Consider the following 49,721-nt stretch of genomic DNA (forward strand, 5'->3'; position numbering starts at 1 on the left):
TCTCTCAAATAAACTTCGAGTAATTTAAACCAATCAATTAATGATAATATTTCGATCAATCAATTAGTAAAAATCCACACAAGTTGTTCTTCTATTCTCTTAATGATCTATTCCTTACCTCGTCAGTAAGAAATTCAACTCAATACAAACCACTCAACCTTAACCCTAAAAGCCAAGATCTTCATCGTGTATCGCGTCGGGATGCTGCGTATTTTATACAGTTTTTAAAGCAACGCAAGCCCTGAAAGCATTTATTTTCAATAGATGCACTTTTTTTCAGCAATTTAGCCTTGAGCGTTCAACAAATAAACATAAATTGATTATTCTTCAAACTTGGCATTAAAAAAAGTACATGCAAGCATGTACTTTTAGCATAAATGGAATCTTAGACGTCTTCAGTGAATATGGTAATTACCGCGTACATCAATCACTTCTCGAATCATTTGCTGTCTTCCTATATAACTTTCCCCAAAGAAAAATAGTTTTGCTCGATAAGGTAATCTGGACATGACCATGCTTGATAATTGGTAATTTTCAACAACATCTAATTTATCTAGATAATAATGCGCTAATAAATACTGTTCTTCTTCAATAGCGCTAGGATCTGTGTCAAATAAAAAAGTGATAAGCCAGTTGAGGTGTTGTTGATCAAATCCCATGGATAGCTCTCCTCTCGTTGTTTTTATCTACTAAGATGTAGTTTCTATTAGGTAAATATCATTTTTACTGATGAGTGCAGTTTATCTATAATGGTTCGCGAGGACGCTCTCCTTAAACTTCAACATGTCATGAATTTTTTGTTTAATCTATTTATACCGTAGTTTTTTCTGTTGTACAGGATTTATTTGCCTTTTCCTAAAAGAATTCGATTGTGATCATTTTACTGTTTGTTTGACTTATTTTTATGTATTTATGCGGATAAACAAAGTGATACTCACCATAGTTGTACAGCTCATATTCATAATTTAACAAAGCATGAATTGGAATATAAAGAAAAAGCAGACACGAGGTCTGCTTTAGAAATATCACAAAATTTTGTATGTATTAGTCAATGAAAGTGACTCGAGCAATGGCTTTTTTGCCTGCTTGTATAATGTAGGTCTGGTTCTCTTTGACAGAGAAATTGGCATCGACCACGTTCCAGTCTACTTTCACGGCGCCACGAGCAACCGCATCTTTGGCTTGAGCTGCATTTTTGGTGAGTCCTGCCAAGCGAAGAATAGAGGCAATAAAAATTTCTCCTCCAAATTCTCCACGAGATATCGTCACTTCTGGCGTATCTTCTGGAATTTCACCTTCAGTAATGATATTACCCGCACCTTTATGCGCATTGGCGGCGGCTTCCGCGCCATGAAAACGCTCCACCAACTCAATCGCCAGAATCTTTTTCAGCTCTTGCGGATTACGACCGTCAGCCATTTCTTTGAGCAGAGCTTGAACCTCATCCATGGATTTAAAGCTGAGTAATTCGAAATATCGCTCAATCAGGATGTCAGGCATCGATAGGACTTTTTGATACATCGCACCAGGTGCATCAAATACGCCAATATAATTGCCTAATGACTTAGACATTTTGTTGACGCCATCCAAACCTTCAAGAATTGGCACCGTAATACATACTTGTGATTCTTGTCCGTAACGGCTTTGTAAGGTACGACCCATCAGCAAGTTGAAGGTTTGGTCTGTTCCGCCAAGTTCCACATCTGCTTCAAGTGCAATTGAATCGTAGCCTTGAACCAGTGGATATAAAAATTCGTGAATCGCAATCGGCTGATGGCTGTTATAGCGCTTAGTGAAATCATCACGCTCTAACATCCGTGAAACCGTTTGCTGACTGGCCAATTGAATCAAATCTGCCGCAGATCGTTGATTAAACCACTCTGAATTAAAACGCACTTTGGTTTTATTGGGATCAAGAATTTTAAAAACCTGTTCCTGATAAGTTTTGGCATTGGCTTCGACCTGTTCACGGGTTAACGGCGGACGTGTCGCACTTTTACCCGTTGGATCGCCAATCATAGCCGTATAGTCACCAATCAAGAACGTCACTTCATGCCCAAGATCCTGAAAGGTTTTAAGCTTATTGATCAAAACAGTATGACCAAAATGTAAATCTGGCGCAGTTGGATCAAAACCTGCCTTAATTTTTAAAGGACGATTTTCCTTGAGTTTCTTCAGCAGATCCTCTACAGAGATAATTTCATGAGTGCCTCGTTGAATGAGGGCAAGCTGTTCTTCAGCAGGCAAGAAATTTGACATCACAAAACCTAAACACATCAGTTATTCAATTTGTGCGATATACTAACACTTTTTCAGCAGATTGCAGGCGAAGTTAATCATGACATCGATCTATATTGGGGTAATGACCGGTACCAGCATGGATGGGGTCGATTTGGTTGCTGCTTCATTTGATCCTTTACATCTTCATGCCACTTTAACCATTCCCTTTGAACCTGAGTTGCGTGATGAGCTGATGGCGCTGACCTTGCCGGACGATAATGAAATTGATCGCATGGGTAAAGCTGATGTCACACTAGCGAAGTTGATTGGTCATGGGATTAATGAGCTGATTGAAAAAAACCATTTAGATCGCAGTCAAATCAAAGCTATCGGTTCACATGGCCAAACCATTCGCCATCGCCCTGAACATGGCTTTACCTTGCAAATTGGTGATCCGAATATCATTACAGAAATTACAAAAATTCCTGTAATTTCAGATTTCAGACGTCGTGATATGGCCGCTGGCGGGCAAGGTGCGCCCTTGGTTCCCGCATTTCATCAGGCTATTTTTCAACATTCCAGTATTCATCGGGTGATTTTAAACTTAGGCGGCATTGCCAATGTCAGTCTGCTTCCCGCAGGTCGTCCAGAGGATGTTTATGGTTTTGATACAGGACCTGCCAATATTTTAATGGATGCGTGGTGCGAACGTTATACAGGTCATCCTTATGACGAAAATGGCAATTGGGCAGCCTATGGCCATCCCATTCGAGGGTTATTAGAACGCTTGCAAGCGCATGAATTTTTTTCCAAAGAACCGCCAAAAAGTACGGGCCGTGAAGACTTTAATATCGACTGGCTGGATGATCAACTTGCTGACTGGCGTAATGATGAACTGGAATATGACGAGTTAGAAGATACTCCTGAAAATGTACAGGCAACCTTGCTTAAACTTACCACGCGCGCGATTAAAAAAGCTATTTATCGCTCTGATCTGGATACAGGTGAAGTCTATGTTTGCGGTGGCGGTGCTTATAATTCACATTTATTAGAACAACTACGCTGGCGTTTGCGCAAACATAATTGGTCGGTGCAAAGTACCAGTGTACTTGGATTATCGCCAACATGGGTTGAAGCTACGGCGTTTGCATGGCTGGCCATGCGTTTTATGACGCAGCAAAGCGGTAACTTGCCATCAGTCACTGGTGCAGAAGGATTTCGGGTATTAGGAACCATGACCTGTGTTTAGAAAGGCATGATCCTTTGAGCCCTTTCTAACTAAAAAATCCCCTATTGGGGATTTTTTTATGCATCAAATTTTAGATCGAAAATGAAGAACCACAACCACAAGTCGTAGTTGCATTTGGATTTTGCACCACAAAACGTGAACCTTCCAAACCTTCAAGATAGTCTACTACTGAACCAACCAGATATTGATAGCTTAAAGAATCGACCAACATGGTGACATCACCATTTTCAAACTTGGCATCATCTTCATTGGCACTTTCAGCAAAATTAAAACCGTAAGAAAAACCAGAACAACCACCACCCGTCACGTAAACACGTAACATTAAATCCTGATTCCCTTCGCTGTCACGGAGTTGGCGCACTTTTTTGGCAGCATTATCTGAGATAACAAGAGCTTGGGCATTCATGATGGGGTCCTCAACCTAAATCTGATGTCTTATAAAGAACAAGACCATATACAGTATAACATACACAATATATGGTCAGTTCTGGAAGTTTAAACTTTATTCAGACTATTTGTATCAGGATTATTTATAATTTTCATCCTGTAATGCGCATTCAAAGTTTTTCGGATTTTCCTTACAACGGAATTGCCACAATAGTTTCATCATGCGTTTATCGTAAATACCTTTTTTGGTCAGGTTTATACGCGATTCACGCATCAACTTTTGATAGCCAGGTTTGTCTGCCTCAGGAACATCCATCCAGTACTTTTGAGGAATATCCGCCTTCATTTTACCTAAAATAGTAAAAGAACGCGGCAACTGGGTTTTAACCCAATCACGTGATTTTTGACCAAATCCCGCAGGGAATTTATCAGGACGAATAATCAGGTTACCTGTGACCTGTAAAATAGGATAATTCACAATTGCACCCTTTGTACCTAAACCTTTATGTAGCTCAAGTGCTTTAAAGGCGGCGGCAGGTGCACCAATGATATCGACCTGATGGTTATTAAATTTTGCACCAAAATTAGTGACATCCGCACTCACCGCTTGCGCACCAATTTGTTGAACCATAATTTTTTGTGCTTCATCGTAATCTAAAACGGCAATTTTTTTACCTGCGGCTTTGGCAACCGTATTGATATTGCGGTCATTGACCAGCAAATACGCATCACCAATTGGAATGACACCCACCACTTCATATTGACCTTGAGTCATATATTTGGCAAATGTAGGACTTGAAAGACCTTGCATGATCTTCACTGCAAGTTTTAAATCAGGAATGGCGCCAATGGCGTCTAAAGAACCCGTAAATGCATTGAACTGTCGACCGCGTAAGCCTGTGATACTGACGCCATCACATTTACCTGCTTTAAAATCATCCGCAATCACACTTTCATTTTGACTGACTTTAAGCTCGATATCCGCGCCCCAGTTTTTGGCGGCCAATTGATAGTCTTTCATTACACTATAGACATCGCCATTTTTTCCAACCAAGTCAAAAACACAAATGGTTTGTTTTGCTTGTACTCCCATAGATGCCGCCAATAATCCAGCTGTCACTGCGAGAGTTTTTGACCATTTCATATATTTACCTTCCATTATGAGCGTTGTTGTTTTTGTTTGCTGATCATACAGATGCACTCCAACACCTGATCATGTTTCAATCCCGTTCAACCGATAAGTTCACATGTCGAGCAAATCACGTATCTAAAACCCTTTAGGTTTCAGTTTAAGTTTTCGTAATCACTGATCCATGTGAAGTTATTGTTTAATTTTAGATTATCAACTTTATACACCGTATCAATGGCTGAACTGACAGTATTTTAGAAATAAAAAACTCGGAAATTATTCCGAGTTTTTTAGCAAAATCAATATTATTCGCCAGCCATCGAACATTCAAAATTGGCTTTATCTACTGAACAGCGCGCTTTTTTCAATACAGACATCATACCAGCATCGTACACACCACGTTTAGTCAAATCGATACGACCATCTCGCAGCAGTTTTTGATATTTTAATTTGTCTTCTGGTGTCAAGTTCATCTTGTATTTCGCAGGAATTTGCGCTTCAAGACGGTTGATCATTGCAAAGCTCTTTGGTAATTGCTTCACAAACCAATCACGTGATTTTTGACCAAAATCAGCAGGGAATTTTTCTGGACGAATTACCAAATCAGCAGTGACGTGCAAAACTGGGAAATTCATCATTGCACCATTGGTACCCAAACCTTTATTTAACTCAAGTGGCTTGTAGGCGTAGGCTGGCGCACCCACCATATCAACCTGACCATTGTTAAATTTGGCAGCAAAGTTAGAAATATCAGATAAAACGGCTTGTGCACCTACACGTTGAACCATGATTTTTTGCGCATCGTCATACCCCAATACCGCAAACTTTTTACCCGCTGCTTTTTCTACCGAGTTAATGCTCTTGTCACGTACAAAAATAAAGGCTGAACCTAATGGTGCAATCCCTGCAACTTCATATTTTTTACCACCGAGATTCGAAGTTAATTTTGCAGCGTTACGTGCATCTAACACATAAGTAATCGCGCGTTGCGCAATCTGGTTATTAGGTACACCACCCAAAGAGTCGATTGAACCAGCAAATTTATTGTATTGACGAGCACGCATTGCAGTCATGGTTACTGCATCACATTTACCTGCTTTAAAATCATTGTCTGCAACAGCTTCGTCCTGACGCGGAACCAACGTAATGTCAGCACCCCAGCCTTTGGCTGCCAATGCCCATTCTTCCATCATTTTATACGACTCGCCTGATTTCCCTAGCAAATCGAATACACATACTGTTGCAGCTTGAGCTGTTACCGAAACACCAGCTAAAGTGGTAGCGGCCAGAGCGAATGCAATTTTTTTCATATTGTTGTTCCTTTGTACATAATTTCCAGTTAGGAGTATCCTTACACGGCAAATATTAATCGGGTTATTTAAAAAAAAATAGAGTATTTACTCCACTTTTTGTGGAAAAATGAATATTTATTGTACAAAATCGTGAATGATTTCTTATTTTTAGTAAAATTCAATTAAAGATACATAAATAAAATATTAAAAGATAAAGAGTTTTCTTAAAATTTATTTTTTTAATCGAAAAAGAAAACTCTTTAGGTCATTTTAAGATTTTTTGTTTATTCTCCGCCTAATGAACATTCAAAATTAGTACGCTCTACTGTACAGCGCGCCCGCTTTAATACTGTCATCATATTGGGATCATAAATTCCCTGTTTTGCCAAATCGATACGCCCATCTCGCAATAGTTTTTGATATTTGACTTTTTCCTCATTACTTAAATTAATTTTGTATTTATCTGGGATACCTGCCTCTAAACGGCGTACCATCGCAAAATTTTTCGGTAATTGATTTAGAAACCAATGACGTGATTGTTGACCAAAATTAGTCGGAAATTTATTTTGTCGAATAATCAGATCAGCCGTAATATTTGCGACAGGAAAGTTAATCATCGCCCCATTATTGCCTAAGCCTTTTTGAATTTCGAGAGGTTTATAGGCATAGGCAGGTGCGGGGACAATATCGACTTGTCCGCTGTTAAATCGAGCGACGAAATTGGAAATATCTGAAGCGACAGGAACAGCGCCCACACGCTGACTCATAATTTTTTGGGCTTCATCATAATGCAAGATTGCAATTTTTTTGCCTTTGACACGTTCAAGATTATTAATATTGCGATCACGTACAAATAAATACGCCTGACCAATCTGAACAATTCCCGCTACCTCATATTTATCTCCATCAATCGTAGTGGTTAAACGATGATTATTGCGTTTGTCCAAGACGAAACTAATGGCTTTTTGTGCGATTGAGTTATTTGGAACTGCACCTAATGCATCAACTGAGCCAGCAAATTTATTGTAAGGACGTGCACGCATGGAAGTTATATAAACAGCATCGCACTTGCCTTCGCGAAAATCTTTTTCTGCTTGGGCTTCATCCTGACGCGGTATGAGATTAATATCTGCATTCCATGCTTTGGCCGCCAGCGCCCATTCCTCTAACATTTTGTAGGAGTCACCTGCTTTTCCCAATAAATCAAAAGCACAGACATTAATTTGAGCATGAGCAGTTGTCATCCATCCAGACAACACGGTCGCCCCCAGTATCGAAAGTCCTTTATTCATCATCGCATTCCTTATCCGACTTTTTTTGCTTAGTTTTTGTTCTCTATTGATTACTATACTCATTATCTTAAGCCTGACTCAATCAAAAATAGAGCTTTAGCTCTAAAAAAGCGTAAATCCTGCCAGTTTTCTGACGAAATGCATCATTTTTTCGACACAATTCAAGTTTCTGTAAAATAGATAACACTGACTAAAACTTTGTCTTATTTTGCATATCCCTTTAAAATGGTCGCCTTTCTTTATGATGTAGCGTGTTCATTTCCATGATTCAGCTTGACCAGTTTTCAATTCGCCGCGGCGGACGTGTTTTATTTCAAAAAGCATCGATGCAACTGCATCCAGGCTGGAAAATTGGGTTGACTGGCGTCAATGGTGCAGGAAAATCCACTTTATTTTCTGCATTATTGGGGGGAATGGAAGCAGATAGTGGCAGCTTAAGCCGTCCAAATGTATGGACTGTGGCTCACATGGCACAAGAAATTAAAGCCTTAGACATGAAGGCGATTGATTTTGTGCTATCAGGAGATGAAGAGTACTGGACAATTCAGCATCAGCTTGAACATCCAGAACAACTCAGCAATGATGAATTGGCGCATCTGTATAGTCGATTTGATGAAATTAATGGCTATTCTGCCTCAGCCAAAGCTTCACAATTAATGGCAGGTCTGGGTTTTTTTGAACACCAATCTCAACTGGACGTATCCAGTTTCTCAGGGGGTTGGCGGATGCGCCTGAATCTGGCAAGAACCTTGATGAGTCGTTCAGATTTACTGTTGTTGGATGAACCGACTAACCATTTGGATTTAGATGCGATTTTATGGCTGGAAGACTGGCTCAATAGCTATGAAGGCACATTAGTCCTGATTTCACATGACCGTGATTTTTTAGATGCAATTACCGATCATATTTTACATATTGAAAATCAGGAACTCACCCTATATACAGGCAACTATTCGACCTTTGAAACCACCCGTGCCGAACGTTTAGCGCAACAACAACAAGCTTTTGAAAAACAGCAAGAAACTCGCGCGCATTTACAAAAATATATTGATCGATTTAAAGCACAAGCCACCAAAGCACGTCAGGCGCAAAGTCGAATTAAACAACTGGAAAGAATGCAAGAGCTAGCACCTGCGCATGTGGATACGCCGTTTACCTTTAGTTTTCGTGAACCAAGTAAAATGAGTTCACCACTTTTGGCTTTAGAACACGCTGATATTGGCTATGCAAGCAAACTGATTGTGACCAATGTTAATTTACAAATCACCCCGACCAGTCGAATCGGTTTATTGGGGATGAATGGTGCTGGAAAATCAACGCTGATTAAATCTTTAGTGGGGGATCTTCCATTGATTCAGGGGCAACGCTACGCCTCAGAATTACTCAATATTGGTTACTTTGCCCAGCATCAGATGGATGCACTAGATGGCAATGCCAGCCCGATGCTACAACTATCCCGCATTGCCGATAAAAAAATCAGTGATGCGACTCTACGTGCCTTTTTAGGCAGCTTTGGCTTTAGTGGCGAACGCATGGACACGCCAAGTGAAAGCTTTTCTGGGGGCGAACGGGCGCGTTTGGCATTGGCATTAATTGTCTGGCAGCGTCCGAATGTGCTGATTTTGGATGAACCGACCAACCATTTAGATCTAGATATGCGCCATGCCTTGACCATGGCCTTGCAAGATTTTGAAGGCGCGGTGGTGCTGGTTTCACATGAACGTCAGTTAATTGCCAGCGTCTGTGATGAGTTGATTCTAGTTCACAATGGTCATAGTCAAAGTTTTGATGGTGATCTCAATGATTATGCCAACTGGCTACGTCAAGCACGCAACGACATGATCAAAAAAGGCCAGCAACCTGCTGCCCCTGTGATTTCAGAAGTGACTGCCTCACCTACAACCTCGAAACTGGATAAAGAAGCCTTACGTAAAGAAGCTGCTCAACGTCGTGAACAAACCCGACCGATTCGTAAAAATATTGAAAAATGCGAAACTCAGATCGAAAAATTTCAATCACGTTTAGTTGCCATTGAAACATTACTTGCAGATAGCTCACTCTATGAGGCAAATCGTAAGGATGATCTGCTTAAACTCATGAATGAACAAACTGATCTGAAACAAAAACTAGAACAAGCGGAAGAGCAACTTTTGGAACTCATGATGCAATTGGAAGAGCTGGAAAGTTCTTTTGATTAAGATATGCTCTGAGCATTTAAATATTGGGCTGTAGCTTTACAGCCCGACACATTCATTTGCCTAATCTTACAAGTCGACTATTTTTTTCAGTCTTTTAAAAAATATAGCGTTCTCTTTTTATTAAATTTTTACTTTATAAAAAAATTAATTCCTTGATTTTAAATAAAAATATAAATTAACAGACCTCACCAGCAAAGCTTGATCTTTTGATGAAATCGCTATAAAGGCTTACATAAGCACTGCACACCTGTTTTAAAAAACCCTTAGGCTGGATGTTAAGGCACAGCACTGATGCTGTTTTAAGTTTGATTTAATGACTTGCCTGCTTGATACAAAGATCAAGTCAATAACATGAAACATCATGAAATATATGAGGGACAATACTCATGGCAACTATCAATGTACAAGATATTCAACAACATGCCGAAGTCGTCGGTTCAGATCATCAACATGTTGGTACAGTCGATCATTTAGATGGTCAGGACAAGATCAAATTGGCTAAAAATGATCAATCTGCAAATGGTCAGCATCATTATATTCCAACTCAATGGGTACAACAGATTCAGGGTAATCAGGTAGTACTCAATAAAACAGCAGATCAAGTTTTCCAACAGTGGCAATAACAGGTTCAGGGAAGTCAGGTTGAATAAGGACATTCAAAAAAAACAGGCGCTTTTTGCGCCTGTTTTTCTATATGAATTTTTACAGATTAAGCATCAATATCTGCATTCAATGCATTTTCTTCAATAAAGGCACGACGTGGTTCGACATCATCGCCCATCAAGCAACTAAACATACGATCTGCTTCAATCGCATCATCGATGGTGACTTGCAGCATATTGCGGTTTTCAGGATCCATGGTCGTTTCCCAAAGCTGCTCTGCATTCATCTCACCCAAACCTTTATAACGCTGGATCATCATCCCACGGCGTGAATCCTGCAAAATTTGCTGCCAGACCTGATGGAAATTATTCACATTAATCTTGCGCTCGCCTTTTTGCAAATACGCGCCTTCTTCAAGCAACTTAAACCAGCTCTTGGAGTTTTTCAGTAAACGGGCATATTCAGCCGAATTCAGCAAGCCTGCATCTAACAAGTAATGGTGCGGCAAGTTATGCACATAAACTGTCACACGAGGCCAGCAGTGAATCGATTTTTCACCTGTCGGTATTTCACGCTCAAAGCTTTCCAGACTAATCTCTGGACGTAAACTTGGCTGCAACTTTTCAATGGTTGCGCGTAATTGTTCAGCCCATTGTTCCACATAAGGACGATCCTGACTTTGATCTGCCTTAAACGGTTCAACTTCAAGCAAAGCATCGAGCAAACTTGCAGGATAACGCTGAGTCAGACGCTGTAAGCTTTTTTGCGAGACTTGATAATCTTCAATGACTTTGGCCAAAGCTTCGCCATTGATTGCAGGGGCATCGGCACTAATATGCAATTCCAGATCATCAATGGCATTGGAGATCAGGAAGCTTTCTAAGGCCTCATTATCCTTGATATAGAGCTCTTGCTTGCCTTTTTTCAGCTTATACAACGGCGGTTGTGCAATATAAATATGACCGCGCTCGACCAGTTCTGGCATTTGACGGAAGAAGAAGGTCAATAATAAAGTTCGGATATGTGAACCATCGACATCCGCATCGGTCATAATGATGATTTTATGATAACGCAATTTATCAGGATTATATTCTTCACGCCCAATTCCACAACCCAATGCGGTAATCAGTGTGCCGACTTCCTGACTAGAAATCATCTTGTCAAAACGCGCACGTTCCACGTTCAGAATTTTACCTTTCAGCGGTAAAATCGCCTGCATTTTACGGTTACGACCTTGCTTGGCACTACCACCCGCGGAGTCACCCTCGACCAGATACAATTCTGACAAAGCAGGATCTTTTTCCTGACAATCGGCCAATTTACCCGGTAAACCTGCAATATCCAGCGCACTCTTGCGACGCGTCATTTCGCGGGCTTTACGCGCGGCATCACGGGCACGTGCGGCATCAATAATCTTGCCTGCAATGGATTTGGCTGCCTGAGGATTTTCCAGCAAATAGGCTGAAAATTCTTTATTCATCGCCTGTTCTACCGCAGGTTTGACTTCACTCGACACCAATTTTTCTTTGGTTTGTGAAGAAAACTTCGGATCTGGGACTTTGACTGAAATAATCGCGGTTAAACCTTCACGCGCATCATCACCCGTAACGGCAACTTTTTCTTTTTTCAGTAAGCTTTCATTTTCCATGTAGCTGTTTAAGCCACGAGTCAGTGCTGCACGGAAACCAGCCAAATGCGTTCCACCATCTTTTTGCGGAATATTATTGGTAAAGCAGCGTACATTTTCCTGATAGCTATCATTCCACTGCAATGCCACTTCAACACCAATGCCGTTATCAGCATCCACGGTAAAGTGAAAGATGTCATTCAGATGAGTTTTGCCTTCGTTAATGTATTTTACAAACTCAGACAAACCACCTTCATAGTTGTAAATGTGTTCCAGATTAATCCGTTCATCACGTAAAATAATCTTCACACCCGCATTTAAGAATGAAAGTTCACGCAAACGACGCGCCAAAATCTCCACATGAAAAATAGTTTGACTAAAAGTCAATTCACTTGGCCAGAAACGTACTGTCGTCCCTGTGCTATCCGTTTCACCGACCACACGTAATTTGTATTGTGGATCACCATGATGATATTCCTGCTCATGGATTTGACCCGCACGATGAATCGTCAGTTGCAATTTGCTGGAGAGTGCGTTGACCACGGACACCCCCACACCATGCAGACCACCTGAAACCTTATAACTATTGTCATCAAACTTACCACCCGCATGTAGGATAGTTAGAATCACTTCTGCAGCAGAAACACCCTCTTCTGGATGAATATCAGTTGGGATACCACGACCATTATCTGAAACACTGACCGACTCATCTTCATGAATCGTGACAATAATCTCATCACAATGACCTGCCAAGGCTTCATCGATTGCATTATCAACCACCTCAAAAACCATGTGGTGCAAGCCTGTCCCATCATCTGTATCACCAATATACATGCCTGGACGCTTACGCACTGCATCCAAACCACGTAATACCTTGATACTAGAGGAATCATATGCCTTTTCGTTTGATTGTTCTGTTGGAGAGGCAGATTGAGACTCTGAACTCATGGTTTCTCCCTAGCAAATTTATGGATCAATCCCCAGTGGGGAAAAAATCAAATGGGGACAGCCCGAACCTGACCATGTTCCACGTTGAACAATTGATAAGATACAGCCAGATCCTGTAGGTGATGTTGTACCGCTTGTTGATCTAAAGTGGTCATAAAAACCTGACTACCTAACTGGCTTAATCGTTCAATTAATCGCCGCTGTGCGGCATGGTCTAATTCTGCTGTCAAATCATCTAATAATACCACAGTTTCCTTATTACTCGCATGTAACATTGCAATCTGTGATAGTTTTAAAGCCATCATCAGGAGCTTTTTTTGCCCACGTGACAGCACATCATCCGCATCGCCCAATGGCGTTTTTAAACGCAAATCGGCACGATGAGGACCATATTCGGTATATCGCCGTTCAACATCTTTGGCATGATATTGAATCAGATCATTGAACAATCCATGCTCTTGGTGAAAACCCGCCTGATAATCTAATTCAATACGCAGCTCAGGTAACAATTGCTGTAAATCCTGCTGCAAAAAAACCTGCCATTGCTCGATCATCAATGAGCGCTGGTTATGCAACATCTCTCCATAAGCTGCCAGAAGTTTGTTCCAGGGTTCCAACTCTGCCAGTGAAATCTGGCGAGAATGCTTCAGCAAGCTGTTGCGTTGTTTCAGCGCTCTGGAATATTGCTGCCAAGTGGTATAAAACTCAGGTTCCACGTGAAACATGAGCCAATCCAGCATTTGTCGTCGTGGTTTGGCACCATGATCTAAAATATCGGTACTTTGTGGGTCGATATGTTGTAAAGGCAACAGTTTGGCCAATTGTCCCTGCGTCGCCACAGGATCACCATTCACTTTAATCAACTGCTCGCCTGTGGCTAGTTTACGCATTCCCACTTTTTCAACGGCAGATTGAGCAAATACAATCGCGTCTTGTGCGCCATGCTGAATATAATGCTTGGGCGTATAAGTTCGAAAAGAACGTCCAGTCGAAAGCAGATGGATGGCTTCAAGCACTGAGGTTTTACCCGAACCATTGGCGCCGTAAAAAACGTTAAACGGCTGCAACCCAGACAGTGCAACCGTTTTTAAATTGCGCACACGCTCGATATTTAAACGTGTTATATGCATAATCGGATCAGTTCTTTAGACACGCATTGGCATCACAACATAAGTTTGATCGGTATGTGTCGGATCCTGTAACAACACGGATTGATTGGCTTCAGTCATGGTCATACTGACGTCATCACCATCCAACACATTCAATACATCCAGTAAATACTGTGCATTGAATGACATTTCCATTGAGGTATTTTGATATTGAATGGCTAAATCTTCAATCGCCTCATCCTGTTCAGGATTATTGGCACGTAGTTGTAATACATCAGGATTAAAGTTTAAGAACACACCACGTAATTTTTCATTGCTCAGAATCGCGACACGTTGCAAAGACTGCTTAAACACATCATGCGCAATTTGAGCCAGTTTATCGCCACCACGTGGAATCACACGGCGATAATCTGGGAATTTACCATCAATCAACTTGGTGGTAAAACGAACGGTAATATCACCTTGTTCTTTATCACGACTTGGTGTTGTAATCGTCACATTGAGCAATTCTCGTCCAATCAATAACCGTAATTGCTCATCTTCGATACTCAGTAAACGCTGTAATTCGCCCACGGCTTTACGCGGTACAATAGCTTGCACCAGTTGAGTCGCATTGGATGAAGCCAAAACTTCACACAAAGCTAAACGATGACCATCAGTCGTCACTGCACGAAGTTGATTTTCATCAATTTCCAGTAAAGTTCCAGTCAGATAAAAACGCACATCCTGAACTGCCATCGCAAAGGCTGTTTTTTCAAACAAACGTTTAAGTTCACGTTGCGTGACCTGAACCTGTGTGCCCTGACTATTTTCAGTATTCAGCAAAGGATAATCTTCTGCGGGTAAGGTCCCTAGCACAAAACGACTATTGCCTGATTTTAAAATACAACGCTGGTCTTCTGTAATTTGCAGATCAATCAATGCCGCTGTAGGCAATGATTTGCAGATATCCATCAATTTACGTGCAGGCGCGGTCGTTTCACCAGATTGCAAACAAGCACCCTCAGCCAACGTCGTACTGGCTACCAGCTCCACTTCCAGATCAGAACCAGTAATGGTCAAAGCCTGATCAGTGGCCTGAATTTTAACGTTTGAAAGAATATTTAAGGTATGACGACGCTCCACCGCACCTACAACATGAGACAGAACATTGACTAAACTTTCTTTAGCGATTTTCAAACGCACAATTCATTCCTCTAACAACTGAAAGCCATTATTTCATTTTTTAGCAGTGTACTATGCGGGAGTTGATACGACTTTGCAACTGCCCTGATGCTTAACTTTGCAGTAAGCGCAACAAGTTTTTATAGTCTTCATTAAAGATCGGATCTTCATCTTTTAAACTTTGTACTTTTTCACAGGCATGCATGACCGTACTATGGTCACGCCCACCAAAAGCCATGCCAATTTCAGGAAAACTATCACCTGTAAGCTCACGTGCCAAGCCCATCGCCAATTGTCTTGGTCGCGCATAAATACGAGTACGTTTTGGCCCGATCAACTCTTTTAGTGGAATACGGAAATATTCACTGACCACGCGCTGAATATTTTCGACACTAATGGTTCGCGCGCGAATGGCTAGCACATCTTTTAATGATTCTCGAACCACATCTAAATCAATTTGCGATCCCTTAAAACGGGCAATCGCCACCACTTTATTTAAAGCGCCTTCAAGTTCACGGACATTGGCCACCACTTGCTGGGCAATGAATAGAGCGCAATTACGCGGCAAATCAACGCCACTGTTTTCAGCTTTTTTTAGTAAAATTTCGATACGGGTTTCGATATCAGGTGGTTCTACACCCACAGAAAGTCCCCACGAAAAACGCGAGACCAAACGTGGATCAAGTTCCGTTAATTCTTTAGGATAGCGATCTGAAGTGAGAATAATTTGTTTGGATTCATCCAACAAGGCATTAAACGTATAAAAGAACTCAACCAGACTGGCTTCTTTACCTGCCAACAAATGAATATCATCAACTAACAATAAATCTAATGAACGACAATTTTTCTTAAATTCTTCGACTTTGCCTTTTTGTAAAGAAGAGACAAAATCCTGAACAAAACTTTCGGCAGTCATATACATGACCCGCGCATTGGGCTTGGCTTGTAATAATGCATTGCCAACTGCTTGCATTAAGTGCGTTTTACCTAAACCTGTCGGTCCATATAAAAATAAGGGATTATGCTGCGAGGCTCCCAGTTGGGTTAAAACCTTACGACAAGTTTCAGCCGCCATTTGGTTAGAACGACCTTCAACAAAAAGTGAAAAAGTAAATAAAGGATTGAGTAAACGTTTTTTTGAATTTAAATTTTTAGCTGTGGCTGTCGATGCTACCTCAGCAACTTCTTTTTTTACTCGAGTCGGTGCTGCCACCGTATTTAAGGCAGCTGTAGTGGTTGCTGGCTGTTCCGTTGGGGATAAAATCGCGCCAGGACGTGAATCCACTAAAATATCCACCTGACGAACACGACCTTCTGATAACTGCTCCGCCAGAATTGAGATCAATTCCAGATGATGTTCCTGAATATAACGTGTCCAATATGGATTTGGCGCATATAAACGTAAGGTATCCTCCGCTTCCTCAGCAACCAGAGGGCGGATCCACATCGCAAAGACATTATCAGAGAGCTCTTGTCGCAAGCGATTTAAGCAGTCTGTCCACAGCATGTGATTCCCCTATCTCTTTTTAAATTCAAAAAATAAACTGCCCTTCCAAAAGAAAGGGTCGCCATTCTAACCAAGTTATCCACATCTGTCATGAACGAAACCATCATGTTTGTTCAAAAAGAATCCTTTCGCGCTTTAAATTTAAATTCAAAGCGCTTGTGGATAAGTTTCACCATAAGCTGGGGATAGTTTTATAAGATGAGTTATCCACAATTTATAAGTTTTATAAAAACACAGTTATTCACAACTCAACAAACTGATTTTTAAATTTAAATCATCACTTTCCACAGAAAAAACGCGCCCTAATAAGAATAAATTTAAATTTTAAAATTTGAATTTATTTAATAGCGTCTCACTCGCTGTGGATAATTTAGCGATTTATGAATTTAAATTCAAATGCGCAACGCAATCACCAAATTCATCCTAAGCTTGTTGATAAACATGAGAATAAGCTGTGGGTATATAAAAAACAAGAATAAATTTAATAGATTAGATTGTGTATAAATTTTGTAGGCTTATTTCTAGAGAAAGACAGAATAAATCTAAGGGTTTTCAAAAAATACTGAATAAAATGTAAACTTTTTGATTTTTCATTGACAGTAGGGTCGTTGCACCATAAAATCGCGAACCTTTACAGAAAGATCATATTTTGGGAGTTTCGATATGAAACGTACTTTTCAGCCCTCTGAACTAAAACGTAAACGTGTTCATGGTTTCCGCGCTCGTATGGCAACTAAAGCTGGTCGTCAAGTATTGGCTCGCCGTCGTGCTAAAGGTCGTCATAGCCTAACTGTTTAATTTATTTAAATCGTTATTACTACACGATCGGGTGTTATGGCACTTTATAGCTTCGGTACAAATGTACGCTTACATTGTGCTGCTGATTTTAAAAGTGTGTTTGATGGTGCGCTTTTTAAAGTGCATCAACCCCATTTTTTATTTTTGGCAAAACCTTCTGAACAGCCTAAAAGCCGTTTAGGATTGGTTGTTGCCAAAAAAAAAGTGCGCCGTGCGCATGAAAGAAATCGAATAAAACGACTTGCACGTGAAAGCTTTCGTTTGCATCAACAACAATTAGCACTGATTGATATTGTGGTTATGCCTAAACTTGGCATTGAAACCGTATCTAATGCTGATCTGACTCAGCAACTTCAATTGGCTTGGCGTAAGTTAAATCGTCTTGCACACAAGCATCAAAACACCATCTCTCCCTCAATTGAAAAATAGAGATGACCAATGGTATCTATCCTGCATTGGTTGATTCGATTTTATCAAATTGCCTTGAGTCCTTTGCTCGGACCGCGTTGTCGCTATATACCCACCTGTTCGCAATATGCGCTGGAAGCTGTTCATCGCTATGGTGCAATCAAAGGTAGTTGGTTGGCGGTGAATCGTGTCTGTCGATGTCATCCCTGGGGAGGGAGTGGGTATGATCCTGTACCTGCTAAAGCAATTCGTTTTATTTCATTTCAGCAAATAGATTCTCAAAAGCCTCACGTTGCTGTACCCTTTCGTGAGCGTTTATTAAACCAAAATCACTTTAACCACTTGGGATAATTGATATGCAACAATGGGCCAGGTTTGCGATTCTCGGAGCCATGTTTGTCACCGCATATTTGCTTATCTTGGCTTGGCAAAAAGATTATGGTCATAGCACTACTTCTAATCAACCAGCGCCTGCCGCTGTGGTTGAATCTCATGAAGTGTCTGCCGACCTGCCAAATAGCCAAGCTACTGCGACATCAACAGATGTGCCACAAGCAAATATTGCGACGCAACAAGTTACAGATGCGACAGCACCTGTGAATCAACAGCTTATTTCAGTACAAACTGACCTCTATCACCTTTGGATTAATCCTAAAGGTGGCGATATTGTGCGTATTGAATTACTCAATCATGATAAAGACAAAAACAGTGACCAGCCTTTTGTCATGCTGGAAAGCGATGCGAAGCGGACCTATGTGGCACAATCTGGTTTAATTGGATTGAATGGCCCAGACAGTAGTCGCCAAGGTCGTCCACAGTATGAAGTTGAAAAAACAGCTTATACATTAGCGGATGCCAAGGATAGCCAAAACAAAGACGGTAAAGCGGAAAAAGTTCTGACGGTCCCGATGGTTTACAAAACGGCTGATGGTGTTGAAATTATCAAGCGTTTTACCTTTAAACAGGGCGATTATCCAGTTCAGGTGAGCTATCAGGTCGTGAACCGTAGCGCGCAAAACTGGCAAGGTCAAATGTTTGGGCAGATCAAGCGCGATAACTCAGAAGATCCGGGTAAATCTGATCAAGGTATCTTTACCTTGGGGACTTTCCTTGGGGGTGCATGGGGAACGCCTGATGAGCATTACAACAAGCTAAAATTTGCTAATTTCTCTGATGAAAAACTAAATGTGGATGCCAAAGGCGGCTGGGTCGCGATGGTGCAACATTATTTCGTTAGTGCGTGGATTCCAGGTCATTTTGGTGATCAGGCTTATACCGCCAAGTTAGAGTCGCGTAAATCTGCCGATAATATGAATATCATTGGCTTCACTTCTCCGACCATCAATGTGCCTGCTGGCAAAACCATGACGGTCGATGCGACGTTCTATTCTGGGCCAAAAATCCAGTCTGAATTGAAAGATCTCGCGGTTGGTTTGAATCAAACCGTTGACTATGGTTGGTTGTGGCCAATTGCTAAACTGTTGTTCCTCGGTTTGCAATTTTTCCATAGCATCGTAGGAAACTGGGGCTGGTCAATTATTCTTTTGACGATTGTGGTGAAATTGATTCTGTGGCCTTTATCTTCAAAAAGCTACCGTTCAATGGCCAAGATGCGTGTGATTGCACCTGAAATGCAACGTATGAAAGAAGAGTTTGGCGAAGACCGTATGCGTTTCTCTCAGGAAATGATGGCGCTTTACAAACGTGAACAGGTCAATCCACTTTCAGGCTGTTTACCGCTATTGCTGCAAATGCCAATTTTCCTAGCCTTGTATTGGGTCTTGATGGAAAGTGTGGAATTGCGTCATGCACCGTGGATGCTTTGGATTCAGGATTTATCTGCAATGGATCCATGGTTTATCTTGCCGTTGTTGATGGGCGCAACCATGTTTATCCAGCAAATGCTAAACCCGCAACCTGCCGATCCAATGCAGGCCAAAGTGTTCCGCATTATGCCAATCATTTTCACCGTATTTATGTTGTTCTTCCCGTCAGGTCTGGTGTTGTACTGGATCGTGAACAACAGTATTACGATTCTTCAGCAATGGTTTATTAATAAAAACGTTGCGAAAAATCGTCCAGCTGCACCAGAAGTAAGTTCTTAACTGACTTTCTGACTCATAAGAGCTGATAAAATCCGCTCAGGATGCTAATCTTGAGCGGATTTTTTTATTTCTGTTTTCTTGCAATAGTTAGGTTATTGTTATGCTTGCACAAACCACCATCACTGCAATTGCTACCCCTCCTGGACGTGGTGGTGTGGGTGTGATTCGTCTTTCTGGCCCTAAAGCTTTTACGATCGCAGAGGCATTGACGAAAAAAATACTTCCTGAACCGCGTATGGCGGGTTTTCGTCAGTTTTATGATGCGGCTGGCGAGGTGATGGATGAAGGTTTGGTTTTGTGTTTCCCTAATCCGCATTCATTTACGGGCGAAGATGTGGTGGAGTTACAAGGGCATGGCGGCCCTGTCATTCAAAATGCGTTATTGGCACGTTTATTTGAATTAGGCGCCAAAGCCGCGAAAGCCGGTGAGTTTTCCATGCGTGCCTTTGAAAATGGAAAACTGGATCTGGTACAGGCAGAAGCGATTGCAGATTTGATTGATGCCACCTCGCAAGCGGCTGCACGTTCCGCTGTACGCTCATTACAAGGCGCTTTTTCCACTAAAATTAATACCGTTTTAGAAAAACTCATTCATTTGCGTTTGCACGTTGAAGCGGCGATTGATTTTCCAGAAGAAGAAATTGATTTTCTGGCGGATGGTAAAATTTTGGCTTTGCTGGATGAGGTAAAACAATCAGTACAGGCGGTACAACAATCTGCAAGACAAGGTCAGTTGTTACGAGAAGGCTTACAAGTCGTGATTGCGGGCAAGCCTAATGCAGGCAAATCAAGCTTACTCAATGCCTTGGCGGGCAATGAGCGCGCGATTGTGACGGACATTGCAGGAACCACCCGTGATGTACTGCATGAAAAAATTAGCTTAAATGGCTTACCCATTACGTTGACAGATACTGCGGGATTACGTGAAACAGGTGATATTGTCGAAAAAGAAGGCATCCGCCGCGCGATTAAAGAAATTGAACAAGCTGATCTGTTGCTGTTGGTTTATGACTTAAGTCAAGGTGACGATCCTTTACAACTTGCTCAGGAGTATTTTAAAGATCATCTTGATCCGAAACGTTTAATCCTCATTGGGAATAAGTCTGATTTGCTTGAACAAAGCGCAGTGAATGACCAATATCAAGGGTTTCGTCATGTTAGGATTTCGGCCAAACAGGAAACTGGCGTAGACAGCCTCATAGAGACGATTACAGCGCATGCAGGCTTTCAGCCTGAGGAAGACACCTTTATTGCCAGAACACGTCATTTAGACGCAATGAAGCGCACTCAGCACTATCTGGATGAGGCGTGCGAACAGCTTGTAGTATTCCATGCTGGTGAGTTGGTCGCTGAATCTTTACGTTTGGCGCAAAATGCACTGGGTGAAATTACAGGGGGTTTTAGTGCGGATGATCTGCTCGGCAAGATTTTTGGTTCATTTTGTATTGGAAAGTAATCAAACAAAAATAAAAAAACACTCATGATCTTTCGGTCATGAGTGCGTGGAGAGTTTCGGAATCTATTCAGCTTAAACCTATTTCGATCAGTTTGCGTATAAGTTATGTGAAAAAGATTTTAATCTAAAGCTAAAGCAGCTTGTAGCATCATCAGAATCATCAAATCAAAAAAGGTTTCACGTGAAACATCTGATTCAAGGTCTAAGATTCAAAGAAAATATAACAGAGCTGAGCTGCGTTTCTTTTACAATACAGCTTTGTTTAGGTTGAGTATGATGCAATGTATAAAATTTTACTGGCAGCTTTAATAAGTGCATGGGCTTTTTCAAGTCAAGCCAGTGTGGAAAGTGTGCAGATTCAACTTAAACAAAAGTATCCCAAGTTAAATATTGAAAATATCCAGAAAACCGAAATGCAGGGTTTATATAGTGCGACACTGGATAATCAGATTATTTATATTGGTGAAAATGCAGAACATATTTTGATTGGTTCGATGATTCGCTTAAAAGATCAGCATAATTTAACGAAGGATCTGGTGGTCAAAAACAAAAGCATTGACTGGAAAAGTTTACCTTTACAGGATGCTATTAAAACCGTGAAAGGCAATGGTAAACGCCAGATAGCAGTTTTCTCAGATCCCAATTGTCCTTATTGCAAACAACTCGAAAATCAGCTCGATCAACTGAAAAATGTCACGATCTATACTTTTATTTATCCTATTCGCAGTCAATCGGTACAGCCTTCTAAACAAGTCTGGTGCGAAGCAAACCGTACTTATGCATGGAATAATCTGATTCGTAAGGGCATTGTTCCACAAAGTACAGTCCCCTGTGCAAATCCGATTGATCGAAATTTAAAGTTAGGTCAAACACTAGCAATTGAAGGTACACCAACTTTGATTTTTTCTAATGGATTTAAGGCGGCTGGCATGGTTTCGGCTGAACAAATAGAATCGTTGTGGAAAGAATTTAAACTGGATTAAGCTACAAATTTCGTTTTCAACTCGAAAGGCTGATAGAGATATCAGCCTTGAATCAAATTTAAAAGATGAGTAATTTTTGTAGAGAAATTACCACCTTTATTTATATCTAGAGAAAATTTAGGCAGTTTTTTTGCTAATCAGATTATAAATAAACAGAATAATAATGGCGCCTACAACCGAGGCGATAAAGCCCGCACTGGAGTTTTCGGGATAAAGTCCTAAAGCACGTCCGCCATAGGTTGCTAAAAGTGAACCTGCAATCCCAAGTAGTGTGGTAACAATAAAACCCGCTTTATCTTCACCAGGATGAATCGCGCGGGCGATTAAACCTGCAATAAAACCGACGACAATGGCAACAATAAATGACCACATAAGACGTTCTCCTTGTTTTGCTTATTCTGATTTGACAAGTGCTTGTTTTATTATAGTGAACGGTTTTAAATCAGGCTGATAGTCACGGATTGCTAAATCATGTTGCGTTTTTGTGTGGTCGATATCGTGTAAAACATCCATAAAAAATGACGCGAAAGCGCCATTTTTTTGGTTACAGACCAATTTCACCAATAAAGGGTAAATGACGATATTTTTGGTCGTAATCCAATCCATAACCCACAATAAAGCGGTCTTCAACTTCAAAACCCAAAAACTTAACTTCAAGTTCAATTTCACGGCGTGAAGGTTTACTCACCAGCGTACAGAGTTCAATAGAATTGGGTTCGCGCGTTTGCAAAATTTCAAGTACTTTGCTTAAAGTATTGCCAGAATCAATAATATCTTCGACCACGAGCACATCTTTGCCGCGAATCTCACCATCCAGATCTTTTAAAATTTTAACATCACGACTAGACGTGGTACTGCTGCCATAGCTGGAAACGGTCATAAAATCCAGTTCATGCGGTTTTTCGATGGCTCGGCATAAATCTGCCATAAAAATAAAAGAGCCGCGGAGTAAACCAATCAACACCAGATCTTTTTGGCTATTGGTATAGTGAGCATTGATTTGTTCACCGAGTTGTTTGACTTTGGCTTGAATGTCTTCAGTTGAGATCATCACGCTCATTGCAACGGTCATGGGGTAGATACCTAAAACGCAAAAGTTAAAAATAAAAAAGGTGTTGACCTGCAACACCCTGAAATCTTCAATTCATCTGTAAATTTTAAAACAAAAAAGCAGATGATGCATCCCTTCTCAAATGATTAACTGTAACTATGGCTTCTTTTTGTCAGGTTGATCACGTTTGAGCAGTAAGCTACATACTACTGCGAAGATCGTCCATTTTAGCCACGGTCTGGGTTTCACTTTTGATTTATTCGGTTTTTTGGTAGGCACATTGTCCATAAATATACGTCGCCTCGATATTGCGATCATCGCCCATAGTAAACAGCGCAAACAAGGCATCATCTATCGATTTCACGCGAGATTGACGCAGACTTTGCAAAGCAGTGGCTTTTAAATTCAGTACCACAAAATCAGCTTCTTTACCGACATTAAAGTTACCGAGTTGGTCCTGTAAATCCAGTGCTTTTGCACCGCCTATTGTGGCATGGTAAAGCGCTTCATAAGCAGAGAGTTTATCGCCTTGTAGCTGTTGAACTTTATAGGCTTCATTGACGGTTTGTAACAGACTAAAGGATGTGCCTGCCCCAATATCAGTGCCTAAGCCCACTTTAACGCCTTGTTCCCAAGTCTTTTTCAATGGAAATAAACCACTACCTAAAAATAAGTTTGAGGTCGGGCAAAAGGCAATGGCTGAATCTGTTTGATGCATACATTGCCATTCCTCTTGTTCTAAATGCACACAATGGGCAAATACCGAGCGCTGGCCTGTCAAACCATAATGATGATATACATCGAGGTAGCTTTTTTGTTCAGGATAAAGTGATTTTACCCACGCAATTTCATCTTTATTTTCACTTAAATGGGTATGCACATAGACATCAGGATATTCCTGCTTGAGTTGACCCGCTTTTTCTAATTGTTCTGGCGTCGAGGTTGGTGCAAAACGTGGGGTAATTGCATAGAGCGCCCTGCCCTTAGCATGCCATTTTTCAATAAGGTTTTTAGATTCGTCATAAGCGCTTTGTGGCGTGTCACAAAGACCATCTGGTGCATGACGATCCATCAGCACTTTACCTGCAATCAAACGCATCTGAATGCGTTCTGCGGCTTCAAATAAGGCATCAACAGATTCAGGATGGACCGTACAGAATACCAGTGCTGTCGTTGTTCCATTTTTTAATAGTTCTTGCACAAAAAACTGGGCAATGTTTTGTGCATAGGCTGGGTCTTTAAATTGAAGTTCAGTTGGAAAGGTATAAGTATTTAGCCAACTCAGAAGTTGCTCACCGTACGCACCCACCATTTCAGTTTGGGGATAATGAATGTGAGTATCGATAAATCCTGGGACGATCAGTTGTTCTGGATAATGTTGAATTTCAATATTTTCAGGAAGATGAGGCTGTGCATCTTGCCATGTGCCAAACCATTTGATTTTACCGTTTTCGCTAATCAGAACGCCGTCTTCAAGATAACGAACTTGTTCAGGAATCTGTTGAGCCTGTTGAACCAAAGACTGTATATCTAAAAATCGACCACGAACAATGGTGGTTTGAGCGGAAGATGACATCTAAAAAACCTTTAACTTGTAATTTTTTCGATTGATTGTAACGTATTTACCTAGAATTGCAGTGTTTATATGAAAAGCAAAACAAGGATTATCGTGAATTAAAGATAAGAAATTTAAGGACCCGAAGATGAGTCCTTAAATCTCAGTTTTTTTCTTAAAATAATGCAAAGAACTTGCCAAATGGTATAAATTTAACGCAATAGAATAATGGATATGACAACATTGCACCATATTTCAGGGGCTTATGATGATCAAATTCAATCATGGTTTTTGCATCAAGCCGCACTTGTTCAGCGTTTAAAAGTATTACGCACCATCAATGCACACTGTTACCTGAGTGCAGGTGTGATTCGGCAATTGATCTGGTCTGCGTTACATCATCAAAAATATGAGATTGAACAGGTAGAAATCGATGTGATTTTTTACGATCCTGATGCAGATTCACAACAACAGCAGCGCATTCAACAGGCATTACATAGACAATTTCCTTTAAACGACTGGGATGTGGTCAATCAGGCGACCGTACATCATTGGTATTTAAACGAAAATGCTGAGAAGATAAAAGCCTATACCTCTTTATTCGATGCAATTTCTGCATGGCCTGAAACCGCGACCGCGATTGCAGTACGCCTCACTGAAAATGATCTGCTTGAAATCATTGCACCCTTTGGGTTATCAGATTTATTCGAGCTAAAACTACGTTGGAATCCGCGTTTGGTGAATTATGAGACTTTTTAAAATCGAGTCATTGAAAAACAATGGCTACAACGTTGGCCCAAGCTTAAATTGATTGAATCTCGCAAATAAAAAGCCCTTTTATCTTCAAGACAAAAGGGCTGGATCAATCAGAATTGAGATTAGGATTGAGCCTGTTTTTTATTGTGGCGAATCGATAACCACGCGGTAATCCCCAGCACCAACACAATAAAGCTCAAGGAAATCCAGATTGGCATATGGAACACATCAAGCATCAACATTTTAAAGCCGATAAATAGCAAGATAATGCCTAAACCATAGGGCAGATAATGCATTTTTGATGCTGTTCCTGCCAATAAAAAGAACATGGCACGTAAGCCCAAAATCGCCATCAGGTTGGCAGTAAGGACAATAAACGGATCGGTGGTGACCGCAAAAATGGCAGGAATAGAGTCTACCGCGAAGATCACATCGGAGAACTCCACCAAGATCAGTACAATAAACAATGGAGTTGCCCAAAGGATGCCTTGCTCTTTGACAAAGAAACGATCGCCTTTAAAACTTGGCGTGATACGCATATGTTTGCGTAACCATTTCAGTAATGCCATATCTTCAATATTGGGCTGCTCATCTCCTTGACCTTTTAAGAACTTAAAGCCGGTATAGACCAAGAATGCACCGAAAATATATAAAATCCAAGAGAACTCCTGAACAAACCATGCACCAATAAAAATAAAGATCGTTCTTAAAACAATCGCGCCTAATACGCCGTAAAGCAAAATTTTACGTTGTAACGAAGGTGGAATGGCAAAAGCAGCAAAAATCATCAACCAGACAAAAACATTATCAATCGCTAATGATTTTTCCAGTAAATAACCTGCCAGATATTCCATGGTTTTTTGGTTGGCAAGCGCAAGTCCTGCGGTTTGTTGTAGGTATAGCCATAATCCACCTGCAAACAGCATCGCCACGGTCACCCAAGCAATACTCCATGCTAGTGCCTGTTTAATGGGCACGGACTGGTCTTTTTTCTGTTTAAAGCCGAGAAAGTCGATTAACAGCATCGCAAATACGATGCCAAAAAAGACCAGATACAGCCAAATATTACCGATAGAGTCCATAAATCTCTCCACATCTGACAATTGGCCATAAAAAAACCTTGACCTGTCGCCAGATGAATAAAAAAAACATCTGTATCAACATGATCAAGGTCTTGCCTACATCAAACTATATTTGATGCTCAGATACCGACTTTTTGCAAAGTGTATTGACGATATCTGACACGTTGTAAATTAACTTTTGATATTACATTAGTTTACAACGCTTGGAGGAGGCTACTCCCCTTGTCTACTTAAATTGGGTTTTGGATCAAATCCAAATGTGTCTCTAGCATCGCATATTTATGCTGTTTAAGCAAATCGGATTTTTTTCAACCTGCCTAGGTCTAAAAAAGTCATTAGAAGATTTCATAATCATCCTTGCCCTAGCGTCACACATCAAGGCAAGGGCTTGATCACGATCAAAATTTTATTTAAAAAATCACGTTTTAAACATCATGTTGCTAGATCATTCCTCAAAATATGGTGTTCAGTATCCTTTATCTTATAAATCTATTCAGATCTTTGGATTAAAACGATAAATTGACATACACCATATCACGGTAAGTACCTGCTGGAACCTGTATGGACGGACGATCTTCTAATCTGACTGAAATGATGTATTTATTATCTTTATGGGTGTTGGCGGTTAATGGCACATTCCATAAATTATCCACCGGCCCTGCTACGGTTAAACGGGTTCTTAATTTGTAGGGACCATTGGTCACAAAACTTGAACCATCTGTGCTACGCAGATTCATGCTATTAAAACGAATGGTGTAAGCACTATCACAATTGACGTGAAACGATGTCGCAGCTTGGCTTTGATAGTAACTTCCCAAACGCATACGTGGTTCGGTAATTTGTCCCATAGAACACTGGCCTGCATAGAGAGTGCCTAAAGCACAGTATGCAATGATGCCAAGTAATATTTTCATTGCCTTTCTCCTTATTTACAAGTCAACTCAATGACTTGACTGGATGTGGTGGTACTGGTTTTTTCTGGAATTTGTAATTGGCTATGACAAGCCTTGTCTCCTTGACTACTGAGTTGATAGGTTTTAGGTAAAAGACCGTAGAGATAAACGTTACCTTGTTGGTCGACTGGATAGACTTGATCTGTATTTTGATCCAGATAAACGGGTGTCGCTCTGGCCAATAAATTTCCATTTTTATCGCGTAATTTTACGATCACTTGTTGGGTATGAGTTACTGGAAAATCAATGTAATAACCGCGTTGATTTAGTGCGACCATTTTTTTGGATGAGTAATCAATTTTATCTTCAATCGGAAGTTGATCCTGATCAAAAGATAAATCGTAAGAAATATAAGGCAAAATATCATGGATAAAGAAATAGCCATTTTTATTGGTTCGACCAACAGGCGATAAAGAACGCATCACATCGACATCTTTATAATCACCAACTTTGACCAATGCGAAGGCACTATCGACAGATTTTGTTAGATTCACCTGATGATTCAGCCAAACTAGTGCGCCACGATAGGACACGCGTGAATCATAAGAGTCAGAATTTTGAGTATGTTGTAAAGTCAAATCACCAACATCAGTTTTAAATAAACCAAATCCGTTATAAGTCATTTCACCATCACGACGTTCAGCACCTACAGAATAATCAAAGCCTGTCTGTTCAGGAGAACTTTTCGCAAAGGTTAAACGTGTATCTCCATCTGTAGTTTGATCCAGATAAATATTTTTATTGTCATCCCAATTAAAAATAAGGGAGAAAAAAGCGCCAGAATCATTAAAATCCCCAAAATCTTTAAAATAGGACGCCGTAAAAGATAAACGTCTGGAAAAGCTTTTGGATATTCCGACTGTTAATAATTTTGAGTTATTTCGAGGAACTTCATCATCTGGATAATAACGCCGTTCGACATAGTTTAAATTAACACTATTGACATAAGGCACTTTAAAGAAGGATAGATACGCCAACGAATCGATACGAGGGTTTCGAAAATCTTGAGTATATCCAAGTGATTGATAGTCTTCAGAAGAGTAACGCGTGCTCAGTCCCATCGAAAAGCTATCAAAACTATTGCTTACAGAAGCACCAACCGAATAACCATCATTCCCATAAGCAGAACTTCCTGCTGCATTTACATCTAATAAGGCATAACGCCCTAATGATTGTGTCCACATCAATCCTAAATTTTTTACATCATCACTATATGATCCATTAAAACCGAGGGTGGTATCGGTGCTAAAGCCACGACGAAAATAGACATTGGTAAAGAAATCACGATAGTCATTGCTGTCATAATCGTAATTAAAACGTAATTTACCTAAAGAGACGTTATATTCATTGAGTCCAACTTTGAGTAAACGATTGTTGATCAAAACTGGAAAGTTTTGCACGGAGCGGTTGCCTAAAATATCTTCAACCACAATTTGGGCATTACCTGATTGTTGGATGTTTGCACCCGTTTGTAAGGTATAGTCTCCTGGAGTCACATTTTGTCGATAGATACTTACACCATTGATATATAAATCAATAGTTGAAGGAACAATTGCACTCCCTCGTAAAATAGGTGTGTTCCAGTAAATAAAATCAGAACGTTCGCTAAAATTAGTCCCGAAACTAATCCCACCGAAGCGAAAAGAATCAATCAGTGAATTATATATATTGGTATTATCCCCCAATGTCAGTCTGGTGAAATGCTGAGGAAAATCAATACTCAAAGAACTATTTAGACGAATCACTCCTGTACTGTCATCGTCTGCATCATTTTTTCTGTATATCAATGAGTTATTGAGTAACCAATAATCCTTGAAAATCCCTAGTTCGTAAAAATTATTAAATTCATAGCCTTGATCAAATTTGTCATAAAAGAAGTCATAATTGAGAAATGCTCCCAAAGATGCTTTATCAGGTTGTAGCATGGTATTTTGATTGGAATACCCCAGAAAATATTCAGCCGGAAAATCAATCTTGAGTGACTGACTTGCGTTATCAAAGTTGGAGTGGATTTGATCACTACTTACTAGACAATATTGTTCTTGAGTGGCGTGTTTTTTTAATAAAAATACTTTTAAATTAAGTGAATTAAGAATCTGACATTCAACATAATATTGATTATCCTGTTGTAAAACTAAGGCCTCCGTATTCCGATCGAGTCCATTAATCCAGAGATTGGATAAGATGACATTGTCTGCCGCATGAACATGTGTAAATGCACATATCAAGCAGATATGTGCAGAAAGTGTCGATATTTTCATACAGATCACTCCTTAAGACTATATTCATAAGGCTGATCTTGTTTGTCGGTCAGAACGAGAAGTTTATATTGATTATTATGCAGATTAATTTTCTCAAAATTAAAATCTTGAGCTGTATTTGGAAGTAAATATTTCATTTGGCTTAAGTTTGCGACTTCTTTTTTTGAAGCATCTACCAACGTTAATTTCAAAATCTGAACATGTGAAGGAGAATTGTTCTTAATATTGACGACTAAATTGTTATTAATCGTTTTCGGTATGACATTGATATTGACTGGATTAAGCTTACCCACAAATAAAGGGACAGAAATATTAAATAAAAACGTTACTGAATCCGTTTCAACAGGCGGAGCTACTTCTTGAAAAATAATACGCCAGGTCTTTTCGTCATTGGTGGTGATACCTGCTAAAGGTTGATTAAATCCAACACGAATGACCTGTTTTGAATTAGGCGCAATAATAAAGTTTTTGGGGTTAATAATGATATTGGGATCTGGCTCGTAGACATCCTCTCCTTTGTCATTTTGTGACCATTTCACGGCGGTTGCTTCAAAGGTTTTAGTGTCCTCCATGTCTTTTGAGTCCATGGTGACTGTTGCGCTACGTTGTTTGGTTTTATCGGTAATATAGAGTTGGATTGGACTAATTGATAAACCTGCCCATACTATATGAGTATACCCACATAAACCAAGTATTAAGATTAAAACTTTTCTTTTCATAACCCACCCGTATATTATTTATAAGTAATTAACTTTTGTATTCAATGGTATTTTTTATAATGTGATTGGATTTGAAGTAATGAAGTTGGCTCCATTGCTAGAATAGAACCAACTTTTTGAAACAGTAAATAAAATGGATTAGAAATAAACTGAAATATTATATTTATCAGTATAAGTTCCAGCGGGTTTGCTAATACCTAAAGAACCAGAGGTTTGTACTGTAATGCTATAATCGTTAAGTGAAGAAGTACCAGCAGTCATTGGTTCATTATATTTGATTGAACCTAAATTGACATTATTGGAGCCACGTTTAGTAGTAACAGTTGTTGGAATAGAATAAGTTCCATATTTTAATGCAGAGTTATTAGTTCCTGAAGTACGATTATCGGTATCAACCAATAGGTTATATGCTGCATTTGCACCTACACTAAAACCACCAGTACCAGTGCCTGTAGTGCTATTTAGGGTGATTTTTGTAGTGACATTTTTGAGTTCGCATACTTTTGGAATTGTGATTTCAATAGGAATAGACTTGCTTCCGCAGAGTTCTGTACAACCTTCAGGGTGCTGCGAACCGCCTCCGCCACCCCATAAGCTCGCCGTTTCTACCTCTGCATGAGCAATACCAACCACTCCACCAAAAGCCATCACTGACAATATTGTTTTTACAAGCTTGTTCATAACGTATCTCCCATCTTTTATTATTAAGATGCTGTTTGTTATTTATAAATTTACAATTATGAGATCTGGATTTTGAAAAAATCTTCTATTCATAACCGCTCTTTAAGCATAGTTTAATCACACTAATAAACAATAATGTGATTTATTTCACATAAAATAAAATACTTTGATTTTTTATTTGGTTTAAATTGTTGTTATTTATTGTTTTTTAATTTTTATTCAAGCCAATCAGCATCTGAAATAAATTTGATTAATTTATTCATAAAAAATAGTTGATTTTTCATTTAAATAAAAATTATTTGAAATGAATAACTTAATAAAACTAAAAAATCAAAAAATTTTATATTTTGATATAAATTGTTACGTGTTATGAATTTTATTTGTGAATTTGTATTTATTATTGTTATTTATACTCAAAAAATATTTTTTTTAATCTCTATATCTATAAAAGAATGGATATTTCCATTATATTGTGTTTTTTACATTTACAATTGAATTTATACTTGGTTTTTAATTGATAAATGTTATATGAACAATCACATTTAAAAGAATGTTTTTATAGCCTCTTAATTTCTAAATTATTGGGATTCAGACTAATATTTAATAGAATATGAATTAAAAAATATTGATTTAGCTTATCAAATTTAATCTATTTATACCTCAATAGCATGGATAAAATTAAGGCATTAAGGACGAAAAAAAAGTAAAAAGAGTCCAAAAAGGACTCTTTATAACGCTACGATTTGAGAAAAATTTATTTTAAGGCATTTAAAAGCTTTTGATGTAATCCGCCAAAACCGCCATTTGACATAATCACTACAGCATCACCCTCACCTGCTTCATTCACAATACGATTAATAATTTCGTCCAATGAACGGCTGACTTGAGCATGATTGGTTGCAGCGTCGACCACAGGTTGTAAATCCCAGTCCAGACCTTCGGGTTGATACCAGATCACTTCATCGGCCAAACGTGCTGATTGTGCCAGTCCCTCTTTATGGCTGCCCATACGCATGGTGTTGGAACGTGGCTCAATAATGGCCCAAAGTTTACGTTCGCCCAAGCGTTTACGTGCGCCGTCTAGCGTGGTTTCAATTGCGGTTGGATGATGGGCAAAGTCATCATAAACTTCAATGCCGCGAACGGTTCCAAGCAGTTCCATACGGCGTTTGACTCCGCCAAAATTGGATAAAGCCTGACAAGCCTGTTCAATACTCACACCGACATGTTGTGCTGCTGCAATGGTTGCTAAGGCATTGGCGACGCTATGTTGCCCCGTCATACTCCATTGTACTTCACCTTTGACCACACCGTGTTCTAGTACTTCAAAATGACTGCCATCCGCGCTAAGTTGTTCTGCACTGAGTGCAACATCAGGATTTGGATTTAAACTGGTACGCACCACTGGCGTCCAGCAACCCATATCCAACACTTCATCAATATGAGTTTCAGTGATTGGCGCAATAATGCACCCCTCACTGGGAATGGTGCGCACCAAATGATGGAATTGTTTTTGAATCGCTGCCAAATCATCAAAGATATCGGCATGATCAAATTCAAGATTATTTAAAATCGCGGTTTTAGGATGATAGTGAACGAATTTTGAACGCTTATCAAAGAAAGCCGAGTCATATTCATCCGCTTCAACACAGAAATACTGACCGCCTCCCAAACGCGCACTTTCACTAAAACCAAGCGGGACCCCGCCGATCAAAAAGCCTGGATTTAAACCTGCCTGATCGAGTACCCAAGCCAGCATGGTGGTGGTGGTAGTTTTACCATGTGTGCCTGCAACGCCCAATACATGTTTCCCTTGCAAAACATGATCAGCCAAAAATTGTGGGCCAGAGATGTAAGGTAAACCTGCATTGAGCATATATTCAACCGCATCAATACCACGTTTCATTGCATTGCCTACAATCACCAGATCGGGATGCGGCTGTAAATGGCTACGATCATAGCCTTGCATGAGTTCAATGCCAGCATTTTCTAATTGGGTCGACATGGGTGGATAGACATTGGCATCGGAACCTGTGACTTTATGTCCTAAATCTCTTGCCAGAAGTGCCAAAGAACCCATAAAAGTGCCACAAATACCCAAAATATGCAGATGCATAACTCGCCTACTCCACTGCCCTGAGTTGGCCTTTTATTTCTATACGCCAACGTCAAAATATCAATTTAAATTGACAGCAACGATAACAAGGCTGCTTGGGAAAAGATAGTCATAAATCATGTGATTCGGGTGTTTTGCTGTTGCTTTTAGGTGAAATGACAGGGATTAAATTTTGATAAAAGAATTATTTTTTGAAATTTCGCTTTTATAATAAATTTGACTGTTCACAGACCGTTTGTGGTCTATTCTGATCAAGGATATTCATTTGAATCCAACATTGATTGCACTTGGCTGTTTAATTATCTCAAATTGCTTTATGACGATGGCGTGGTATGGTCATTTGAAGTTTTTACATCATGCGCCTTTATGGCAAGCCATCTTGTTTGGTTGGCTGATCGCGCTGATGGAATATAGCTTTATGATTCCTGCCACACGCTATCTGGATCAACAAGGTTGGACGCTAGGTGAAATGAAAATTACGCAGGAAGTGGTAACGCTGATCGTATTTGTCCCTTTCATGCTGTTTTTATTCAAGCAACCGTTCAAACTGGACTATTTATGGGCCATGTTATGTTTGATGGGGTGCGTCTATTTTGTGTTTCGTGGACAGTAAACTGATCTAGATCAAATGAAAAAAGCCCGACATCCTGTCGAGCTTTCTCATATTTTGCGCCTAGGTATAACTCCTGTCATCCCTCACGATCCTGATGCAAGAACTTATCATTTTTGTTTTCTGTTCTGGAACTTCCTGTTCCTGATGAATTCATCATAGGACAAAATAAAAAATAGACCTAGACGCTATTTTCTGAGAATTTTGTCAGTAAATGCTTACAGCAGTTTCTCGCTCAGCTTTAAATCATATTTCCTGTGATTTAATTTGGCTCAAAAACTGGGTAAAAGCATCAAACTTGATCAATTCAGATCAAATTGTCTCAGAGTTTTGGAGCTGTTGAAAAAAACCGCTATAATGCCGCGCATTCTCTTATCTTTCTTGGTGCAAACCGAGATCTCTATTTTTATCTTTGATACTTTGGAAATGCCAATGAACGCGGTCGCAGCGAAAGATGCTCAACCCTTAGTCGGAATTATTATGGGTTCTCAATCGGATTGGGCAACGCTAGAACATACTGCCAATATGCTCAAACAACTCGGTGTGCCTTTCGAAGCTGAAGTGGTTTCGGCACATCGTACCCCCGATCGTTTATTTGAATATGCAGAAACGGCGCGTGAACGCGGCATTCAGGTGATTATTGCAGGTGCTGGCGGCGCGGCGCATTTACCAGGTATGTGTGCAGCTAAAACTGATCTGCCTGTACTTGGAGTTCCTGTAAAATCTTCGATTTTAAATGGTGTTGATTCTTTACTTTCAATTGTACAAATGCCAGCGGGTATCGCGGTGGGAACTTTGGCGATTGGCCCTGCGGGTGCAACCAATGCTGCGATTATGGCGGCACAGATTTTAGGTCTACATAATCCTGAAATTGCTAAAAATGTGGCTGATTTCCGTACTGCGCAGACCGATAAAGTCGCAAGTAACAATATTCCTGGTCAAGTATAACGAGGCAATCATGGATAAAACCATCGGAATATTTGGTGGTGGTCAATTGGGTCGCATGATGGCTCAAGCTGCTTTACCTTTAAATATTCAATGTACTTTTTTTGAAGCCCAGCAAGATTGTCCAGCCGCGGCGCTTGGACATGTTTTTTCAAGTCAGGCAGAACATGGTTTAAGTGCTTTTATTCAAAGTGCCGATGTATTTAGTCTTGAGTTTGAAAATACGCCGCTTGAAGATGTGGATGCTCTAAGTCTAACCAAATCAATTTATCCGCCACGTCAGGCACTCGCGATTGCGCAAAATCGACTCTCGGAAAAGACTCTATTTAATCAGCTTGATATTCCAGTTGCACCGTTTAAAGCGGTCGATAGTCTAGACTCACTAAAACAAGCTGTGTCCGAGCTAGGCTTACCGATTGTATTAAAAACCGCGACAGGTGGTTATGATGGCAAGGGACAATTTGTCTTGCGTCAAGCCGATCAGATCGAGCAAGCTTGGGCTGAACTGGGGCCTGCACAATCCTTGATTGCGGAAAGTTTTGTGACTTTCTCGCGTGAAGTGTCCATTATTGCCGTGCGTGGCCAAAATGGTGAAGTAAAAACTTGGCCTTTGGCAGAAAATCATCATCATCACGGGATTTTATCGCATTCAATTGTGCCTGCACCGAACAGCATTGATTTGCAACCTGTTGCACAGGATTACATCACGCGTTTACTCAATCATCTGAATTATGTTGGTGTATTAACACTCGAATTGTTTGTGACAGATCAGGGTTTATTTGCCAATGAAATGGCACCACGTGTACATAATTCAGGACATTGGTCGATTGAAGGTGCGGTGTGTTCACAGTTCGAAAATCATATTCGTGCGGTGGCGGGTTTGCCATTGGGTTCAACAGATGTGATACGTCCAACCGTGATGGTCAATATCATTGGGCAACACCCAAAATCTGAAGATGTTTTAGCCTTAAATGGCGCGCATTTACACCTTTACAATAAAACAGAGCGTGAAGGTCGTAAACTCGGTCATATCACCTTAATGCCTGTGAATAGCGAGGATTTGGTCGGTTTATGCCGCCAATTAGCGCAGATTTTACCTGAGCCATTGGCCTTAAAAGCCAATATGACGCTGTAATTTTTAAATTTTAGCTCCAAAAAAACGATCAAAATACTGGTCGTTTTTTTGTGGTTTATTTTGCTAGACCGCCTTTCAATCTGACCTTTTATCTTGTTGATCTCGTCAAGTCGCGTAAATTTGGTTATTTTTTAACATGATTTGATCAGATAAAATCTATCTTTACTTCAACAATAAATGGCTAAAAATTTGAATTCAAATGGTAATAAAATCTAGGCTTTTTATTTTGAATTTAAATTATCTTTGATGACTATTTAAGGTCTCTTTATTTTTATCCATAAGGAAGAAATACAAAGGACTAATAAAATACGTCGATGATGAAGAATATTTTTGAATTCAAAAGTAGGCTTTTTATATTCTGTATTTTAAACTCAAAAACCAAGCGTAAGGTTATCCACAGATACTGTGGTGAGTGGTGTTTGAATTTAAAGTGGCGATCGGTGCGTATCCTAAAGTTTGAATTCAAAACAAGTGATCGTTATAAACTGTATAGGATGCTGTCTAAGTCATTATAAATACTAAAAAATCACGAATTCTTGGTTTTAATTCAATATTTTGACATAGCATCATGCTGAACATGTTTTGAATTTAAATGGAAAAACGATTTTTGAATTTAAAAATAATGTGATGGAAAAGTTTGAATTTAAAAGCATCGCTCGATGATGAATTTAAAATGATAAAAATGAATTCAAAGTTACCAAACTTATCTGTCATCGTGCCATCTAAATGCTAAGGTAAAATCAAACTTTGAATTCAAAAATGGTGCTGATAACAATGCGACGTTTGCCTTTCTTTCTTTCTTCCTGTTTTTTTCTAGCGACTCAAGCCCAAGCTGAACTCATTATGAATGGTGCAAGCATTTCTACAACTACAACAACACCCGCAGCGAGCAGTTTTTCACCCCAAAATGATTTTCAGGGTTGTATTGCCAATTTGCGTTCACAAGCGGTTGCTTCAGGTGTCAGTGCAGCCACTTATGATCGTTATACGCAAAATTTAAGTCCTGATTATTCGGTAATTGATAAATTAAATTATCAGCCTGAGTTCTCAACACCAATTTGGGACTATCTTTCGGGCTTAGTAGATGATGAACGGGTACAGGCAGGTCAACAAAAAATGGCGCAATATCGCGATGTGCTGAATCGCGCGTCACAAGCCTACGGTGTTCCGCCAGAAACTATTGTTGCGGTTTGGGGTGTGGAAAGTAACTATGGTGATATTTCTGGAAAATATCCGTTATTACAGGCTTTGGGAACATTAAGCTGTGAAGGACGCCGTCAAAGCTATTTTCGCGGTGAGTTTTTTGCCACGCTACGCATTTTACAGCGCGGTGACTTGAGGGAGGATCAGTTGAAAGGCTCATGGGCAGGAGCATTTGGTCATACTCAATTTATGCCATCCACTTATGAGCGCTTAGCGGTTGATTTTGATGGTGATGGTCGCCGTGATTTGGTTTCTAGTGTGCCAGATGCATTGGCATCGACCGCGAATTTCTTGAAACAAGCAGGTTGGCAAACGGGTATGCCGTGGGGATTTGAGGTCAAAATTCCAGAAAATATCTCTATAAGTGGAGAAGGGCGACGTAATAAAAAGCCTTTGAGTAGTTGGGAACAGCGAGGCGTGACACGTGTAGATGGTTCGGCACTGGTTCAGGGTAATCTTTCATTGTCTACTCCCGCAGGTCTCATGACACCCGCAGGTGCAAATGGGCCAGCCTTTTTGGTGTTTAAAAACTTTGATGCCATTTATAGTTACAATGCAGCCGAAAGCTATGGCTTGGCAATTGCCCATTTATCTGATCGTCTAAAAGGAGCAGGACCATTTGTCAGCTCATGGCCGACGGATGATCCTGGGACATCGCGTGCTGAACGCCGTGAAATTCAGCGTTATTTAGTCAGCTGTGGTTATGATATTGGTGAAGTCGATGGTTTGATTGGAGATAAATCTCGTCAGGCAATTCGTCAGGAACAAAGCCGTTTGGGGCTAAATCCAACAGGTCGACCAGGGCAGCAGATTTTAAAAGCGATTCGTACTCAGCAAGCGGTAAAAATGATGCAGTAGTTTTTTAAAATCTGACTAATGAAAACATAAAAGGTCTACATGTGTAGACCTTTTACTGTATGTAATGGTTTTATTCGATCGGGGATTGATCCAGTTTGACCGCTTCAAGAATGTCCATAATCACAGTAGTGACATCCTGACTCAGTTCACGATCATTAAAAATTTCATAGGCGGTGATGGTGACATCGGTATCACTTGGCAAGAGTTTTTGTTCTTCTTCGATCAGATGTTCAATTGGTAAGAGAGTTTGTTTCACTTCCAGATGTAAAATATCCTTAAATTCGATATTTTCATCTTCGAGTTCAATTTCCTGCTCATTGAAATAGGGCAACAAAATTGAATGGAGATAGGGTTGAATCTCAATGATATCAAGAATTTCAATATCACGTGTTTGCTCAATCGTACTGATTAGATCATTCACTTCAATCAAGATATGATAGTAACTCACGTCGATCTCCATTGCCTGTTCATTAGATTCATCTAGCACCATAACATGAATCTGAATACGATTTCGACTCTAGGTACTCTCAGGTTTTAACAAATTACAAAAATTATTGTCGGATTATTTTTATATTCTAGATTATTTGTACATCCATCTACGCACAGCAATATCAACGAGATAGGCGATGAAGCAGCCTGCCGCACAGAATACAATTCGAAATAATGCACCTTCAATGGTTTGATGAGCGACATCATAGATCGTCACGATCAAAAAGCTGGCTAATGCAATTCCACAGTATTCAGTATGTCTGACAATAATGCAAATCAGAGTCGTAAGAAAAATTCCAAGAATTAAAAACCAATATTCCAAATTAATATATGCGACATAATGTGAGGCAGAAAAAATTAAAAACCAAATTAAAATTCCAACTATTGAGCCAATAATATTGCCTGTAATTTGATTAAAATTAACTTTAATATTTTGATCTGCTTGGAGGGTAAAGAAGCTCGTTAACGTTGCCCATAAGAAGAAATTTGAAGTTTTGTCTTTATCAAAAATGATTGAAATTATACTGATAATAACGGTGCAAGTCAGAATTTTAATAATGTATTGAATTTGAGCTGAACTACTTTTATTCATTTGAGAATTTAAAATGGTCTATTCTTTTTAAAATAATACATCAGTTTATTTAAAATGAATAAAAAACCGCGCTTTCGCGCGGCCTTTTTAAAGAGACAAATTATTTTTTGTCATCTTTGACTTCTGTGAACTCAGCATCTACCACGCCATCGTCCGCTTTTTGTTGTTGACCAGCATCACCACCTTGGAAGGCATTTGGATCAAAACCTTCTGCGCCGCCAGCACCTTGTGCTTGCTCATAAGCACGTTGCGTGATTGGCATCAAGATGTTTTGTAATGCTTCGGTTTTCGCTTTGATATCATCCACATCGTTTTCTTTAGTGGCTGCTTCAAGCTCAGAAACCGCAGTAGCGATTGCAGTTTTTTCATCTTCAGTGACTTTATCACCCAGATCTTTGACTGCTTTGTTTGAGCTAGACACTAAAGCATCCGCTTCATTACGTGCTTTTGCTAACTCTTCAAACTTACGGTCTTCTTCAGCATTCGCCTCAGCATCTTTGATCATGGCATCGATTTCAGCATCAGACAAACCTGAGTTTGCTTTGATCTGGATCGATTGCTCTTTACCCGTGCTCTTATCTTTCGCAGATACTTTCAAGATACCATCCGCGTTGATGTCGAACGATACTTCAATTTGCGGTACACCACGTGGAGCAGGTGGGATATCGCCTAACTGGAAATTACCCAACAATTTGTTTTGTTGAGCCATTTTACGTTCACCTTGGTAAACCGAAATGTCTACAGCAGGCTGGTTGTCAGCAGCAGTAGAGAACACTTGTGATTTCTTCGCAGGAATCGTGGTGTTTTTCTCAATGATTGGTGTTAATACACCGCCCATTGTTTCGATACCTAAAGTTAATGGTGTTACGTCTAATAAAAGTACGTCAGTTTTGTCACCAGACAACACTGCACCTTGAATTGCCGCACCAATCGCAACTGCTTCATCAGGGTTCACGTCTTTACGTGGCTCTTTACCGAAGAATTCTTGTACTTTTTGTTGTACAAGTGGCATACGAGACTGACCACCGACCAAGATTACGTCAGAAATTTCAGAAGTTGATAAACCTGCATCTTTCAATGCAATTTTACAAGGTTCAATGGTACGGGCAACCAAATCTGCAACCAAACCTTCAAGTTTTGCACGTGTTACGTTGATCACTAAGTGTTTAGGACCAGTCGCATCAGCCGTGATATATGGCAGATTGATTTCAGTGGCATTTGATGAAGAAAGCTCGATTTTTGCTTTTTCAGCCGCTTCTTTCAAACGTTGTAATGCAAGTGGATCATTTTTCAGATTAACACTTTGTTCTTTCTTGAATTCTTCAACCAAGTATTCAATCAAGGCATTATCAAAGTCTTCACCACCCAAGAATGTATCACCATTGGTTGATAACACTTCAATTTGCTGATCGCCATCAAGGTCTGCGATTTCAATGATTGATACGTCGAATGTACCACCACCCAAGTCATAAACTGCAACTTTACGGTCGCCTTCTTTTTTGTCCATACCGAACGCAAGTGCCGCAGCCGTTGGTTCGTTGATGATACGTTTAACATCAAGACCTGCAATTTTACCAGCATCTTTAGTCGCTTGACGTTGCGCATCGTTAAAGTATGCAGGAACAGTAATCACGGCTTCAGTAACCGTTTCGCCCAAGTAGTCTTCGGCTGTTTTTTTCATCTTTTTCAAGATTTCAGCAGATACTTGTTGTGGAGCAAGTTTCTTGTCGTTGACTTCAACCCAAGCATCACCATTGTCTGCTTTGATGATTTTGTAAGGGACAAGACCGATGTCTTTTTGTACCGCAGCATCATCATAACGACGACCAATCAAACGTTTGATCGCGAATAATGTATTTTTTGGGTTAGTCACAGCTTGACGTTTTGCAGACTGACCCACCAAGATTTCACCATCTTTATACGCAATAATCGATGGAGTGGTACGTGCACCTTCTGCATTTTCGATGACTTTAACTTTATCGCCTTCAAGTACCGCAACACATGAGTTGGTTGTACCTAAGTCAATACCAATAATCTTTGCCATTTGGTGTATTCCTCAAATTTTTTTGCAATGTTTTTGCTTGTTATTCGATATGAGAGTTAATTGTTTTTTTTCAAGGATTTTTATGAAAAAAAATCAAAAAACGCTCAACTTTTATTCATTATTGACCAACCATGACCATTGCTGGGCGTAATAAACGACCAGAAAGGGTATAGCCTTTTTGTAAAACAGTACCGATCTCACCTGATTTGGCATTTGGATCAATACCCACAGCCTGATGAAGATCTGCATTAAAACCATGCTCAGTATCGACAGCGACAATATCGAACTTCTCTAAAGTGTTTAATAATGATTTTAAAGTGAGCTGCACACCTTCTAATAAAGGGGATGGCTCATTGCCTGCTGCCTGAATCGCGCGTTCCAGATTGTCCACTGAATCAAGCAAGCTTTTAGCAAATTTTTCCAGCGCAAATTTTTTGGCTGTATCTGCTTCGCGCTCAGCACGCTCCTTAACTTTTTCAGCTTCATACATCGCATTGGCTGCACGTGCTTTTTCAAGTTTTAGGCTTTCTTCGAGTTTAGTGATTTGAGCTTGTAAATCTTCAACGCTAAGCTCGTTTGCTTGCTCTACACTTTCAGCTTGAGTTTGTTCAGTTTGTTGCTCATTTTGAATGTCTTGAGCTTGCTCGTTTTGCTCATTAGCCATTGATGATCTCCGTTTAAATGGGTTTTTAAACATGTACAGTCCTTTTGGCATCGGTGTTTAAAACAGCATTATGCTGAACTGCCATGAGTTTTGATTCTTGATGAATGAAGTAAGGTCATCCTTTAAAAATTCAAGCATGCTGTTATATTTAAATCTCTTTAATTTTCTTTATTTAAGTAAAAATCGAGGTGTTCGATTAAAAAAGCAATAAATTGCTGAATGATTCTGGGTAAATGTTGACGAGACACATACACCAACGAGAGCGTCAAATCTGGTGCAGAAAAATCAGCCAACACCTGAATTAATCGCCCGCGAATCAAATCATTTTGCACCAATCGTGTAGGTAACATCGCAATTCCTTGCGCATTGATACACATATCATACAAAGCATTTACGTCATTGCTTTTAAAGGTGCTATTTAACGGATAATTCTGGGGCTGCTGTTCGACATTAAACAACGTCCAGTACTGACTGGCATGTTGATGGGTAATACAGTCATACTGTAAAAGCTGGCTAGGATGTGACAGCTGAGAATGCTGAGCCAAATAATCGGGATGTGCGCAAAAAATTGATTTGATCTCGTGTACGGGGCGCGCAATTAAACCATCAGCCACCTTTTGAGTGATGCGAAGCGCCAAATCCATCTGATGATCAATTAAATCAACAGTATTTTCAGTGAGAATTACTTCAAATTGAATATGGGGGTGTTGTCGTTTAAACGCACGTAGACACGCATTCAACCCCATTTGATATAAAAATAAACCGCAGGTGAGACGGATTGTACCTGTTTGTTGTTCATGCGCAGCCAATTCAAACAGTAACGCCTGCTGCTGTAAAATATTTTCACAATACAGTAAAGCTTTTTCACCCGCAGGGGTCAGCGAGATTTTACGGGTGTTCCGCTGAAATAGGCGTACGGAAAATGTTTGTTCCAAATGATCCAGATAACGTGACACCATGGCTCGAGAATAATTAAGTTGCTCGGCGGCACGGCTCAGGCTGCCTTGTTCTGCAATACGAACAAAGACTTGCATGGCTTTTATAGTATCCATCATGACATCTGATTGTTGCATTATTTGTAATAGTTTATCTTGAATTAGCGGCTTTATCTGATACAAATTGCAATTTAAAGTGCTATTTATTTATCTGGATTTAGTCATGCGCAGTTTAAAAGCACCTATTTTGGCCGCAGTCACCTCAGCTTTATTTTCTCAAATGGTACTGGCTCAACCATTGACCCTCAAAAATTTTTTAGCTCAACCACAACATTTTGGTGTGACTTCGACTTTGATTGAAGGGGAGAAAGAAGTGATCTTGGTGAATGCACAATTTTCCAAATCAGAAGCACTGCGAGTGGCTGCGGATATTCTGGATAGTGGTAAGACTCTAAAAACCATTTTTGTCAGTTATGGTGATCCAGACTTTTATTTCGGTCTGGATGTATTTAAGCAATATTTTCCAAATGCCAAAATCATCGCAACGCCAGAAACAGTAAAGCACATTCAAGATACTCAGGTCTTAAAAGTGCAGTATTGGTCTCCTAAAATGGGCGTCAATGCACCTGAGAGCATCATCATTCCACAAGCATTCACTGGCAAAACACTCCAACTGGAAAATGAACAGATCGAGATAAAGGGAAATCATGAATTGACTTATTTATGGATTCCGTCAATCAAAGCCGTGGTAGGGGGGATTCCAGTGTCATCGGGCATTCATTTATGGATGGCGGATACGCCTAGAACCAAAGATCGTGCTGAAGTCATTGGTACACTGCAAGCGATCAAGGCTCTTCAGCCGCAAATAGTCGTACCTGCACATATGCTCGAAAATGCGCCAGAAAATTTAGCTGCCGTGAATTTTTCATTGGACTATTTAAACAATTATGAGAAAGCAGTAAAAACCACAAAAACTGCACAACAACTTTCTCAAACAATGCAACAACAATATCCTGATCTCAAAGAAACAGATACTCTGGATTTGGGTGCAAAGGTAGTTAAAGGTGAAATGAAATGGCCTTAATTTGAGACATAATTTCAAAACGCTGTAAAATTTCATCTCTGCAAAATGGGCTCATTCAAAAAGAATGGGCCTGTATGTACGATAAGTACTGCAAAAAGCCCTCAATTACGATGTAACAATTTATTATGGTTTTAGGTGATTTATATAACGTAAACATCCAGATTTATGATCATTCTCCTGCAATTTAAAATTAAAAAATAAAAGTTGGATAACAAGTTAGCGCGGCTTTTATGATTTAAAGCTCTGTTTTTAGCAAAATGGCTTTTAGTTAAAAAAAATTGCAGAACATGTACGTCTAACTCTATAAACACCAACCAATGATGTGAGTTTGACCAAAAGAAATTGTGAATCATAGGCAGCGCAAAGTTGGACTTTGCAAATTTTCGTCATAATGAAAGGAAAGAAACATGAAGAAACTTGGTCTATTATCATTGGTATTCGCAGGTGTAGCATTCACAGCAGTAGGCTGTGCTTCGGAAGCTGGCTTAAATGCTTCAGGTTCTACACAAGCGTCTGCAAGCCCAGAAGCAACGGGTGTGCAGGGTGGTGTAGCAGTGCAAGCGGATACTTCAACACAGGCTCAACCTGTACAGGCATCTCCTGAACAACCACAAGTTGCCCCTGAGTCTGCACCGGTTCAATAATATTTTTTGTCTGCGATGCGGTGAATGAAAGTGATCATTGGATGCCACCATAACACTCAGTTTTAGATGAGCTGCTACTCATTTGAAACGTTCAAAGCCGACATTCAGCGAAGATATGACGTACAGATACTTAGGTCGATTGCCTTCAGGCAAGGCTTTAGTCATCAATTATAGTAGCTCCATAGCAAACAGGATGTTTGTTGCAAATGGTCGTACAGTAAATAAGGCAGGATGCTTGAGTACGAACCAAATCAAAGCCTAAATCTCCGTAGATTTAGGCTTTGATTTATTTGAACGACGTTATTTAACGAGTACAGATGTTAAGGGCGATCCGCATATCTCCAACCCCCATTAGCATGATCCCAGCGACCATGATCTCTGTCCCAGTGACCTTTTCTGTTATATCCATCATCATTTCGATCATAGTCATATCGATCACCATGCCGATGATTGTGATCTTCAGGTAAAACTACACATCCAACTGCAAGCAATGCAGTGACAAGTGAGATCAAAATTACTTTCATTTTACTGCTCCTTATTTTTGATCTAACCAATGACAAAACTATCCAATGCCATTTCAGGTTTGAGTCAATGACTTTTATTGTGGTTGCGATTAGCGTAGGAAAAATTAAGGAAATGTAACTTGATTAGGTGTCTTGTATGCGCATATAGTCAAGACACGCTTGAATATGTAGAAAAAATGAATAACAGCAATTTGAAGGGAGAAATCAGTGAATCTATCGCAGCAAAAGCTTCAGGCATTATTAGAAAAAGGGCAGGGACCAGCAGCGCGCGCATTAGACAAACTCCCTGCTTTTGTTCAGGAGTCCATTGTTAAATTACTGGGCTATCCCTATCAGTATCCCCAACTTGATAGTTTCACTAAATGCTTGATGGCGGTGCAGTACAAACAGGGGTATTCGGGTTTTATCGATGAAAATGTTGACCGTTCCCGCCAAATGTTTGAACTGCAAATGCAGGCGATTCGACGCAAACCAACACCATTAGAGTTTGTAGAAGATATTCGTTTACCTTTACAAAGTGGTACGATCTTTGCCAGACATTATCATCCGCATCCAAATAAAAAACTGCCTATGGTGGTGTTTTATCATGGTGGTGGCTTTGTGGTTGGTAATGTCGATACACATGATGAAGCTTGTCGCCTGATTGCTAAATCAGCCAATGTGCAAATATTAAGTATTGAATATCCGCTCGCTCCAGAATTTTCTCCTAAGCATTTAATTCAGTCCTGTGAAGATGCGTTGGCTTGGGTTTATCAAAACCGCCGCTATTTTAAAATTCTAAAAAATCGTATTGCTGTGGCAGGCGATAGCGCAGGCGGCAATATCAGCACCGTGGTGGCTCAACGAACCATTGGTAAGTCTTATGCACCACAAGCTCAATTCTTGATTTATCCAGCGGTAGACTTTAAAAGCCGTCATCCCTCTTTTTATGCCTATAAAGATGGTTTGGTATTGACCGGTCGTGATATCGATTACGTCACAGATTACTACGCAACCCAATATCATATTGAATTAACAGATCCAGTGATTTCACCCACCTATGGAAATTTGAAAAAAATAGCACCCGCATATGTAGTGACGGCTGGTCATGATGTGCTACACGATGAGGGTGAGATTTATAGTCATAAATTGCGTCAGAATGGTGTTAAGGTTCAATATGATGAATATCTGGATCAAACCCACGGTTTTATTAACCTGACACCTGTTTCGCGTAAAGCCAAAGCCAATCTGGTACAAATGAGTAAATCATTTAGAAAGTTTTGGGATAAACACGCCTAATTGAAATCAAGACGATAAATCAAAGATAAAAAGGTGTTTCACGTGGAACATCTTTTTGATAATACAAATAACAATATTATAAAAATAGACCATGAACATACTATGCTAGTCTGGCTAGCAATTTGGTCGCTATAGAGATAGAAAAGGAAAAACCATGTTAAAGAAAGTCGCTTTAATGGCAACGGGGTGTTTAATGAGTATTAGTGTATTTGCAAATACACTCGTTGAAATGAAAACCTCTATGGGCAATATTGAGATTGAGCTTTTTAATGATCAAGCTCCAATTTCTAGCAAAAATTTTGAAACTTATGTAAAAAGCAACTTTTATACAGGGACGATTTTTCATCGCGTTATTCCTGGCTTCATGGTTCAAGGTGGTGGCATGGATGTCAACCTCAAAGAAAAAGCGACTCGACCAGCAATCAAAAATGAAGCAAGTAACGGACTTAAAAATACACGTGGTACTTTAGCAATGGCGCGTACCAGTAACCCAAATTCTGCAACTAGCCAATTCTTCATTAATGTTGCAGATAATAACTTCCTGAATGCTTCTCCAGTAGATGCAGGGTATGCAGTGTTTGGTAAAGTCACAAAGGGCATGGATGTGGTCGATAAAATTGTTAAAGTTCCAACAACGACTATAGGTTCTTATCAAAATGTGCCTAAACAACCGATTAAAATCCTGAGTGTGCAAATCAAGCCACAAAAAAGTGCTAAATAACAAACAATAAAGCAGAAATGTGAAATTAATATTTCTGCTTTATAAATAAATAGTTACATTGGTTTTGATTATAAAATAAACTAGATCGATGCACAAAAATAGAACACTCAATAAAACAATGAGTTAAAGGGGCTTGCTTGTGTAGGGAATTGCCCTATAATGCACTCATCCCGACGCGATACACGATGAAGATCTTGGCTTTTAGGGTTAAGGTTGAGTGGTTTGTATTGAGTTGAATTTCTTACTGACGAGGTAAGGAATAGATCATTAAGAGAATAGAAGAACAACTTGTGTGGATTTTTACTAATTGATTGATCGAAATATTATCATTAATTGATTGGTTTAAATTACTCGAAGTTTATTTGAGAGAATTTGTCAGTAATTGATGAGCCAGAATTGGCACCTTGTCTTTAATAAGGTGCGAAATGATTTTAACTGAAGAGTTTGATCATGGCTCAGATTGAACGCTGGCGGCAGGCTTAACACATGCAAGTCGAGCGGAGAGAGGTAGCTTGCTACTGATCTTAGCGGCGGACGGGTGAGTAATACTTAGGAATCTGGCTATTAGTGGGGGACAACATTTCGAAAGGGATGCTAATACCGCATACGTCCTACGGGAGAAAGCAGGGGATCTTCGGACCTTGCGCTAATAGATGAGCCTAAGTCGGATTAGCTAGTTGGTGGGGTAAAGGCCTACCAAGGCGACGATCTGTAGCGGGTCTGAGAGGATGATCCGCCACACTGGGACTGAGACACGGCCCAGACTCCTACGGGAGGCAGCAGTGGGGAATATTGGACAATGGGGGGAACCCTGATCCAGCCATGCCGCGTGTGTGAAGAAGGCCTTATGGTTGTAAAGCACTTTAAGCGAGGAGGAGGGTACTGGTATTAATACTACCAGGTACTGGACGTTACTCGCAGAATAAGCACCGGCTAACTCTGTGCCAGCAGCCGCGGTAATACAGAGGGTGCGAGCGTTAATCGGATTTACTGGGCGTAAAGCGTGCGTAGGCGGCTAATTGAGTCGGATGTGAAATCCCCGAGCTTAACTTGGGAATTGCATTCGATACTGGTTAGCTAGAGTGTGGGAGAGGATGGTAGAATTCCAGGTGTAGCGGTGAAATGCGTAGAGATCTGGAGGAATACCGATGGCGAAGGCAGCCATCTGGCCTAACACTGACGCTGAGGTACGAAAGCATGGGGAGCAAACAGGATTAGATACCCTGGTAGTCCATGCCGTAAACGATGTCTACTAGCCGTTGGTCTCTTTGAGGGATTAGTGGCGCAGCTAACGCGATAAGTAGACCGCCTGGGGAGTACGGTCGCAAGACTAAAACTCAAATGAATTGACGGGGGCCCGCACAAGCGGTGGAGCATGTGGTTTAATTCGATGCAACGCGAAGAACCTTACCTGGTCTTGACATAGTAAGAACTTTCCAGAGATGGATTGGTGCCTTCGGGAACTTACATACAGGTGCTGCATGGCTGTCGTCAGCTCGTGTCGTGAGATGTTGGGTTAAGTCCCGCAACGAGCGCAACCCTTTTCCTTATTTGCCAGCACTTTGGGTGGGAACTTTAAGGATACTGCCAGTGACAAACTGGAGGAAGGCGGGGACGACGTCAAGTCATCATGGCCCTTACGACCAGGGCTACACACGTGCTACAATGGTCGGTACAAAGGGTTGCTACCTAGCGATAGGATGCTAATCTCAAAAAGCCGATCGTAGTCCGGATTGGAGTCTGCAACTCGACTCCATGAAGTCGGAATCGCTAGTAATCGCGGATCAGAATGCCGCGGTGAATACGTTCCCGGGCCTTGTACACACCGCCCGTCACACCATGGGAGTTTGTTGCACCAGAAGTGGATAGTCTAACTGCAAAGAGGACGTTCACCACGGTGTGGCCGATGACTGGGGTGAAGTCGTAACAAGGTAGCCGTAGGGGAACCTGCGGCTGGATCACCTCCTTAACGAAAAGATTGGTTGATTGGTAAGAATCCACAACAAGTTGTTCTTCTGGTATCTGAATGAAAAAGATTTAGAGAGAAGCTTTTAAAAAAAGAGCGAGAATCAAACACTACGCACAGCGAAGCTGTTTGTCTTGCGAAACTTTTAAAGCGGTGCTTTAAAACTTTCTCAGGGTCTGTAGCTCAGTTGGTTAGAGCACACGCTTGATAAGCGTGGGGTCACAAGTTCAAGTCTTGTCAGACCCACCATTCTGACGAATAGATTAATGAGTACAGAGTTAAAGATACGTAAATGATATAAGCTGGGGACTTAGCTTAGTTGGTAGAGCGCCTGCTTTGCACGCAGGAGGTCAGGAGTTCGACTCTCCTAGTCTCCACCA

At 40.2% G+C, this 49,721-nt stretch carries 43 protein-coding genes, 2 tRNA genes and 1 rRNA gene; 21 read left to right on the top strand and 25 right to left on the bottom strand.

Going from position 1 to position 49,721, the window contains the following annotated elements:
• Positions 1–395: 395 nt before the first annotated feature.
• Positions 396–659 (bottom strand): hypothetical protein, encoded by a 264-nt coding sequence (locus tag F944_RS02325; RefSeq protein ID WP_004986177.1) that lies wholly within the window; start codon positions 657–659, stop codon positions 396–398.
• Positions 660–1,044: 385 nt separating this feature from the next.
• Positions 1,045–2,277 (bottom strand): tyrosine--tRNA ligase, encoded by a 1,233-nt coding sequence (tyrS, locus tag F944_RS02330; RefSeq protein WP_010588976.1) that lies wholly within the window; start codon positions 2,275–2,277, stop codon positions 1,045–1,047.
• 61 nt (positions 2,278–2,338) lie between these two features.
• On the opposite strand from tyrS, the gene F944_RS02335 reads away from it, so the two are divergent.
• On the top strand, positions 2,339–3,469 hold the full coding sequence (locus F944_RS02335) for an anhydro-N-acetylmuramic acid kinase (RefSeq protein WP_004986183.1): 1,131 nt from the start codon (positions 2,339–2,341) through the stop codon (positions 3,467–3,469).
• 70 nt (positions 3,470–3,539) lie between these two features.
• Here F944_RS02335 and erpA read toward each other — a convergent pair whose 3' ends face one another.
• From erpA to F944_RS02355, 4 genes are all read right to left on the bottom strand, one after another.
• Positions 3,540–3,875, bottom strand: coding sequence for an iron-sulfur cluster insertion protein ErpA (gene erpA / locus F944_RS02340; RefSeq protein ID WP_004986186.1), 336 nt, complete (start codon positions 3,873–3,875; stop codon positions 3,540–3,542).
• A gap of 120 nt (positions 3,876–3,995) precedes the next feature.
• The gene (locus tag F944_RS02345; RefSeq protein ID WP_004986189.1) at positions 3,996–5,000 is read right to left on the bottom strand and encodes a putative solute-binding protein; all 1,005 of its coding nucleotides are present in this window, start codon (positions 4,998–5,000) and stop codon (positions 3,996–3,998) included.
• A 290-nt stretch (positions 5,001–5,290) separates the two neighbouring features.
• Positions 5,291–6,295 (bottom strand): putative solute-binding protein, encoded by a 1,005-nt coding sequence (locus tag F944_RS02350; protein ID WP_004986192.1) that lies wholly within the window; start codon positions 6,293–6,295, stop codon positions 5,291–5,293.
• Positions 6,296–6,561: 266 nt separating this feature from the next.
• Positions 6,562–7,569: a putative solute-binding protein gene (locus F944_RS02355; RefSeq protein WP_010588977.1), complete on the bottom strand. Its 1,008-nt coding sequence runs from the start codon at positions 7,567–7,569 to the stop codon at positions 6,562–6,564.
• Between the two features lie 263 nt (positions 7,570–7,832).
• Here F944_RS02355 and F944_RS02360 point away from each other — a divergent pair, with 263 nt between their 5' ends.
• Positions 7,833–9,767: an ATP-binding cassette domain-containing protein gene (locus tag F944_RS02360; RefSeq protein ID WP_004986195.1), complete on the top strand. Its 1,935-nt coding sequence runs from the start codon at positions 7,833–7,835 to the stop codon at positions 9,765–9,767.
• Between the two features lie 386 nt (positions 9,768–10,153).
• Complete coding sequence (locus F944_RS02365) at positions 10,154–10,390, top strand: DUF2171 domain-containing protein (protein ID WP_004986196.1); 237 nt, start codon at positions 10,154–10,156, stop codon at positions 10,388–10,390.
• Between the two features lie 86 nt (positions 10,391–10,476).
• Here F944_RS02365 and gyrB read toward each other — a convergent pair whose 3' ends face one another.
• The 4 genes from gyrB to dnaA form a co-directional block, all read right to left on the bottom strand.
• On the bottom strand, positions 10,477–12,945 hold the full coding sequence (gyrB, locus tag F944_RS02370) for a DNA topoisomerase (ATP-hydrolyzing) subunit B (RefSeq protein WP_004986198.1): 2,469 nt from the start codon (positions 12,943–12,945) through the stop codon (positions 10,477–10,479).
• 47 nt (positions 12,946–12,992) lie between these two features.
• On the bottom strand, positions 12,993–14,075 hold the full coding sequence (gene recF / locus F944_RS02375; protein WP_004986200.1) for a DNA replication/repair protein RecF: 1,083 nt from the start codon (positions 14,073–14,075) through the stop codon (positions 12,993–12,995).
• Positions 14,076–14,090: 15 nt separating this feature from the next.
• Entirely contained in the window at positions 14,091–15,239 is a 1,149-nt protein-coding gene (dnaN, locus tag F944_RS17230) for a DNA polymerase III subunit beta (RefSeq protein ID WP_004986202.1), read from the bottom strand.
• A 91-nt stretch (positions 15,240–15,330) separates the two neighbouring features.
• Positions 15,331–16,725 (bottom strand): chromosomal replication initiator protein DnaA, encoded by a 1,395-nt coding sequence (gene dnaA / locus F944_RS02385; protein WP_004986203.1) that lies wholly within the window; start codon positions 16,723–16,725, stop codon positions 15,331–15,333.
• Between the two features lie 663 nt (positions 16,726–17,388).
• On the opposite strand from dnaA, the gene rpmH reads away from it, so the two are divergent.
• The 6 genes from rpmH (at position 17,389) to F944_RS02415 (ending at position 22,475) form a co-directional block, all read left to right on the top strand.
• Positions 17,389–17,523, top strand: coding sequence for a 50S ribosomal protein L34 (gene rpmH / locus F944_RS02390; protein WP_000831329.1), 135 nt, complete (start codon positions 17,389–17,391; stop codon positions 17,521–17,523).
• Between the two features lie 36 nt (positions 17,524–17,559).
• Complete coding sequence (gene rnpA, locus F944_RS02395) at positions 17,560–17,952, top strand: ribonuclease P protein component (RefSeq protein ID WP_004986204.1); 393 nt, start codon at positions 17,560–17,562, stop codon at positions 17,950–17,952.
• 9 nt (positions 17,953–17,961) lie between these two features.
• Positions 17,962–18,282, top strand: a complete 321-nt coding sequence (yidD, locus tag F944_RS02400) for a membrane protein insertion efficiency factor YidD (protein ID WP_004986206.1) — start codon at positions 17,962–17,964, stop codon at positions 18,280–18,282.
• Positions 18,283–18,287: 5 nt separating this feature from the next.
• Positions 18,288–20,036 (top strand): membrane protein insertase YidC, encoded by a 1,749-nt coding sequence (yidC, locus tag F944_RS02405; protein WP_004986209.1) that lies wholly within the window; start codon positions 18,288–18,290, stop codon positions 20,034–20,036.
• A gap of 100 nt (positions 20,037–20,136) precedes the next feature.
• The gene (mnmE, locus tag F944_RS02410) at positions 20,137–21,492 is read left to right on the top strand and encodes a tRNA uridine-5-carboxymethylaminomethyl(34) synthesis GTPase MnmE (protein WP_004986211.1); all 1,356 of its coding nucleotides are present in this window, start codon (positions 20,137–20,139) and stop codon (positions 21,490–21,492) included.
• A 281-nt stretch (positions 21,493–21,773) separates the two neighbouring features.
• Entirely contained in the window at positions 21,774–22,475 is a 702-nt protein-coding gene (locus F944_RS02415) for a DsbC family protein (protein WP_004986213.1), read from the top strand.
• A gap of 117 nt (positions 22,476–22,592) precedes the next feature.
• On the opposite strand, the gene F944_RS02420 is transcribed toward F944_RS02415, so the two are convergent.
• The 3 genes from F944_RS02420 to guaD form a co-directional block, all read right to left on the bottom strand.
• Positions 22,593–22,847 (bottom strand): GlsB/YeaQ/YmgE family stress response membrane protein, encoded by a 255-nt coding sequence (locus tag F944_RS02420; RefSeq protein ID WP_004986215.1) that lies wholly within the window; start codon positions 22,845–22,847, stop codon positions 22,593–22,595.
• A 172-nt stretch (positions 22,848–23,019) separates the two neighbouring features.
• Positions 23,020–23,547 (bottom strand): hypoxanthine phosphoribosyltransferase, encoded by a 528-nt coding sequence (gene hpt, locus F944_RS02425; RefSeq protein ID WP_004986218.1) that lies wholly within the window; start codon positions 23,545–23,547, stop codon positions 23,020–23,022.
• A gap of 235 nt (positions 23,548–23,782) precedes the next feature.
• Positions 23,783–25,102: a guanine deaminase gene (guaD, locus tag F944_RS02430; RefSeq protein WP_004986219.1), complete on the bottom strand. Its 1,320-nt coding sequence runs from the start codon at positions 25,100–25,102 to the stop codon at positions 23,783–23,785.
• Positions 25,103–25,309: 207 nt separating this feature from the next.
• Here guaD and F944_RS02435 point away from each other — a divergent pair, with 207 nt between their 5' ends.
• Positions 25,310–25,840: a nucleotidyltransferase family protein gene (locus F944_RS02435; RefSeq protein ID WP_004986222.1), complete on the top strand. Its 531-nt coding sequence runs from the start codon at positions 25,310–25,312 to the stop codon at positions 25,838–25,840.
• Positions 25,841–25,959: 119 nt separating this feature from the next.
• On the opposite strand, the gene F944_RS02440 is transcribed toward F944_RS02435, so the two are convergent.
• From F944_RS02440 to mpl, 6 genes are all read right to left on the bottom strand, one after another.
• Positions 25,960–26,919: a TerC family protein gene (locus F944_RS02440; protein ID WP_004986225.1), complete on the bottom strand. Its 960-nt coding sequence runs from the start codon at positions 26,917–26,919 to the stop codon at positions 25,960–25,962.
• A gap of 506 nt (positions 26,920–27,425) precedes the next feature.
• Positions 27,426–27,833 (bottom strand): hypothetical protein, encoded by a 408-nt coding sequence (locus F944_RS02445; RefSeq protein WP_004986228.1) that lies wholly within the window; start codon positions 27,831–27,833, stop codon positions 27,426–27,428.
• Between the two features lie 11 nt (positions 27,834–27,844).
• Positions 27,845–30,133: a fimbria/pilus outer membrane usher protein gene (locus tag F944_RS02450; RefSeq protein WP_004986229.1), complete on the bottom strand. Its 2,289-nt coding sequence runs from the start codon at positions 30,131–30,133 to the stop codon at positions 27,845–27,847.
• A 5-nt stretch (positions 30,134–30,138) separates the two neighbouring features.
• Positions 30,139–30,852 (bottom strand): fimbrial biogenesis chaperone, encoded by a 714-nt coding sequence (locus F944_RS02455; protein WP_004986230.1) that lies wholly within the window; start codon positions 30,850–30,852, stop codon positions 30,139–30,141.
• Between the two features lie 138 nt (positions 30,853–30,990).
• Positions 30,991–31,533: a hypothetical protein gene (locus tag F944_RS02460; protein ID WP_004986231.1), complete on the bottom strand. Its 543-nt coding sequence runs from the start codon at positions 31,531–31,533 to the stop codon at positions 30,991–30,993.
• Between the two features lie 754 nt (positions 31,534–32,287).
• Positions 32,288–33,649, bottom strand: coding sequence for a UDP-N-acetylmuramate:L-alanyl-gamma-D-glutamyl-meso-diaminopimelate ligase (gene mpl / locus F944_RS02465; protein ID WP_004986232.1), 1,362 nt, complete (start codon positions 33,647–33,649; stop codon positions 32,288–32,290).
• Between the two features lie 250 nt (positions 33,650–33,899).
• Between mpl and F944_RS02470 the strand changes: the two genes are divergently transcribed.
• From F944_RS02470 to F944_RS02485, 4 genes are all read left to right on the top strand, one after another.
• On the top strand, positions 33,900–34,262 hold the full coding sequence (locus F944_RS02470) for a DMT family protein (RefSeq protein ID WP_125625200.1): 363 nt from the start codon (positions 33,900–33,902) through the stop codon (positions 34,260–34,262).
• 429 nt (positions 34,263–34,691) lie between these two features.
• The gene (gene purE / locus F944_RS02475; RefSeq protein WP_004986242.1) at positions 34,692–35,207 is read left to right on the top strand and encodes a 5-(carboxyamino)imidazole ribonucleotide mutase; all 516 of its coding nucleotides are present in this window, start codon (positions 34,692–34,694) and stop codon (positions 35,205–35,207) included.
• Between the two features lie 10 nt (positions 35,208–35,217).
• Positions 35,218–36,339, top strand: coding sequence for a 5-(carboxyamino)imidazole ribonucleotide synthase (locus F944_RS02480; RefSeq protein ID WP_004986244.1), 1,122 nt, complete (start codon positions 35,218–35,220; stop codon positions 36,337–36,339).
• A gap of 774 nt (positions 36,340–37,113) precedes the next feature.
• Positions 37,114–38,400, top strand: a complete 1,287-nt coding sequence (locus tag F944_RS02485) for a lytic murein transglycosylase (protein ID WP_004986245.1) — start codon at positions 37,114–37,116, stop codon at positions 38,398–38,400.
• 70 nt (positions 38,401–38,470) lie between these two features.
• On the opposite strand, the gene F944_RS02490 is transcribed toward F944_RS02485, so the two are convergent.
• The 5 genes from F944_RS02490 to F944_RS02510 all read right to left on the bottom strand — a co-directional run bounded on the left by F944_RS02490 (position 38,471) and on the right by F944_RS02510 (position 43,241).
• Positions 38,471–38,860, bottom strand: a complete 390-nt coding sequence (locus F944_RS02490) for a hypothetical protein (protein ID WP_162897706.1) — start codon at positions 38,858–38,860, stop codon at positions 38,471–38,473.
• 120 nt (positions 38,861–38,980) lie between these two features.
• Positions 38,981–39,481: an FUSC family protein gene (locus tag F944_RS02495; RefSeq protein ID WP_004986250.1), complete on the bottom strand. Its 501-nt coding sequence runs from the start codon at positions 39,479–39,481 to the stop codon at positions 38,981–38,983.
• 100 nt (positions 39,482–39,581) lie between these two features.
• Positions 39,582–41,525, bottom strand: a complete 1,944-nt coding sequence (gene dnaK, locus F944_RS02500; RefSeq protein WP_004986251.1) for a molecular chaperone DnaK — start codon at positions 41,523–41,525, stop codon at positions 39,582–39,584.
• A 118-nt stretch (positions 41,526–41,643) separates the two neighbouring features.
• Positions 41,644–42,189 (bottom strand): nucleotide exchange factor GrpE, encoded by a 546-nt coding sequence (gene grpE / locus F944_RS02505; RefSeq protein WP_004986252.1) that lies wholly within the window; start codon positions 42,187–42,189, stop codon positions 41,644–41,646.
• Positions 42,190–42,347: 158 nt separating this feature from the next.
• On the bottom strand, positions 42,348–43,241 hold the full coding sequence (locus tag F944_RS02510) for a LysR family transcriptional regulator (protein WP_010589028.1): 894 nt from the start codon (positions 43,239–43,241) through the stop codon (positions 42,348–42,350).
• A 106-nt stretch (positions 43,242–43,347) separates the two neighbouring features.
• Here F944_RS02510 and F944_RS02515 point away from each other — a divergent pair, with 106 nt between their 5' ends.
• Together F944_RS02515 and F944_RS02520 are read left to right on the top strand one after the other, a co-directional pair.
• Complete coding sequence (locus F944_RS02515) at positions 43,348–44,208, top strand: MBL fold metallo-hydrolase (RefSeq protein WP_004986254.1); 861 nt, start codon at positions 43,348–43,350, stop codon at positions 44,206–44,208.
• A 407-nt stretch (positions 44,209–44,615) separates the two neighbouring features.
• The gene (locus tag F944_RS02520) at positions 44,616–44,852 is read left to right on the top strand and encodes a hypothetical protein (RefSeq protein WP_004986255.1); all 237 of its coding nucleotides are present in this window, start codon (positions 44,616–44,618) and stop codon (positions 44,850–44,852) included.
• A 320-nt stretch (positions 44,853–45,172) separates the two neighbouring features.
• Here the strand turns inward: F944_RS02520 and F944_RS02525 are convergent, their stop codons facing one another.
• Complete coding sequence (locus tag F944_RS02525) at positions 45,173–45,376, bottom strand: hypothetical protein (protein ID WP_004986256.1); 204 nt, start codon at positions 45,374–45,376, stop codon at positions 45,173–45,175.
• Positions 45,377–45,583: 207 nt separating this feature from the next.
• Here F944_RS02525 and F944_RS02530 point away from each other — a divergent pair, with 207 nt between their 5' ends.
• The 5 genes from F944_RS02530 to F944_RS02550 all read left to right on the top strand — a co-directional run bounded on the left by F944_RS02530 (position 45,584) and on the right by F944_RS02550 (position 49,721).
• Positions 45,584–46,654, top strand: a complete 1,071-nt coding sequence (locus F944_RS02530) for an alpha/beta hydrolase fold domain-containing protein (RefSeq protein WP_004986257.1) — start codon at positions 45,584–45,586, stop codon at positions 46,652–46,654.
• Positions 46,655–46,808: 154 nt separating this feature from the next.
• Positions 46,809–47,375, top strand: coding sequence for a peptidylprolyl isomerase A (locus tag F944_RS02535; RefSeq protein ID WP_004986258.1), 567 nt, complete (start codon positions 46,809–46,811; stop codon positions 47,373–47,375).
• A gap of 432 nt (positions 47,376–47,807) precedes the next feature.
• A 16S ribosomal RNA gene (locus tag F944_RS02540) occupies positions 47,808–49,344 on the top strand.
• Positions 49,345–49,513: 169 nt separating this feature from the next.
• Positions 49,514–49,590: transfer RNA gene (locus F944_RS02545), tRNA-Ile, on the top strand.
• A 55-nt stretch (positions 49,591–49,645) separates the two neighbouring features.
• Positions 49,646–49,721: transfer RNA gene (locus tag F944_RS02550), tRNA-Ala, on the top strand.

Origin of the sequence: Acinetobacter ursingii DSM 16037 = CIP 107286, assembly GCF_000368825.1 — a bacterium.
GTDB classification, from domain to species: domain Bacteria; phylum Pseudomonadota; class Gammaproteobacteria; order Pseudomonadales; family Moraxellaceae; genus Acinetobacter; species Acinetobacter ursingii.

Bases quoted from the DNA above. Each gene is read 5' to 3' on its own strand.
- F944_RS02325 (WP_004986177.1), bottom strand. From the start codon at position 659: ATGGGATTTGATCAACAACACCTCAACTGGCTTATCACTTTTTTATTT.
- tyrS (WP_010588976.1), bottom strand. From the start codon at position 2,277: ATGTGTTTAGGTTTTGTGATGTCAAATTTCTTGCCTGCTGAAGAACAG.
- F944_RS02335 (WP_004986183.1), top strand. From the start codon at position 2,339: ATGACATCGATCTATATTGGGGTAATGACCGGTACCAGCATGGATGGG.
- erpA (WP_004986186.1), bottom strand. From the start codon at position 3,875: ATGAATGCCCAAGCTCTTGTTATCTCAGATAATGCTGCCAAAAAAGTG.
- F944_RS02345 (WP_004986189.1), bottom strand. From the start codon at position 5,000: ATGAAATGGTCAAAAACTCTCGCAGTGACAGCTGGATTATTGGCGGCA.
- F944_RS02350 (WP_004986192.1), bottom strand. From the start codon at position 6,295: ATGAAAAAAATTGCATTCGCTCTGGCCGCTACCACTTTAGCTGGTGTT.
- F944_RS02355 (WP_010588977.1), bottom strand. From the start codon at position 7,569: ATGAATAAAGGACTTTCGATACTGGGGGCGACCGTGTTGTCTGGATGG.
- F944_RS02360 (WP_004986195.1), top strand. From the start codon at position 7,833: ATGATTCAGCTTGACCAGTTTTCAATTCGCCGCGGCGGACGTGTTTTA.
- F944_RS02365 (WP_004986196.1), top strand. From the start codon at position 10,154: ATGGCAACTATCAATGTACAAGATATTCAACAACATGCCGAAGTCGTC.
- gyrB (WP_004986198.1), bottom strand. From the start codon at position 12,945: ATGAGTTCAGAGTCTCAATCTGCCTCTCCAACAGAACAATCAAACGAA.
- recF (WP_004986200.1), bottom strand. From the start codon at position 14,075: ATGCATATAACACGTTTAAATATCGAGCGTGTGCGCAATTTAAAAACG.
- dnaA (WP_004986203.1), bottom strand. From the start codon at position 16,725: ATGCTGTGGACAGACTGCTTAAATCGCTTGCGACAAGAGCTCTCTGAT.
- rpmH (WP_000831329.1), top strand. From the start codon at position 17,389: ATGAAACGTACTTTTCAGCCCTCTGAACTAAAACGTAAACGTGTTCAT.
- rnpA (WP_004986204.1), top strand. From the start codon at position 17,560: ATGGCACTTTATAGCTTCGGTACAAATGTACGCTTACATTGTGCTGCT.
- yidD (WP_004986206.1), top strand. From the start codon at position 17,962: ATGGTATCTATCCTGCATTGGTTGATTCGATTTTATCAAATTGCCTTG.
- yidC (WP_004986209.1), top strand. From the start codon at position 18,288: ATGCAACAATGGGCCAGGTTTGCGATTCTCGGAGCCATGTTTGTCACC.
- mnmE (WP_004986211.1), top strand. From the start codon at position 20,137: ATGCTTGCACAAACCACCATCACTGCAATTGCTACCCCTCCTGGACGT.
- F944_RS02415 (WP_004986213.1), top strand. From the start codon at position 21,774: ATGTATAAAATTTTACTGGCAGCTTTAATAAGTGCATGGGCTTTTTCA.
- F944_RS02420 (WP_004986215.1), bottom strand. From the start codon at position 22,847: ATGTGGTCATTTATTGTTGCCATTGTCGTCGGTTTTATTGCAGGTTTA.
- hpt (WP_004986218.1), bottom strand. From the start codon at position 23,547: ATGACCGTTGCAATGAGCGTGATGATCTCAACTGAAGACATTCAAGCC.
- guaD (WP_004986219.1), bottom strand. From the start codon at position 25,102: ATGTCATCTTCCGCTCAAACCACCATTGTTCGTGGTCGATTTTTAGAT.
- F944_RS02435 (WP_004986222.1), top strand. From the start codon at position 25,310: ATGGATATGACAACATTGCACCATATTTCAGGGGCTTATGATGATCAA.
- F944_RS02440 (WP_004986225.1), bottom strand. From the start codon at position 26,919: ATGGACTCTATCGGTAATATTTGGCTGTATCTGGTCTTTTTTGGCATC.
- F944_RS02445 (WP_004986228.1), bottom strand. From the start codon at position 27,833: ATGAAAATATTACTTGGCATCATTGCATACTGTGCTTTAGGCACTCTC.
- F944_RS02450 (WP_004986229.1), bottom strand. From the start codon at position 30,133: ATGAAAATATCGACACTTTCTGCACATATCTGCTTGATATGTGCATTT.
- F944_RS02455 (WP_004986230.1), bottom strand. From the start codon at position 30,852: ATGAAAAGAAAAGTTTTAATCTTAATACTTGGTTTATGTGGGTATACT.
- F944_RS02460 (WP_004986231.1), bottom strand. From the start codon at position 31,533: ATGAACAAGCTTGTAAAAACAATATTGTCAGTGATGGCTTTTGGTGGA.
- mpl (WP_004986232.1), bottom strand. From the start codon at position 33,649: ATGCATCTGCATATTTTGGGTATTTGTGGCACTTTTATGGGTTCTTTG.
- purE (WP_004986242.1), top strand. From the start codon at position 34,692: ATGAACGCGGTCGCAGCGAAAGATGCTCAACCCTTAGTCGGAATTATT.
- F944_RS02480 (WP_004986244.1), top strand. From the start codon at position 35,218: ATGGATAAAACCATCGGAATATTTGGTGGTGGTCAATTGGGTCGCATG.
- F944_RS02485 (WP_004986245.1), top strand. From the start codon at position 37,114: ATGCGACGTTTGCCTTTCTTTCTTTCTTCCTGTTTTTTTCTAGCGACT.
- F944_RS02490 (WP_162897706.1), bottom strand. From the start codon at position 38,860: ATGGAGATCGACGTGAGTTACTATCATATCTTGATTGAAGTGAATGAT.
- F944_RS02495 (WP_004986250.1), bottom strand. From the start codon at position 39,481: ATGAATAAAAGTAGTTCAGCTCAAATTCAATACATTATTAAAATTCTG.
- dnaK (WP_004986251.1), bottom strand. From the start codon at position 41,525: ATGGCAAAGATTATTGGTATTGACTTAGGTACAACCAACTCATGTGTT.
- grpE (WP_004986252.1), bottom strand. From the start codon at position 42,189: ATGGCTAATGAGCAAAACGAGCAAGCTCAAGACATTCAAAATGAGCAA.
- F944_RS02510 (WP_010589028.1), bottom strand. From the start codon at position 43,241: ATGGATACTATAAAAGCCATGCAAGTCTTTGTTCGTATTGCAGAACAA.
- F944_RS02515 (WP_004986254.1), top strand. From the start codon at position 43,348: ATGCGCAGTTTAAAAGCACCTATTTTGGCCGCAGTCACCTCAGCTTTA.
- F944_RS02520 (WP_004986255.1), top strand. From the start codon at position 44,616: ATGAAGAAACTTGGTCTATTATCATTGGTATTCGCAGGTGTAGCATTC.
- F944_RS02525 (WP_004986256.1), bottom strand. From the start codon at position 45,376: ATGAAAGTAATTTTGATCTCACTTGTCACTGCATTGCTTGCAGTTGGA.
- F944_RS02535 (WP_004986258.1), top strand. From the start codon at position 46,809: ATGTTAAAGAAAGTCGCTTTAATGGCAACGGGGTGTTTAATGAGTATT.